Consider the following 56,882-nt stretch of genomic DNA (forward strand, 5'->3'; position numbering starts at 1 on the left):
CGCCCGAAACGGCGCTGGCCATATCGTCGACAAACACGCCGGCAAAATAGACCACCCAGCCGCCAATCACCGAATAGTAGGTGAGGATAAAATAAGCCCCCAACATACCGACAAAGGCCGCCGCGGCCCATAAGGGCGATCTGCCCGATGCCCGTGCCAGCTTGCTGACGCTATCCACCGCTGACGATTTACCATAACGGCCGATCACGGTTTCCGCCAACAACACCGGCAGGCCGATCATCACGACGCAGAAGATATAGAAGATAACAAAAGCACCGCCGCCATTGGAGCCAGCTTCAGCGGGAAACCGCACCAGATTGCCAAGTCCTACAGCCGATCCGACCGCTGCCATGACAAAGGCGAAGCGCGATGACCAATTTTCAGTATGTCCAACGCCGGCTGGGCCCGCCATGCGTATCTCCCCGTATTTTTCCGCTTGGGCCTTGCTTTAAGCGGAAAAGCTGGGACAGGCCAGCGGCTTTATGACAATTTGGTGTAAATGCTGATCTTGGAAATCAGCCTGTGACTTCGACGCCACGCCAGAAGGCGACCCGGTCCTTGATTTCCGCCGCTGCGTCTTTCGGCTCGGGATAATACCAGGCGGCATCGGGGTTCTCTTCGCCATCGACCACCAGGGTGAAATAGGAGGCGGTGCCTTTCCACCGGCAGACGCTGGTGGTGCTGCTATGCTTGAGATAAGCGTCGGCAACGGCAGAACGCGGAAAATAGGCGTTATTCTCAACTGTGACGATATCGTCACTCTCGGCGATCACCGCGCCATTCCATATTGCCTTGGCCATATCTCTCTCCTCTATTGCTAATTACCAGGCATTCTCGCATCGATATTCATAGCCAGCGAGATGCGTTCACGCTCGCCATGATAAGGCCGCACCGAGTGACGCAACCATGCCGGAAACAGCACCAGATCGCCGCTATTGGGTCGCAGGCGCATTTCGCCATTTTGCGGATTACCATCCAGTCCCAGCACCCTGAGGCTGTTCATCCGCATATGGGTCATGGGAAAGCGCGGGTCTTCGAGCACCAGTTCGCCACCCAGATCCTCACCGACATCGCCCTGATCGACATAGAATACTGCCGCCCAAAGCTGCGCCGGATGAACATGCGCGGTGTTGAGGCCACCGGATGGCAGGACATTGGCCCACATATAAATCGACCAATCCAACTGTGCCGGATCGCCCTTGTCGAGCCCGGTAATCCGTTTAGCCAGAGCCAGTGCTTTTTCGGCGACAAAGCCTGCCGCCTCGCCGCCCCAATCGAGCATCTTGGTATCAGAATGCCAGCCACCGACATTGGAGCGCGGCATATTCTCCGCCGTCGCCCGGCGCTCGGCTATGCTGGCTTTCAGCGCGTCGCACAACGCGTTACAGTCCTGAAACCTGGAATAGATAATCGGCGTCTCAAACGCTCCGGTATGCTCGGCCCGGATGCGGATGGAGCCGAAATCACTCACAGCAGCGCAGCCTCATAATCGGTGCTCTTGAAACCGACCATAACGCCGCCATCCCAGGCCAGAACCGGGCGCTTGATCATCGAGGGATTCTCAACCATCAGCGCCAGAGCAATGTTTTCGTTGATATTCTCTTTCGCAACATCGGGCAGATTCTTGAAAGTGGTGCCGCGACGGTTAAGCAATGGCTCCCAATCGCCCAGCTCCAGCGCCCAGTCGGTCAGCATATCGGTGGTGACACCTGATTTCTTATAATCGTGAAACACATAGTTCACATCATTGCGCTCCAGCCATTTGCGCGCTTTCTTGATCGTGTCGCAATTGGCAATGCCATAGAGAGTCGGGGTCATAGACGAATCCTTCTGGGGGAATTTTTCAGAATTGGCGGCTCCCTTAGCAAAGGAAATCCATGCTGACAGGACATTTTTTCGGGATGCCGCCAAAACCAGAGACTATGCGGCTACGGCTGGGTGTGTTCACACTGGACTTTTTGCGTGGCCTGTGCACCAAAGGCAGCATGATCCGAACCTGTATATCGCTGATGCTGTTGGCCACCGCCGCGTTCAATCATCACGCCGCCGTCGCCCAAGACCAGCCCGCGCCTGAACCTCCGCGCGCCATACAGGACAGCGACCGCCAGGGTTGGACTGCCATCAGCGTCGCTGGCCCTGTCGAGAAGGACTCCAAATTGCTGTTGTGGTTCGATGGTCATGCCCGTTTTCGCGATGATGCCAGCGATCTCGGCGTCACTATCTTCCGGCCCGGCCTGGGCTGGCGCGTCGCCGATGGGCTTGATCTATGGATGGGCTATGCCGATGTCATTGCCCGGCCCGAGTTAGGCGATGACATTGAGGAACAACGGTTTTGGCAGCAAGCTACTTATCGCATCACAGAGATTGCCGGTGGACAGGTTGGCGGCAGAACGCGGCTGGAACAGCGTTTTCGCGGCGGCGATAGCGAGACCGGTTGGCGCTTTCGGCAACAAATACGCTGGGCCAAGCCGATTGGTAATGGCGATGTTTCCCTGATTGTCTGGGATGAATTGTTCTTCAATCTCAACGATGCAACCGGGGTACATCAAGGCGGATTTGATCAGAACCGCCTATTTGTCGGTGGGGCGTTCAGGCTGTCCGATAGTGCCCGGATCGAGGCGGGGTATCTCAACAACATCCTCAATCCGCCCGGACCCGATAATCAGGTGAATCACAATGTCTCGATAGGCCTGTTTTTCGCGCTTTAGCCGCGGCATCCAGGACAATGATCCATATCAATGATGGGCTTAATCAAGACGTCATATGACGCGCTTATGAATTCGATCTTCTGATTCACCGGAGACCATGCATGAGCGAACGCAAGAATTGGGATGCCATAACCATCGGATCGGGTTTGGGCTCGCTGTCGGCCGCGGCCGCTCTCGCCAATCAAGGCAAACAGGTGCTGGTGCTCGAGCGGCTCGCCAATTTTGGCGGCGCGGCAACGGTTTATCGCCATGGCAATCTCACCATGGAAGCCTCGCTGCATGAAACCGATGGCGATACTGTGTTCAATCCCGATGGAGTGTTTCAGCGACTCGGCCTCAGCGACACGGTCGACCCGATCGAGACCGATATCTTTTACGAAGTGCGCGGCGGTCCTTTGGCAGAACCAATCCGCGTGCCGCACGGGCTGACCAAGGCGGCGCTGGCCTTGCAAACCGCCCTGCCCGACGATGCTCCTGCCCTTGAAAGCTATTTCGACGAACTGCGTCAGCTCTATCTCGGCACCAGCGAACTCGAAGCCATGGGATCGCGCGGGCCTTCGGTGCTGCTCAGCCTGCTCTTTTCGGGTCAGCTCTTTGCCATGATCGGCAATGTCCGCCGCACTATCTCCGACCGGTTCGACGCGATGTTTCACTCCAGCGAAGCACCCAAATTCGCGCTAGGGGCGGTGCTGCCCTATTTTGACAATGATCCGGAGGTGATGAGCTATTTCGCCTATGCCGCCATCTATGCCCGCTATGTTGAAACCGGCTCCTACAGCTTTCGCGGCGGATCGCAGGCACTGACCCGTGCATTGATGAAGAGAATCCGCGCTGCCGAGGGAGAGGCACGGCACAATGTGACGGTCAAAAACATCTTGCTTGATTCGGACGGCGCGGCTTGCGGCGTTGCCTATGAAAACAGCAATGGCGATATGTTTGAAGTGCATGCGCCAATCATTTTCGGCGGTACGGCCCCTCAGACGCTTGCCGCTATGCTGCCAGAAGAGCAGAGCGCGGATTTTGCCGAACGTTATGCGAAGAACGAGCCTTCCATATCGCTGTTCAGCCTGTCGCTGGGCCTTAACCGACCGGCTGAGGATTTTGGCGTGTCAGCATACTCCACCTTTATCTATCCCGAGCGCATGACCCGCTATTGCGACTATGCAGAGGCCGCAAAGGCCTTTGCCGGAGACCCGGAAGCAGTCCCGCCCTATATTGTCGCCGATTATGGCCGGTTGAATACCGGTCTGGCCAAGCCGGGTGACCTGCATCATGTCACGCTTGCCGGAGTCGACAAGCTGGAATGGTGGGCCGATCTGGATGAAGCGAGCGAAATGGCGCGGCGCAAAAACTGGATCGATTTTCTGATTACCGACCTGAATCGCCATTATCCGGGCATTGCCGATGCCATTGCGCATTCGGAAATCGCCACCGCGCGCACCATGCACAACCGCCTGGGCACCCCGGGAGGCGAAGTCTATGGCTTCCGCCCCACCGTATCGCGCCTGTTTGGCAGTCGCCCGAACGCACAAACCGCGATTAAGGGTTTATGGCTCAGTTCGGCCTATACCGTTTCCGGAGGCTATTCGGGCGCGATGCATGGCGGACTGATGGCCGCCGATGCGGCGCTAAGGGCGGAACGCAAGGACTAAAGACACTTTTCCCGTTCGCCTCGAGCGAAGTCGAGAGGCCTTTGCTTGGGGCTTGTGTCTCGACTACGCTCGACACGAACGGATACATTAACTCTCTAATAGCGTCAGGAATAAACGATAGAAATACTGTCAGCAGCTTTGACCGCGATACGTCGCGCCTCTGCCACATCCGCCTCATCAACCCGCACCAGAGCCACGCCCATGCGGCGATAATGCCGCGTAACCGGCTTGCCGAACAGGCGGATATCCACATGCGCAGCAGTATCTTCGGCAACGCGCAGTGCCTGATCCAACCCGGTAAAGTGAAAGGCCTCGGAATCGCGATCCGCCAATATCACCGCACTGGCGGCAGCGCCTTTCACCTCTATCGGCGGGATCGGCAGGCCGAGAATAGCGCGTGCATGGAGATCAAACTCGCTCAAATCCTGTGAGACCAGAGTCACCATACCGGTATCATGCGGGCGCGGCGACAGTTCGGAGAAGATCACTGTGTCGCCTTTGACGAAAAACTCGACGCCGAACAGGCCATTGCCACCTAATTCGGTAACGATTTTCGCGGCCATAGCCTGTGCCTGCTCCAGCGCCACTGCCGACATCGCAGCCGGTTGCCAGCTTTCGCGATAATCACCACGCTCCTGTCGATGGCCAATGGGCGGGCAGAAATGCACGCCGTCCTTCGCCGCGATGGTGAGCAGCGTAATCTCATAATCAAAATCGATAAACTGCTCGGCAATTACCCGCACCCTGTCACCGCGCATACCGCTGGCGGCATAGTCCCAGGCGGCGTCAATCTCGGCGAGATCGCGCACCGTACTCTGCCCCTTGCCTGATGACGACATAACCGGCTTCACCACCAAAGGCGCGCCGATCTGCTCAGCCACCGCGCGCAGTTCCTCTTTGCTCTCGGCATAATCATAGCGCGATGTCACCAGCCCCAATTCGCGCGCCGCCAGATCGCGAATGGCATCACGGTTCATGGTCAGCTGCGCCGCACGCGCCGAGGGTACGACGGTAAAGCCGTCCGCTTCCACCTCGGCGAGTATCTCAGTTCGGATCGCCTCAATCTCCGGCACGATATAATCCGGCTGATGCTTTTCGATGGTCGCGCGCAACGCATCGCCATCGAGCATGGAAAAGACTTCCGCCTCATCCGCCACCTGCATCGCAGGGGCGGCTGCATAGCTGTCGCAGGCAATCACATAACAACCCAGCCGCTTGGCCGAGATCACGAATTCACGACCCAACTCGCCCGAACCGAGCAGCAGGATTTTCGCAATAAATGTCATATACCCGTCCTAGCCGATTAAATATCCACGATAATCTTGCCGAAATGCGCGCGCGATTCCTGATGCCGGAAGGCATCGGCCAGTTCCGCCAGCGGGAAATGCTTGTCGAGCACCGGCTTGATGCCATTGGCCTCAATCGCCTCGATCATATCGAGCTGATGCTGGCGCGAGCCTACGGTAAGCCCCTGCAAGCGGATATTCTTGGCCATTAACAGCCCGGTCTGCACCGGCCCGGCAAAGCCGGTGAGCACACCGATGAGGGCGATATGCCCGCCAATCCGGGCTGCCATCATTGACTGACCGAGTGTCCCGGGACCACCAATCTCGACGACGCAATCCACACCCCTGCCTTGGGTAAGCTCCATCGCCTTGGCGCCCCAGGCTTCGGTCTCGCGATAGTTGATCAGATGATCAGCGCCGAGCGAACCCAGCCGCTCCAGCTTGGCATCGGAGGAAGACGTCGCAATCACCTCAGCGCCCGCCATTTTGGCGAATTGAAGCGCAAACACCGAGACACCGCCACTGCCTTGCACCAGCACCGTGTCGCCCGGCTTGATGGCATTATCGACAAACAAAGCCCGCCACGCCGTCAATCCGGCACAGGTCAGCGTCGCCGCTTCGGCGGGGGTGTAACCTTTCGGAACATGGGTAAAGGATGTCGCCGGGGCGGTGACCATCTCGCAGGCATAGCCATCAATGCCATCACCCGGCACGCGCTGAAAGCCATTGGCAGGCGGGATGCCATCGAGCCAATCGGGGAAGAAGGTGGAAACCACCTGATCGCCAACGGCAAAGCCTGTAACGCCCTCACCCACCGCCGTCACTTCGCCCGCACCATCAGACATAGGGATACGCTTGTCCTGTGTCGGCAACATGCCTTTGACCACGGCATAATCATGGTAATTCAGGCTGCTGGCGCGGACTCTTACGCTAATTTCTCCGGGCCCCGGTGCGGCTGGTTTAGGCAGTTCGGCGAGCTTCAAATTGTCTAGTGATGCAGGCGCGTGGAGTTGTATGGCTTTCATTTATGGCGTCCTCTGTTTGTGTTTTTACAAACGATAGGAGATCGCCAAAGGACTGTCATCTGTAATAGGCAGGCTTTGGCATATTCGCTAAACTGCTCCATCTATCTTGGAGAATGAGGAAAGGAAGCATCTGCAAATGGCTATCATTTTCCTCAACGGATGCACCTCGGCTGGAAAGTCCAGCTTGGCCAAAGCATTGCAGGAACAGATAGACGAACCTTATCTTCTCTTGGGAATCGATGATGCATTCGCATCACTCCCTCAAAGATCACATAACAATCCGGAAGGTTTCTTCTTTGACCGTGATGACAGGGGCCTTGTTCGATTGAATTTCGGAGCTTTCGGGCTGGCAACCCTCAAAGCGCACCATCGCGCAGCAGCGGCAATTGCCCAAAGCGGCGTAAACCTGATTCTCGATGAGGTTATTCTAACGCCCGAGCTGCGCAAGGATTGGGGGCAAGTGCTCAAAGGCTTGGATGTTACGCTGGTCGGTGTGCATTGCGATCTGGCCGAGTTGGAACGCCGGGAAAAGGAGCGCGGTGACCGGGTCATTGGTCAGGCGCGTGGGCAATTTGATATTGTTCACAAAGATATGGTCTATGATATTGAGGTCAATACGAGCCAAATCTCACCTGAAGAAACGGCATCTTCTATCATCGATTTTTTGGCTCAAAATCCATCGAGATTAGCGCTGTCTCAAATGGCGAAGACCGAGGATTGAAAAGCGAAGGACTTGGATGTCCTATTTTGCCAGACGTTTTTCCAATACCCGTTTCAGATCCGCATGCATCGCGAAATATTGCCGGCCATCGGCTTCCTGCTGCGGATGGTGTGGCGGCAATTCTCCAGTCTCGGTGATGGTCTTCACCGTCTGGCCAAGAAAATCGAGCTGGGCCCGGTCCATCTTTGCCCGCAACGCGGTGATGGAATCGCAATCCGCAACATCCACATTGCGCGTGGCGATAATATCGCCGGTATCAATGCCCGGATCGAGCAGATGCACGGTGCAGCCCACCTGCTGCCCTTCCAGCACACTCCACTCGGCGACATTCATGCCGCGATAGCGTGGTAGCAGACCCATATGGGCATTCATTGTGCCCAGCTTTGGAATAGCGAGCAGCGGCGCGCGCAATATTCCGGCTCCGGCATGGATAAACAGGTCCGGCTCCAAAGCACGTAAGGCTTCAAGGCTTTCAGGCGATGTCAGATCAGCCACTTGCGTAGCGCTTATGCCTTCTTGTCCAGCATATTCGGCTGCCGGTAATATATCGGCATAAGGATCGGGCGCAGCGTTGTCCTGGCCGTCTGCCTTAGCCTGCGTTTTGGGAGCCAGCACCGGTATCCCCTGCTCCGCCAAGCGCCGCGCGATCCGGCGGCGCAGCTTTGGCGGGCGATAGGCCTCAAACACAAAGCCGGTGGGCGTTACGCCATGGCGTTGCAGGGCCATAGCTACGGTGCTGCCGCGTTTGGCGCGATCATGGCTGAGCAGGAATATCCGCATTGCCTCAGCCATTCTCCAGCGCGGTCAGCACCCGCTCTTTATGCATCAATGCATCGATAAAGAATTTCGCCGCCCAATTGGGCACGGCATGGAAAATATAGCCGCCCCAGACCGGGAAAGACCCGGCCACGCCGCCCCGCAGACCCGGATTGGGATTGTCCATCGGCTGCGCCTGTTTCACTAGATCAATTGCGCGGCAGGCGGCGTTGACGAAGCGTAGATCACCACGCTCGTCATAGAGTCGCAGCCAGATCAGCGCCATTTGTGCGTTGCCTGTGAGGCATTGCGCGCGCTCATCAATGCGCCAGCGGCTGTTTAACCGACCGGGCAGGAATTTGAGGATTTCCATCCGCTCCATAATCTTTGCCGCCGCCAGCTCTGCCGCATCAACCGCATCCTCACGCCCCAGCAGCAGGCCATTCAGCAACACGCCCCAGATGGTATAGGCAATGGTGTGGGTGACCGCAGTGCCATTGTCATGATCGGCGCCATAAAAGCCCGAGCGCGCGAAAAAGCCGGTATCCTTGTCTTGCAGCGCCAGCACCCAATCAAGATGCTTTTCCGCTGCTTTGCGTGCCGCTTTGTCATCAAACAGCACGCCATATTCGGCAAGCCAGCAGGAGAGATGCGCGGCATAGGCCGAGGGCTGGTTGAGATAGAAATGCTGGCGAAACGCACCGTCATCATCCTGCACCGAGACCAGCCAAGCCGCCGCACGTTCCGCAGCGCTTCGTGCATCTGCGTCTTTCTTTTCAGCAGCCCAGATATTCAGGCCGTTCAAAATCTGCGCGGTGTTGAAGGGCGATGGTTCGACAGTGTTCTCTGCCACCTCGCCGCCGGGAAAAGCCCCATTTTCCAATTGCAGCCCGAGCAGAAACTCCATTGCCCGCGCGGCACGCTCTCCCCATTCCGGTTCGCTCAACCGCTCAGCCAGCGCCAAACAGGTCGGAATCAGATAACCAGTGGTTTCAGGATAAGAGGATGTCCAGCCCTTATCCAGCTTATAGCGCCCGGAAAAACCGCCATCGCTCTGGCTGTCCTGCGCTGCCCTTAGCCAGTCCGCCGCCGCGCGCAGATGGTCCTCGTCACTATAACCCATCGCCGCATTGCGACCATGATCCGCCACCTGCGCCAGATAGAATTGCCGATGCCCCGGCTGCATCAATCGCGCATGCAGCATATTGCCAATGGCGCGCTTAGTATCACGCGCAAGACTACCCATAGTGCTCATCGGCTTTGCCCGGTCCCCTGCGCGATTAAAATCATGCTGCATTTTCATACGCTATCCCATGCACGAAGAGCGTAAAAAATGGCTAAACCATAAGAGAATATCGTAAAATTCGGTCAGCCCGCATTCTGCGCTGTCTTGCACAAAGGCCGCGCCGGGCAAGATGGGCAGGCCATATGGCTGGGGCGGCAGAATTGTTGGCCGACGCGCTTGACCAGCAGATGGTGCTCATCGACATCCGCCGGAGCCCAGTCCTGCGGCAATAGCGGCATCAACTGGTCATAGGCGCGGCGGGTATCGGCCTTGGGCGGCACCAGCCCCATGCGCTGGATCACACGGCGGTGATTGGTATCGATCACCAGCGCGCTGCGGTTAAAGGTGCTGGCGTTCATCACCCCGGCACTGATTTTGCGCGCGACACCGGGCAGCGTCTCGAGCCAGGCCATCGCTTCGTCGGTGGGCAGATTGTGGAGATGATCAAGCGTCACCCGCCCGCGTTCGGCGATAATCGCCTGCAGGCAAGCCTTGAGCCGCTCGGCCATTAGCGACGGATAGGTCGCGGTGGAAAGCATCTCGGTCAGTTCTTCATGGCGGACCTCCGCCACCGCCTCCCAAGAACCATATTTGGCGAGCATATTGTCGGCCGAAGCATTGGAATATTGCGTCTTGGTCCGCGCGCCGATGACGCCCTGTACCAGCGTCCATACCGGATCGCGGCGTTTGTCGGGCGGGCGGATTACCCTACCAAAATGCCCGATCAGCATGTCGTGCAATTGCTGTAGCTCAGCAGTGCGCGGATCAGGGCCGAGATCGAGTTGCACTCAGATAACCTGCACCGGATATTGCTTAATATGATGATCGGCAGTGATCACAGTCATGTCCTCAGTCAGCGCATGCCCAATCAGCATCCTATCAATAGGGTCACGATGGATCATCGGCATAGTATCGATAGCCTGCCAGCTATTTGCCGGCAGGTTTATGATCTCAAAGCCGAGAATTCTCTGCAAATCGGTAAGCGTTTCCTCAATCGGCAGGCGATCGCTGTTGTGCAAATGGGTATATTCATAAGCAATGACCGCGCTTACAAACAGCAGATTATCCGGATCTGTAACGGCGTCGATCTGTTGTTGGGTCAACCTTTTGTCACGTGCGACCAGCCACACCAGAATATGCGTATCAAGCAGCAGCAAAATGGTTAGCCAAATTTGCGCTTTATGCGCTCTTCATATTCCTCATCGGTCATAGAAGGCGGAATGTCGAATGCCTCATCAGGCAGATGCGCATATTTCTCGGCGAGAGACCCTATGGCTGAAGCGCGCTTTGCGGCAATCGCTTCACGCTCTATCGCACTGGCATCCGCATCAGCCACGATACGCGCCACCGGACGTCCTGCCTTGTTCAGCACAACCTCTTCCCCGCGCAGCGCAGCGGCGATGAGTTCTGAAAGCCGCGTTTTGGCTTCTCCGATGTTTACGTGGATCGTCATAATAGGGTCAATATAGCATGGCCAAGCTGCTTGACCAAGTCGCTACAGCTTGGCAGCGACATAGAACCCATAGCTGACATAGGATGCAAAACGCTCATACAGCGCAATCTCTTTTTCCTCTGCGGCGACAATCGACTGCGCTGCATCCGATTGATCATGCCGCGCCAGAAAATCGGCAAAGCGCGCCTGCATCGGGCGATAGTAATTGTCGAGCCAGCAATGCGGCGGCAACGGGAAATAGCCGATGGGTGTATAGCCATTGGCTTCAAGGATCGCCATTTTTGCTGATGCGGTGGCGACTTCAGGGTATTCTTCTGCCCAGTGCTGGTCCAGCTCGGCGGGACGCTCATCGGTGAGCCAGGTTAGCTCGGACACCGCCAATATGCCGCCGGGCTTGAGATACTGTCGCCAAGCGCGGACGCCATTTTCAAAACCGATATTGTAGATCGCGCCCTCGGACCAGATGGCATCAAGCGAGGTGTCCGCAAAAGGCAAAGCATCCATGGAAATGGCATGGGTCGTAATGCGCTCGGAAAGGTCCTGCTTTTGCGCCTCAGCTTCCAGCTTTTCGAGAAATGGCGGCAAGAAATCGACCGCCTCTATATGTGCATCAAGTTCCTGTGCCAGCACCAGCGTTGATGCGCCCGTGCCGCAACCGATGTCGGCGATATGCAGCCCCTGCTTCTCCTTCAAGCCAGATAAGCCAATGGCGCGCCGTGTCACATCATCACCGCCCGGCCCTTGGCGATAGCCTCCAATATGCAGGTCGATAAGCAAGTCCAGTTGCATAATTCTAGGGTTCTAGCCTCCGCCCAAAGGTCAACACCGGCTGCTGCTCATAGCCCAGCGATTTATAGAACGCACAGGCACTGCTATTTTCGCTGCGAACCATCAATTGGATTTTGGCCGCACCTTGTTCGCGCAGATATTCCTCTGCGGCAGACATGATCTGGCGTCCTAACCCGCCTTTCTGACGTGACGGCTCTACGGCCAGATAATAGACCCATCCCCGGTGCCCATCAAAACCAACCATCGCCGAAGCCACCATCTGCTCATTTCCTTCCAGGATAAGAACATCCGATGTCTTGCCCACAACAGCTTGTTTAAAGTCGCTTTCTGCATCGTTCCAAGGGCGGGTTAAAGCGCAAGACTCCCACAAGGCAACTACGGCCTCACAGTCTTCAAGCGACGCTTGCCTCACTCCCATTCAATAGTACCCGGCGGCTTGCTGGTATAATCATAGACCACCCGGTTAATCCCCTTCACCTCATTGACAATCCGTGTCGCCACGCGGGTCAGGAAGGCAGCGTCGAAGGGGTAGACATCGGCGGTCATGCCGTCGGTGCTGGTGACGGCGCGCAAGCCGCAGACGCTGTCATAGGTGCGGCCATCGCCCATGACGCCGACGGTTTTGACCGGGAGCAGCACGGCGAAAGCCTGCCAGATCGCGTCGTACAATCCGGCATTGCGGATTTCCTCGAGATAGATGGCATCAGCCTTGCGCAAAATCTCGCAGCGTTCGCGGGTGACTTCGCCAGGGATGCGGATGGCGAGGCCCGGTCCCGGGAAAGGATGGCGGCCGACAAACACATCGGGTAAGCCCAGCTCACGCCCGAGATCGCGTACCTCGTCCTTGAACAGTTCGCGCAGTGGCTCTACCAGTTCCATATTCATCCGCTCGGGCAGGCCACCGACATTGTGGTGGCTCTTGATGGTGACGCTCGGTCCGCCGGTGAAGGACACGCTCTCGATAACATCAGGGTAAAGCGTCCCCTGCGCCAGAAACGCCGCGCCGCCGATCTTCTTTGCTTCTTCTTCAAACACATCAATAAAGGTTTTGCCGATAAATTTGCGCTTCTTTTCCGGGTCGGTCTCGCCTTTCAGCCCGCCGAGGAACAGCGTCTCCGCCTCGACATGCACCAGCGGAATATTATAGCTGCCGCGAAAGAGGCTGACGACCTGATCCGCCTCGCCCATGCGCATCAGGCCATGATCGACAAAGACACAGGTCAGCTGGTCGCCAATCGCCTCATGGATCAGCACCGCAGCCACCGCGCTGTCGACGCCGCCGGACAGACCGCAGATAACCTTGCCATCGCCGACCTGCTCGCGAATTTCGGCGATCTTGGTCTTTTTGAACTCGGCCATGGTCCAGTCGCCCGAACAGCCACAGACATGACGGACGAAATTGGCGATCAGCTTGCCGCCATCGGGCGTGTGCACCACCTCGGGGTGGAACTGCATGCCATAATAGCGCTTCTGCTCATTGGCGATCACCGCATAGGGCGCTCCTTCTGAGGTGGCGACCACCGAAAAACCGGGGGCGAGCGCGGTCACCTTGTCGCCATGGCTCATCCACACCTGATGCTTTTCATTCGGCTTCCACAGACCAGAGAACAACGTGCAATCCTCGGCGACATCAAGGAAAGCGCGGCCAAATTCGCCGGTCTCGCCACCCTCGACGCTACCGCCCAGTTTCTTGGTCAGCGCCTGCTGGCCATAGCAGATGCCGAACAAAGGCACGCCGCTGTCCAGCACCGCATCAGGGATATCGGGCGCGCCTTCTTCGGTCACCGATGCCGGACCGCCGGAGAGGATAACGCCTTTGGGTTTCATCCGCTCAAACGCCGCTTCTGCGCTATTGAAAGGGGCAATTTCGCTGTAAACGCCGGCCTCTCGCACGCGCCGCGCGATGAGCTGCGTTACCTGACTGCCAAAATCGATGATAAGGATGGATTCGCCGGGAGATATGGTCATGGCGACAGCGATAGTTTCGCGCGCGGGCCGAGTCCAGTGGCCGCAACACCACACCGTGCAGAACCTACTTTACCCGTTCGCCTCGAGCGAAGTCGAGCGGCCCTAGCAAGTGGAGGGCTATGTCTCGACTACGCTCGACACGAACGGAATACTTCCTAAGCGATCCACGCATCGATAAGATGCTCAAATCAGAGCGAGGCGGCGACTTGCTCCAGCCGGTTGCGCTGTTCGGGGCGAACGAAAGGCAGAATGACCTCAATCTCGCGCTTGGCCGCGGCGTTCTGCTTATTGGCGATCAACGCCTGCGCCAGATGCCAGCGAATTTCCATATCAGCGGGCTTGGCCATGGAAGCGGAGCGCAGCAGCTCCAGTGCCTCCACCTTGTCACCACCGCTGTTGAGCATGACCCAGGCGAGCGTATCCTGAACCGCCGGATCATCGGGGGCGAGGTCCATCGCAGCCCGCGCATGGTTCAATGCGCGTTTGTTGTTGTTCGCCTGCAATGCTGCCTGCGCTGCATTGTTACGCACCAACGCATTATCGGCCATGCCCTTGCCAATCAGCGCTTCATAGATGGTCAACGCGTCATTGGGCCGGCCCTCTGCCAAAGCAGCTTGCGCCGCAATCAGTTGCTCGCCCAGATTGTCGAGCTTGGGCACCTCGGCCCGACGTTCCAGACGTGCGGACAGGTCATCATCGCCCGCCTTGCCTGCCAGTTTAGCGGCATAGCCGAGCAGTTGCGGGTCAACATCGGCGCGATCAATCACCTGCCGCACCGCCTGCAGCGCGCCTTTGGCATCGCCCTGCTTCTCGCGCGCTTCGGCAAGCAGAAACGCGCCCTTGGTATGATTGGGGAAGAGTTTGACAAAGCGCGACAGCCTTTGCTCCGCCTGATTGAAATTGCCCTGGCGGATGGCAATCTCGCCGCTGAGCAACACCGATGGCGGATGGTCATCCAACACATCGCCCGTTTCCTGCATCAGATTATAGGCGGTCTGCACATCATCCTGGGCGAACGCGATGCGCGCGCGCAGATAGACCGAAACCGGCTGCACATTGGCCATGGCATCGGCCCGGTCAAGATAGTCGAGAGCCGCATCATAATCCTGATTATCCGCCTGGATCGCGGCCATGCTGATCAGCGGAAAAACAGAGTCGGGATAGGCTTGCAATGCCGCGCTAAAAGACTCTTCTGCCGCCTCCAGATCATTCTCAAACAGTGCCAACTGGCCGCGGATCAACAGGGCCTCAAGATTGTCCGGCTCGGCCTTGAGAGCCTTGGCGATCTGGCTGCGCGCCTCGCTGACCCGGCCCTGCTCAATCGCCAGCGCCGCCGACAGCGCCAGCAACCCGGCATCATCGCCATGCAGGGTCAAGCCGTTAGAAAGCCGGGTAGATGCCGCAGTAAAATCGCCGCTTTCAAACAGCGCCCGCGCCATCAGCCGATGCCATTCTGCCTGACCCTCAGACGGTGCCGCCTCCAGCATATCCAGCGCCTCACGATATTTTCCCTGCAGGATATTCGCACGCGCGCGCAAGCGAACCAGCGCATCATCGGACAGGTCCCCACTGGCCTTGACCTTGGACAGGGCGTTTTCCGCACCCAATCCGTCGCCAAGTTCCAGCAAGGTGCGCGCGAACAACAGATTGGCCTCGGCTGATGTTGGTTCCGCCTTGATCGCATTCAACAAATGGATACGCGCATCGGCGAAATTGTTTTCGGCAAAGGCCTGCTTGCCAGCCTCGAGTGGATCCTGTTCCACAATCCCGCAACCGGCAAGGGCCAGCGGCAGAGCGAGCGTTGCGATCATTACGCGGTAGAGTGACAAATGCCGTGGCATTAGGCGTTTCTACATCATCAAAGACTAAAAAATACCGAAAAAAGCCGTTTCGCGCTGAATATTCACAGGTACCAATGCATCAGATGTGCAAAAGGCGCTGAAGCATGCCTCAGCGCCCTCGTTCTTTAGGAGATAAAGAACTGCAATCGCATATCAGTTCTGCCGATATTCCCGGCGGCGACGGCGCAGAGCTACGCCCAGACCGGCCAAACCCAGAGCCATCAGGCCAAGACCAGCGGGTGCAGGAACCGGTGTGCCAGGGCGCTCATGCAGGTTGAGATTGAAATCCCAATGCTTGCTCAGAGGATGACCATAAGGGTCGAGAATGTTGAGCCAAGCTGACGCGCCGAAATTCTTGTTCTTGTCATTGGCACCCGGGCCGATTTGCACGGCAGTGTTGCCGGCAAAGGGATCGTTGGGATTAAGCGTGAACACCCGGCCATCTATGGTGATGGTGCCCGACCCGGTGGTAAAGAAATCAATATCCGGCGTGTCGGTACCCGGATTATAGGGCCCGCCGCCTGCTTTATAGATGAAGTTGGTTCCGTCGATAGTCTCGAGAAAACCGCCAAAGCTCAGATCAATCTGCGCAACGGCGCCCTTATTATTGATCGCACTGCCGGTGAAGGTCGCGGTCTGGTTATGCTCATCGACGGTGAACAGCGAACCATCCTGCATCGAATAGTGACGGCTACAACCGGAATTGTAGTTGCCGGTCCAAAGACCATGCGAACAACTGCCCTTATTGTTGGCGTCTTTCGCATCGAACTCAATGACATTGGCCGAAGCCATTTGCGGCACAGCCAGCAGCGCCGCCACCGCCATCGCTCCTTTGATGATCGTCTTGATCATGGTTTTCTTCCTTTTGATCCTAAAATCGCGAACAGATATTTCATCCGTTCAGTCCCACCTTCTTGATATGACAAAGGTTAAGCAGGACTCGTGCCAGAAGGAGTCAAATGGCGAGATTCGGGGATTCAAAAGGTTAACGCTCGTTGTAATGACTGCAGGAGTGTAAAATTCCCCGACACGAGGAGGACTTGGAAGTGAGATTGCTATTGAGGCCATTCACGCTGTTTCTGGCCAAGCATCAGTCAACAGTTAGTTTGGCGATAACGGGTTCTTCACCATTACTTTCACGCTTTATCTCGAAATCGATTGACTCCTCACTCTGGTTAGCGCGGCCAAAATTGCGAAAGATCGAGGCAGTGAGAATGCTAGCGCCATTGGGGTTTAAACGATCAGGGCGAAAAGTATTGGCACGAATAACATAATCACCCTTACGTGCCTGCCTGAGCATATATTCCTCAGGACCATAGCCTCTAATCATATCTTTCGACATATGCCCGCCAATTGCTGTCAGCTTCTCAGCGTAGTACGCGCGTTGGCCGGTTGGCTCTTCGACCCAAAGGTCAATATCTGTATTGTCCGTAGTCCATTCGATGACAACACGCACATCGCTATCAATCAGATTGGTGAACTTATCTGGCAAAGGGTTCTTGGCACCAGCCAGTAACGCGACAGGCAGTGCTGCATTGGCCTCTACCAGCGCTATAAGGTCAATACCCTCATAAGCATCGGGCACCGGGGACATAGCGATGTCATTCAAGAGCGACAGTGCATTGTCATAGTCTTTGGCAGCTTCCTGCATCTGTTGTGATTTGCCGCGCGACAATAATGCCAGAGCAAGTTTTCGCCTCGGCTGCGGAATTTCCGGCTGGATCGCGGCGAGGTAGCTGAACAGTTCTATCGAACGATCAATTTGGCCGTAGCGTTGCAAGCGGTGAGCTACGATGGTGACTGTCTCGATATTGGCGGTCGGCAAATCCAATGCCGAGAGCAACACCTCTATTGCCTCATCTGGACGGTCCCTTTCATAAAGCCAATGGGCGACATCCAGATAGAATAAAGGAACGCTACCATATTCTTCATTCTGCCGGGCAAACACAGCATCGAAATCATCTGTTTCCGCAGCAAGCGCCTGAATATAAGGTTTATCGTCAGCTACCGAAGCCAAATCAATGTCCACAGACACCGAGGCAGGCTCTGCGCTTCTCGCTGCTTGGCCAGTAGCTATGTTCCCTCCGGCAATAACGATATTACTACTATCAGCTTCTGCGGCTTCCACGTTCGTGCTCGAAACCGATACAGCGACTGGGGCTTCTTGGACTTGTTCGCGGGAAATGGCAGCCCCAGTGACTGTAACTTCGTTGTCAATAGCATTCGCAGCTTCAGATGATGGTGGAGGTGGGGGCGGAGGTGCAGGTGGAGGCGGCGGAGCGGGGGGCAATTCACGTGCAAACTCCACTGATCGTTCAGCAGAACCTTCACCGTCATCCAAAGACTGGTCTACACTAACCTTACTAAAATCCTTATCTCTCCATTCCAGCAGATCGGCCCATCGCGACGTTAGACTATCAATGTGATACTTTTGGTCACTGCGTGCATTGCTGTCAGCTATTTTTCTTGCTTCAACAAAGTCACGCATCAGGTCTGCGGGGTAGGATTTAGGCGGCTCTATATCGCTACCAACGTAATCTGCGGGGTCTTCCAGAACCAGAAAGGATAGACTTGGGGCCTCAACAGAATAGGCCCTCGCCATGGCCAGATAGCTCTCGCGATCTGGATCATTCTCCCGCCGTTGTAGCTGACTAAAGGCCCATAAGGCACCTGCCCCGTCAAAAGCGCGCGATTGCGAAAGCAAAGACACATCCTCGACATAGGCGCGGCGCGCATTGCCCGCTCTTATCCGCGCGATATCCGCTTTTCGCTTTACAATTGCTGACCAATGCCCGGTTTTGGACTCTAGCGAAACAAACTGCTCCCGCTCACCGGATGCACTCGAGATTCTGGTCAAATTGGGGGCGTCAGACAAAATCCGCTCAGCTATGCTCTCAATCTGTGATGGATTCTGCAGTGTGAAGAAACCGCCACCATGTTGACTGGCCAAATTGGCCAGCACCGCTTTACTGGCCGATTGCGAACTGCTGATTACGTGCAGCCTACAATCAGGGTCGAAGGTTACGTCCCTGTCAATTGTAACCTGCCCATCACTAAACATCAGACACAGGCTTGCTTTTTCTTCGCTGTCCAGCGCTGCATAGCTGCTTGCCCCAATATATGCGATGTCCGACAACAAAGATGCTAGATGCTCACTATCACGGACAGCATATTCCCGCCGATGCTCGCTATTGAACAAAACCAAGTCGATTGACTGCGCTGCCAAGCTTTGAACGAGGCGCTGCAGCAACCGACTTTCTTCCTCAAGCCTGTCCTCGCCGCGGGAACGGCTGTTATCCCAATATATCTTGACGCTCTCAAGCGGCTGCTCGTCGCTGATTACATCGCGATACTCCCCGGTTATCTGGACAAACTCCTCACCATTTCTGTGCCGGGATACAAGGACGGGAGCAATCGAAAGTGGGGCCACCCATATCTCACCACTGATATGGGTCTTGGTCCCACTCGTTGTCAGCAGAAAAGTATCTTTGGCGCTTTCATCCCGGCTCACGAGACTCTCGCCAAAAATAGAAGCCTCGGGCACCTCTTCAATCCCGGAAATTCGTATCTTTGCCGCCCACTCGCTGACGCTATATTCAGTCTCAACCGGCATACGAAAACCGGATACTCCGCTGACTGGAAATGCAAAGCGCAGTCTTAGGGTTCTCGTGTCATCCGGATTTACGGGGTAGATAACGGTCTCAAAAAAACCTTCGCGTGATACGTTCGCCAATCCCGGATCAATGCGTCCTCGAACTTGACGCTCGTAAGCAGACTTGGCTTTGCTCTTTTCCAACAACACTCCATCAACAAGTGTCCCACGCTTGGCAAACTCGTCCGAAGCCAAATCGATGGCGTAACCAGTGACCACCGCACCATCGGGCAACTGCAATCCAAATTTTGCTTCCAGCCCGTCATCGCTATCGTTGCGGATAATCGCGGTAATCTCACCCTCGCCAATGCTGCCATAGATGGTGAAATCAAAGTCCAGCCGCTCAAATCGCAGTGCATCGCTGCTTGTTGCCGCGCTTTGAATACCGTCAATCTCTGCTGTAAGAGACGGATTCGCCATGCGGGTGTCACCTGTCGATTCCGCGCGGGCATGCGACATGGTGCAGAGGTTAAGCAACACGAAAATGGTCAAGAAACCTGTAAGTGCTTTGTGCATCATCACTCCCCCTTAAGCGTAAGCTCTTATCTAAAAGGACATGAAGATGCGATGACTAGCCAGCCTTTAGCCGCGCTCGCAATTCCGTCTTAAGAATTTTGCCAATATGACTACGCGGCAGCTCATCAATCACATGCAACGCCGAAAGCCGCTGGGTCTTGCCCAGCTCGGCGTTAGTCGCAGCCAGTAACGCATCCGGATCAAGCGCCTCACCCGCCGCGGCAACAACAAAGCCCACTGGCGTCTCGCCCCAGCGCTCTGACGAGACGCCGACAACGGCAGCATCGGCGACCCCCGGCTGCGCCACCAGCGCTTCTTCAAGATCGCGCGGATAGATGTTGAAACCACCGGAGATGATCATGTCCTTGGACCGGCCCATCAACGTTATAAATCCATCCTCATCGACCCGGCCAATATCGCCCATGCGCTGCCATCGGTTGCCGTCTGCATCATACCAGCTGGCTTCCTCGGTCTTTTTCGGCTGGTTCTGATAGCCGCTCATCATTGTCGAGGAACGCCCGACCAGCTCACCCATTTCGCCAGGCGGTAACTGGTTGCCCTCCTCATCAATGGTTATGACTTCGCTGCCGCCCCAAGCGACACCCACTGAATGCAGCTTGTCGGGATGCTCATGCGCCATCAGCAGGCAGACAACCCCGCCCTCGGTCATTGAATAAATCTCAACCAGCCCGCCGGGCCAGCGGCGCAACACCTCGGCCTTGAGCTCGGCAGAAAATGGCGCGCTGGTGCAATATTTGAGCTGGAATGAGGATAGATCGAAATCGTCAAATTGGGGGTAATCCATCAACCGCTGATATTGCACCGGTACCAGCATGGTGTGCGTAACACGATGCTGCGCGGCCAGCTCCAAATAGCGGGCGACATCAAATTTGCGCATCAGCAGCACCGTGCCGCCATAGCAGATAGTCGGGTTGAACAGGCCCAGCGTGGTGTTGGAATAGAGCGGCGTAGAGAGTAACGTCACTTGGCCCTCTGCGCCATAGCCCGAGCGCTCGCCCACCGCCGATTGCCGCCAGCGCATCAGCCGCGAATGGACGATACCCTTGGGCGTTCCGGTGGTGCCGCTGGAATAGATGATATTGTAGGGATCATCCGGCCCGACATCTGGGGTGGCTGGCTGCGCGCCTTCTGCCGCCATCCAGTCCATCAGCGCCGGGCAATCATCCATAGCAGCGTCGAGCATAATATGTTTAAGGTCAGGGAGTTCGACACCGCTTTCGAGTAATTCGGTGCGCTTGGCAGAATCGATAAACAACATGTCCGCGCCGCTGTCCGCCATCATCGCAGCAAGCTGTTTCGGGGTCGCCGAAGTCGTCAGCGGTGCCGCACAGCCGCCCCCGATAATCGTCGCAATATAGACCAGCGCATAGCGCACCGTTGTCGTGCCAAGGATCGAAACCGCCTGCCCTTTGCGCAAACCCTGCGCCTGCAACTGCGCCGCAAGGCGATGGATTAGAGGAACGGCCTCACCCCAGGTCAGCCGTTCTTCATCATCATCAAAGGCCAGCCTATCCGGTCGCTGTTCGCCATGCATCGCGATCAGGTCATGCAGATGCCCGAAAGGCTGATCGAGATAGGGCACAAGGGTATCAGGCATCGCTGCTCTCCTTTATAATATTTCACGCAAAGAGCGCTAAGATTTTTAAGAGGTCATTTCCTGGCTTCACGGTAATTATTGGCTACTCGCTTCAGTCCTTCTTTTAAGGTCATACCCCCGAAATTGATGAGCAAGCCGAGCGGCAATTTCATTAATCGTAAATAGGTTAGGGTCTGTTTTGTGTGAATTGGAGCAAGCTTGGAAACGGATTTCACTTCAATAATAAGCTGGTCTTCGACCAGTAAATCAACGCGAAATGCGTCGGCATAATCCAGACCATCAATGCTTGCTCCGACCGGCAACTGCCGGTCAATCTTCAAACCCTGTTGCCGCAAGCGATTGGCCAACACACCTTCATAGACTGATTCAAGTAAACCGGGACCCAAATCAACATGAACCCCCATTGCTGCATCAATTACAAGGCCAGCAAGTTCTTCCAACCGGTCAGACACAGCCCGCCCTCTTAAAAATCTTAGCGCTCTTTGCGTGAAATAATCTGAATATGCGCAAGCTTAAAGATAAATCTGGCTCTGCGTCACTACCGCAACCAGTTCGCCATCTTCGCGGGTGATTTTGGTCTGCCATACCGATAGACGCTTGCCCACTTTCAGCGGCACCGCCTCGCCTGTCAGCACCGAGCCAATGGGCGCATGGCTGAGGAAATTGGTCTTGCTTTCCGAGGTCGTAGATGCCTCGCATCCCTCAGGCAGGTTCTGAAAAGCCCCAAAAGCCCCCAGCGCATCGGCAAAGGTCATCAACGCGCCGCCATGGATACTCGCAGCAGGCCCACTGGCGATATTGCATATCTCCGAACGCACGGTCAGCGTGCCGACAACGCGGTCTTTTTCCAATGTCTGGATTTCTATGCCCGTCAGCTTGGCAAACGGGACGATATCGGCGGGATTGGCCATGGCATCTGCTCCTTGTGTTTTCTGTTCAAGGAGCAAATTACCATGGCCATCTATCACCGCCAAAGGCGCTACGGCCAGCCCTAGCGCCGGAGCCGCGTCACGCGAGACTCACATGGTGCGGCCTGGAACATGGCCGCAGATTTGGCCTATTCCTGATAAGCAGGCTGGGCCGCCTCACGATTGGCCTGACCGTCAAGAAAACGCTTGCGGATAAAGCCATACACAACGCTGGCAATCGCAAGGATCAGGCTCAACATCAGGATAAACCCGGGATTACCGTCCTTTTGCAGCGCAACTTCACGACCGTCCTTAAAGACGTTGATCGTAACAAAGTTTTCGGCAAACTGGGTGTTGGGAAGCGCTTCTTCAGCACCGCTGTTTCCTCCACCTTCAAGCTGGCCGTTAAGCTCAAGCACCGGACCGGCAGGGCCTTCGGCGACCATCAGGCTTTCCAGTTGCTGGTCAAGAATCTTGCCGCGCACTTCCATTACCGCCGGAGCAGGTGCAGAAAAATCTTTCGCATCAGCCGGATAAAGCGGCATGTACAGCTTGGTAATGGTGCGGCTGCCACCGCGACGCCGACGGATGGTTTCTGTGGTTTCAATGATCTTGCTGGCATCGCCCTGCGCGCGGACAACAACCTCGTCATAGTCATTATCGGTCTCACCGCTGGCAACCGCATCCAGACCAACAGCCGCCGGTGCTTCATGCGAACGTGCTGCGGCACGTTCTGCATTGTCGGCATAGCTGCTATAACCGAGCCAGGCGGCAATAGCCAAAATCACCGGCGCGGCGATGAAATAGGCAATTGGCGGCAAACGAAACAATCTGTTCAACATCTTTACTTCCCCTTCACGGATATCCCGAATATCGCGCGCGCTATATTTGCGGAAAGTTGTCGGGGACAGGCTAAATCCCAAGAAAAACGTAAAGAATTATATCTCCGAAATGCTGTTGTTTTCGGAGATAATTGCTCTGCTCGCCAACGTGGAAAGGCAGCCGGAAAAACGTCTGCAAAAATGTGGAAAAAAACCGCTTTTGATTGGGTTATCGGCGCGGGAATGCCTATATATTGTCTATGACAGATACAGCAGAAAATACCCCTTCCGGGTCGCCGGAAAATGGCGGGCCGGATTCCGCCGAAAACCCCAATCAGAATGAATATGGCGCGGACTCGATCAAGGTTCTGAAAGGCCTTGATGCGGTGCGCAAGCGCCCGGGCATGTATATCGGCGATACCGATGATGGATCGGGCCTGCACCATATGGTGTTTGAGGTGTCGGACAATGCGATTGACGAGGCGCTGGCCGGGCATTGCGACTATGTGCTGATCACGCTCAATCCCGATGGTTCGGTCTCGGTGTCGGACAATGGCCGCGGCATCCCGGTGGATATGCACAAGGAAGAAGGCGTTTCCGCCGCCGAGGTTATCATGACGCAGCTCCATGCCGGCGGCAAGTTCGAGAACACATCAGACGACAATGCCTATAAGGTCTCCGGCGGCCTGCATGGCGTCGGCGTTTCGGTGGTCAATGCGCTCTCCGAATGGCTCGACCTCAACATCTATCGCGATGGCAAAGAGCATTATATGCGTTTCCGCCATGGCGAGGCCGAGGCACCGCTGAAAGTCATCGGCGGTGCGCCGACCAAGCAGGATGGCAGCCCGGAAACCGGCACCAAGGTCACCTTCCTGCCCTCTCCCGATACCTTCAAGATCACCGAGTTCGATTTTGAGAAGCTGGAACATCGCTATCGCGAGCTGGCGTTCCTTAATTCGGGCGTGCGTATCATATTGCGCGATGAGCGGCATGAGGAACATCTCGAACATGACCTGTTTTACGAAGGCGGGATCGCCGCCTTTGTCAGTTGGCTTGACCGCAACAAGACGGCGCTGGTTCCCGACCCGATCGCCATTTCCGGCACCCGAGACGACATCACCATCGATGTCGCGCTGGAGTGGAATGATTCCTACTACGAAAACGTCCTGTGCTTCACCAACAACATCCCGCAGCGCGATGGCGGTACGCATCTCGCGGCTTTCCGCGCGGCGCTGACCCGCACGATCAACAATTATGCCGAGCGTTCGGGGCTGATGAAGAAGGAAAAGGTCAAGCTCACCGGCGATGATATGCGCGAGGGCCTGACCGCTATCGTCTCGGTCAAGCTGCCCGATCCCAAATTCTCTTCACAGACAAAGGACAAGCTGGTCAGCTCCGAGGTGCGTCAGCCGCTGGAAAGCCTGATGGCGGACAAGATGGATGAGTGGCTGGAGGAAAATCCGCAAAGCGCCAGCATGATCATCCGCAAGATTGTCGAGGCCGCCGCCGCGCGCGAAGCCGCGAAAAAGGCGCGCGAACTCACCCGGCGCAAGGGTGCGATGGATATCGCCTCACTGCCGGGCAAGCTCTCTGATTGCCGCGAACGTGATCCGGCAAAGTCCGAACTGTTCCTGGTAGAGGGTGACTCCGCCGGCGGCTCGGCCAAACAGGGCCGCAACAGCCAGTATCAGGCGATCCTGCCATTGAAGGGCAAGATCCTCAATGTCGAGCGCGCGCGTTTTGACCGGATCATCTCGTCCAAGGAAGTCGGCACGCTGATCCAGGCGATGGGCACCGGCATCCGCGATGATTTCGATATTGAGAAGCTGCGCTATCACAAGATCGTAATCATGACCGACGCCGATGTTGACGGCGCGCATATCCGCACGCTGTTGCTCACCTTCTTCCACCGGCAAATGGGCGAGATCATCCGCCGCGGTCATCTCTATATCGCCCAGCCGCCGCTCTATAAGGTCGCCAAGGGCAAGAGCGAGGTCTATCTCAAGGACGATGCCGCGCTTGATGCCTATCTGATCGAGGCCGGGTTACAGGACCGGGTGCTTAACACCGCAGGCGGCGGCCAGATTGGCGCCAATGACCTCAAAGATCTGGTCGAACATGCCCGGCGGATGAAGGCGTTGATGGCCTATGCCCCGCGCCGTTATGACCCGGCGATTGTCGAGGCAATGGCGCTCACCGGCGCGCTCGCCCCCGATAGCGACACCGCCGCGCGCGAAGCCGCAGCCAGCGACACCGCCGCATGGCTCGACGCTGCCGATGAAGAAGCCCGCTGGTCAGGCCGCGTGTCCGAGGAAGGCGGTTATCATTTCGAACGGCTATGGCGCGGCGTCACCGATCATCACATTATCGACGCCAAATTCTTGGGCAGCGCCGAAGCCCGCCGCCTGCACAAACTCGCCATGGAACGCGCCGAGCAATATAAGGACGGCAGCACCCTGGTGAAAACCGGCGCGGCGGAAACGGACGTCTCTGCTTCTGGCCAGAACGCCGCCGCCAAAGGCACCGCGATCCGTCGTCCCAGCGCCCTGCTCGACGCGGTGCTAGAAGCAGGCCGCAAGGGCCTTTCAGTCCAGCGCTATAAAGGCCTTGGTGAAATGAACGCCGAACAGCTCTGGGAAACCACGCTCGACCCGGACAACCGCTCGCTGCTGCAAGTGCAGGTCGAAGATGCCGACGTCACCGACGAAATCTTCACCCGCCTGATGGGCGATATCGTCGAACCACGGCGTGAGTTTATCCAGGACAATGCGCTAAATGTGGCGAATTTGGATGTGTGACGCGCCACGGAATGCGCCGCGTTCCGAAGCGTCAACCCCGGCGAAGGCCGGGGTTTGTTTTCACAAGAGTTGGTTTAGCGGCTAATCATGTTTTTCAGAGATCTTCAGAATGTCATTCTAGAAGACATTATATCTCTTGCGGCAGAAGGCGTTGTTGAATCTAGGACTCTTGATTTCAAGCGTGATCAGATTGGTTCAAACGATAAAGCAAAGAGAGACTTTCTTAAGGATGTGGCCGCATTTGCCAATACTGTAGGAGGCACTCTACTTCTAGGAATCTGTGAAAAGAACGGAGCAGCGTCTACAACACCGGGGATAGACTTAGATGACCCGGACAAAGAAATCTTGAGACTTACCGACATAATTAGGTCAGGCATTGAGCCTAAAGTACCTAGGGTTGATATTAGGTGGATAAGAAGGGAAGGTAAAAATGGCTTTCTAGCCATAAACGTACCGCGAAGTGTTATCGCGCCACATTGCATCACCTTTCAGCATCATGGAAAATTTTATAGCAGAGCAAACAACGCTAATTATCCGATGGATGTAGTCGAGATCAGAAACGCTTTCTTGGCTGGCAACAGCCTTCCAAAGCTGATGCGTGAATATCGTGACGAGCGACTAGCTCTTATTGCAAGCACCGAAAGCCCGGTAGAGCTAGAAAAAGGGGTAAAAGTGACAGTCCACATTTTCCCTGAAGTAAGTTTTTTGGACAAAATTCAAGTCTCCCCTAGTGACCAAAACTCCCTGATACCACCAATTGGGCATAGGCGCTCTGTAGATAGCAGGTACACGATTGACGGTTATCTCACTGTAGCGGGAGGATACGATTTAGAGTCCAGACCTCATCCAGCGTATACACTTGTGTCATCTAACGGGATAATAGAGAGCGTTGTAATTGAAAGGAACGAGAAGAACTTGAGCTATACCCAGATTACGTTGAGCACAATATTGTAGAAGAAATTAGAATACGCCAAAATCAACTAATGAAGTTAGGCGTACCTGCACCTCTCCATATTTTTGTTTCCATGATTGATACGCACGGATGGCGGTTTTTCCGTGAAAAGCATTACACAAAGCATCCTGCATGCCGTGCTAACCTGCTCCGTTTGCCAAGTATACAAATAGGACTAGATGAGGACGCTGGTCGCACACTTCGTCCAATTTTTGACCGATTTTGGAATGCTTTCGGTTTTGAGGAATCTTGGAACTATGATGACGATGGAAATTGGCAAGATAATCGGTATCGATGAGGTTACTCTAACTCAATAAACCCCAATCCGATGCGCCACGCGCACGACCAAGATTACCACCCGATCATCCTCAATCCGGGCTATCACGCGATAATCACCCATGCGCCAGCGCCAATAGCCTGACCATTCGCCTGCCAAGGGTTTGCCCAGGTCGCGCGGGTCATCCAGCGTTGCTATCCGCTCTTCCAGCACCCGGATAATCCGCGCGGCGGCGGGTTTGCCCAGCTTTTTCAGCTCCTTCGCCGCTTGGGGCGTGAATTCTATCGCCCATTTGGGCGTGTCAGAGGCCAAGATCGGCCTTCATATCTTTCAGCGACACCGCATCATCGCGGCGAAAATCGGCCATGCGTTCCTCGGCGAGGAAATAGTCCTCCATCTCCTCCAGATGCGCCTCAATCGCCGCGCGCGCATAAAAGGTCTTGGTGCGCCCGGTCTTCTCCGCCAGCGCCGCCAACCGCTTTTCCAATGATTCATCCAGCCGTATTGCCAACATGGATTTCTCCTTTGCTATATATGTATAGCATTTATGGTCGTGCAAACAAAGCTCTGTTATCTCGGCGCTGATCCGCCTAGCTTTGCGCCATGCACCCCATCCACCTCCTCTATCGGCTCGCCCAGACTGTGCGCGGGGTATATTGGCGCGTGGTTCGGCCCAAGGTTTACGGGGCGAAGCTATTGGTGCGCAACCGCCAGAGTGAGGTGCTGTTGATCCGGCACAGCTACGGCCGCAGTGATCTCTATATGCTCCCCGGTGGCGGGATAAAGCGTGGCGAGACGGCGCTGGACGCGGCGCGACGGGAGTTGCGCGAGGAGGTTGGCTGCCGCGCCGAGGAACTCGCACTGCTTGGCAAGTATCTCGACACCAGCAAGGGCGCGCGCAACCATGTCAGCGTGTTTACCGCGACCACCCACGATCAGCCGCAGATTGATGGCCGTGAGATTGTCGAGGCGACATTCTTCCCGGTCACTGACCTGCCCGCCAATGCTTCCACGGCCTCGCGCCGCCGGGTTGCCGAAATGTTGGGTGAGGCGGAGATTGATGGGCGCTGGTAGCGCCTGCCTCTAAGGTCCATTCAGCTATAGGCGAACAACCCTAACCGTTCGCCTCGAGCGAAGTCGAGAGGCCGGTGGCGTTGGATAGCCGTGTCTCGACTAGGCTCGACACGAACGGAGTGCTTTCAAGCAAATATAGTACCTTAAACGCTCTAACTATCACCCGGATAGCAATGGCACCCTTTCACATGGTCATTCACCACGCCCACCGCTTGCAGATAGGCATAGATAATCGTCGTGCCGACAAAGCTCATGCCGCGCTTTTTCAGGGCTTTGGAGATGCTATCGGACAAGGGCGTTGAAACCGGCACATCGGCCCAGTTTTGCGGGCGATTGATAATCGGCTGACCATCAACATGACCCCAGAGCCAGTCTGAAAAACTGCCAAATTCCTGCTGCATCGCGATAAAGGCTCGGGCATTTTTGCGTGCAGAATAGATTTTCAGCCTGTTGCGGATAATGCTTTCATCCTCGCGCAGCGCCTCAAGCTCTTGATCACTCATCGCCGCGACCTTTTCGACATCAAAGCCATGGAACGCGGCGCGATAGCCCTCACGTTTGCGCAGCACCGTTTCCCAGCTCAGCCCCGCCTGCGCGCCTTCCAGGATCAGCATCTCGAACAGATGCCGGTCATCATGCACCGGCACGCCCCATTCCTCATCATGATAACGGTTATAAAATTCCTTGCCCGGCTGGCCGCCAAAGCACCGCATCTTGCCATCCGCACCGGTCACCAATTCCATTAGCCTCTCCTCAATAGAGCGAACGGCTGGCATTTTGCCGCAACCGCTGATGATGCGCCATACCGGTGAGGCGGCGCTGGTCTTCCAGACTGCGGTCGGAGAACTCCGCTTTATCAGGCACCCGGCTGAACGCGATCTTCACGCCGAGATAATTGAGGTCCATGCCTTTTTGCGAGGCCAGTATCAGCGTTTCCATGCCATATTTGCGGTTGGCCTCATCAATCCGCCGCCACAGCCCGGCCTGCAGCGCATCGCGATGATCGCTGTCGGCGCTGACAAACAGATCGCGCTCGGGCGGGCCGTTTTTCAGCGCGAACAGATGCACCGCAGCGAGCTTGATCGAACGCCGACGGCCATCGCGATAGTTGCGCGGATCGGCGAGCCAATCCATCATCGGCCACCACATTTCGTCGAGCTTGTCCAGAAAACGCCAGCTATTCTGGCTGCCGCGAAAGCGCACTTCCTGACTCAACCGCCCCTCGGGATAAAAGCGCAGCGACAGGTGCAGGCCCGAGGCGTACATCCCGTAATGCCGCAACCGGCTCGCCGCCTTGAGCAGCAGCGCGCGGGCGACAATCCGCGCGCCTTCCGGCCGCCGATGCGCACCGGAAAGAACCCGGCTATGGCCGATCATCGCCTTTTTCGGCGCCGCGCCATCGGGGACATCATGGCCTTTCAGCCCATAGATAAACCGCTCGCCGGTGACCGAACCCCAGATTGCCCGCGCCTGTTTCGGCGCCAGATTCCACAGGCTGGTAAAATCGGTAATACCAGCCCGAATCAGCCGCTGCGAGACGCCCCTGCCGACACCGGGAATCGCCTCGAGCGGCAAATCGCGGAGCCGAGCAGGCAGGCTTTTGGGCATTATCACCGTCAGGCCATCGGGCTTTTCCAGATCGCTCGCCAGTTTGGCCAATAAGGTGCTCGACGCCAGCCCGATGGAACAACGCATCGCCGGACCAAAGCGCGCCGCCAGCCCCGCCTTGATCCGCCGCGCCAGAGCCCTTGCCGCTTCCGGTTCGGCTTCTTCAGGGTTGAGGCGACAGACGCACTCGTCAATCGAGCAAACGCGCTGGATCGGCACATGCCGCTCAATCTCTTCCAACAGCTCGTGATGCATCACAACATAACGGTCATGCCGCGCCGGTAGCACCGCGACATCACCGCAGATCGCCCGCGCCTCGCGCATCGTGGTGCCGCGCTTGATACCCAGCGCCTTGGCCTCATAACTCGCCGCAATCGCGCCGCTATGCTCGGAATCCAGCGGGATGACGATCACCGGGCGACCGATCAGCTCAGGCGCATCATGCTGCTCCACACTGGCGAAATAGGCGTTAAAATCGATGAAGATATAGCGCAGCCCAGCAGCGCTATCAGCAAAGGCCAGCCCCTCACCCGTGTCACCTTCAGGGAGCGGGGCCAATAGGCGCGCATCATCGCGGGACCCGTCGGTAGTGGGTTGGGGTATGGGTTGAGGCTGCATGGTTGGAACAAAATAAGAACATTTGTTCTGATTCGTCAAGGTTGAACGGGTTAGGGTTTCACGCGAAGGCCGCGAAGGTTTTCAAGAGGGCGTTGCTTGGCGAAACCTCTTCGCGCCTCCGCGGCTCCGCGTGAGATTATTCCCCGCCCGCTTGCGGGAGAGGAGTGACTGGGTGGGTCTTCTCTGTAAGAACTACACAAGCAGACAGCCCCAATACAACCATCCCGGTCACCATAGGATCATAATGCGATCCCATAACCGGAATCAGCATCCAGCTCAGATTACTCATGGTGTGGAACAGCACGGCAGACATAAGCGCCTGACCGCTGCGCATATACAGCCAGATAATGATGATCCGCCGTGCTATGGTGCCAAGCGCCCACCAGAGGATCCATTCCACATTGCGGTCCGCCTGTAACAGCGGCGGCAGGTGCCAGATTGCGGCGATGAGCCCGACACATACACCCGCGCCGACTATCCCGTATCTCCGGGCAAGCGGAGCGGTGGCAAATTGGGTCCAGCCATATTCCTCTGCCAGAGCAGACACGAAAAAGAGGCCGAACAGCAATACTATCTGAACCAGGTCCCATTGCGGCGCAGGCAGTGTGTCACCGGTTGCTGCCTGGATCGCTGCAGAAACCAGCATCACAAAGGGCATTGTGCCGATCGCCAATATCCAGACCCATAGCTTCATCCCGCGAATGTCTGCCACGCTGGCGAGAAATGATCCCAATGTTGCTCGTCCTTCGGCTCGCAAGACCAGCAGCGATGCCGTCAGGAACGGAACCACCACCATGGTAGCGCTGACGGGTAATCCGGGTAGGATTTGGGCATCGGCCTGCCAGCCTATCCACCAGAATGGTATTGAGAGCAGAAAGACCAGCGCGAAGAATGTGAAGGCACTTCTCTCGGGCAAGGGTTGGTCTAAATCTGCGCTGGTCATTCAGTTTTGGCCTGTTTTGCCACCACATGCGTTATCAGGGGCGAGATTTCACGTTTGAGCGCTCAACCTGCGTAGTGCAAGCGGATATCCCCCACCCCGCTGCGACTAACCGCCTTCGCTAAAGCTACGGCGCTAAGTCTCGCTACCCCTCCCCTGAAGGTGGAGGGGAAACACTGGCGCAATCCCCTTCGCGCTCTTGATAATCTTCGCGGCCTTCGCGAGAAATACTTGGCTTGGTGAGGGCTTGCCACCGATAGAATTGGTCGCGACCATCGTAAAGCTCGCCTCCGGCTTCGCCCCCTCCACCGTCTTCGACGGTCCCCCTCCCCGAGCAAGCTCGGGGAGGATTTACGGTTCACAAAAAGCCGAAGCTCTGCTGCTCCGGCTTCACCGGTACATCATCATCCGCTTCCTCATCCCCACCCAAATCCAACGCACTCAGCGTCAGCCCCAACAACCGCACCCCCTGCTCCACCGGTAGCAATGCTTCCAAAAGCACATGGCCAATCTCCGCAAATTCCGCCTTGCCTTCGACCCAGCGGTCGAGCGAGTGGGCGCGGGTTATCTGGTGGAAATCGGCATATTTGACCTTGAGCGTCACCGTGCGGCCGCGCGCCTCGTTCTTTTCGATCCGCTCCCAGACAATATCGACAATATGGTTGAGCGCTTCACGCATTGCGTCATCGGCGATGATATCCTCGCCATAGGTACGCTCGCCGCCGATGGATTTGCGGATGCGATTGGGTTGGACCGGGCGATGGTCGATGCCGCGGGCGGCACCGTAGAGATAGTTTGCGAATTTGCCGAAATGCTCCTGCATCCATTCGCGGGGGCGGGCGCGCAGATCGGCGCCGGTTTCTATCCCCAGCCTCGCCATCTTCTCCGCTGTACGCGGGCCGACGCCGTGAAAGCGTCGCACCGGCAGGCTGGCGACAAAGTCCGGGCCCTGTTCGGGGCGGATGACGCACAGGCCATCGGGCTTGTTCTGATCGCTGGCGATTTTAGCGATAAATTTGTTGTATGACACACCGGCACTGGCGGTGAGTTGCGTTTCCTCTCTTATGCTGGCGCGAATAGACTCGGCAATTAGCGTTGCTGACCCGATCCCCTGCTTGTCCTCGGTAACATCGAGATAGGCCTCATCCAGCGATAGCGGTTCGACCAGATCGGTATGCTGGTGAAAGATCGCACGGATCTGCTGCGACACTTCTCGATAGACATCAAAGCGATGTTTGACGAAGATCAGATCAGGGCACCGCCGCGCCGCCGTGACCGAGGGCATGGCCGATTTCACCCCGAATTTGCGCGCCTCATAGCTTGCCGCGGCCACCACGCCGCGCCGCGCTGATCCGCCCACAGCCACGGGCTTGCCGCGCAGTTCCGGATGATCGCGCTGCTCTACACTGGCGAAAAAGGCGTCCATATCGACATGGATGATCTTGCGCAGCGGCGCGGCTGCCGGATCGTCACTGGTGGCCTTCATCTCATCCATGAACCGCAAAATAGTCAGAGGAGAAACCATTGGCAATTATTCCCAAGCCACCCCATAGGGCAGAAATGGACCAACCCAGCTCCACTTTTGACCAGGCATCGCCTCGGGTGAAGCGCCGCTTCCCCGGCCAGCGCGAATTTGTCGCGATGATGGCGGCGATGATGGCGTTGAATGCGCTGGCGATCGACGCAATGCTGCCCGCCTTTCCGGCGATTGGCGCAGCGCTCGACGTGGCGACGGCGAATGACCGGCAATATGTCATCTCGGTCTATATCGGCGCGATGGGCATTGGCTCACTGCTCTATGGCCCGCTGGCCGACCGTTATGGCCGCCGCCCGGTGCTGTTCACCGGTATCGGCGTCTATATCCTGTTCTCGCTGCTCTGCGCACTGGCCGAGAGCTTTACCGCGCTGCTGACGTTCCGCTTTTTGCAGGGCTTTGGTGCGGCCGCGATTGGCGTATTGGTAACATCGGTGATCCGCGACCGCTATTCGGGCGACACCATGGCCAAGCTTATGTCGATGATCTTTATCGTCTTCATGGCGGTGCCGGTGGTCGCGCCGACTATTGGTCAGGCGATCCTAACCATCGCTGGCTGGCGCTGGATTTTCGGCGTTTTTGCCATTGCCGGTTTTGCGGTGATCGCCTGGGTTTGGGCGCGGCTGCCCGAGACGCTGGAGCCGTGCAATGTCAAACCAATCAAGCCGACTGTACTCGCCAACACCTGGCGCATGGTGTTCTTCAACCGCATGGCCATGGGCTATGTATTGGGCGCAGGTCTGATCTTTGGCGGCTTGTTCGGCTTCCTCAACAGCTCGCAACAGATTTTTGCCGATGTCTTCGATGCAGCGGATATCTTTCCCTATGCCTTTGCCGCGGTTGCGGGTGGGCTGGCACTGGCCAATTTCGTCAACAGCCGGGTGGTCGAACGCATTGGCGCACGGAGGGTATCGCACAGCGCGTTATTCGCCTTTATTGCGCTGTCTTTGAGCCAGATCGCCGCCGCGTATTATGCGCCGGAAAGCATGGTGCTGTTTCTGGGTCTGGCGACGGTCAATATGGCGATGCTCGGCTTTACCGGCTCCAATTTCAGCGCCCTTGCGATGGAGCCTTTTGGCGAGGTGGCCGGGGCAGCCTCCTCGTTCCAGACTTTTGTGCGCACCGTGTTGGGCGCTATTATCGGCGGGTCTATCGGCCAGTTTTTCGATGGCACCGCCATGCCGATGGCTATAGGCTTTCTGCTCGCAGGGATAGCGGCGCTGGCGCTGGTGCTATGGTGCGAAAAGGGCAAGCTGTTCCAGCGTCCGCAGACCTGTCCGAATGTGCCTTATTGAAGCGTATTCATCCCCACCCATCCGTTCGTCTCCAGCGTAGTCGAGAGACCTCAGCGCAAAGTGTCTCGACTTCGCTCGACACGAACGGGGATAGTGCTTTTTCTAATTCGGCGGATTGGCGATAGCATTTCTGATATGCTGCCTCTCATTTTCGGGCAGCGTTACCGGCACCAGCGCGCCAAATGAGCCGCGCGCACCGCAGCCGACAAAATTGACGGCTTCAGGCCAACGCTTATAGCTTGGCTTGCCATCACCGATGATATGAATTGCGCCATTGTCATAGCGAAATATCGGCTGCTTACTACCATCCTCCAAAGTGACACTATACCAGCCAGTCGCCGCATCGAGTATGGTCCCGGAGGCACCGACACTGCACATATGGCCATTGGCGCGCACCGCATCGCCTCTGATTGAATAGCGCCCTTCCGCATCGCGCGACAGCAACAGGTGCGCACCCGATTCATAGGCTAAGGCGCGTTGCAGCCTGGGGTAATAGGGCGCCTCCTGCACCGTATCCGGTAGTGGTAGATCTTCATCCACAAATAGTCGCTTTTCGCCGCGTTCCAGCCAGTCCTGCTCACCCAGCGCGCCGAGCAACTGGCCGATACGTTTGTCATAAGACTCGTTCAGGCAATCTGATAAAAACTCGATAAAGTTGCAGTCATTGCGCGCACGCAGCCATTTTCGCTGGCTCGATCTAGAGACCTTCCGGGCGTCCCGCGCACGTTTGTAAAGACGCGCCATATCACGATCCTTGCGGCGCAATTCAGATTGATACTCACCGCAAATCTGGTTTTCCACATTGGTGCTCGCTTTGCTGCAGTCAAAGGAAGGCGCATCGGCTTCGGTCACAGTGTGAGATGCGGCGGCAATGGCGCGCATCTCTTCTGGCGAGAATAGTATGTCATCCGAAAAGGATCTAGTCCGCACCACACCGATCAGAGAAGCCTCGGCAAATTCGGGAAATTGTGAGACCGACAGGCGCGTATTGTTGATCAGAGCATCCTTAACTGTCTGATAATGGCCGTAGGTCGACAGATCAGCATCGGTGAGATTAGCCCTTGCCAGCGAGATGCCGGGTTCACCAGTATAGACCGGGCAACCATCTTCGAGCGTGATACTACACGCAAAACGAAAACCGATCAGCTTGGCATTGTCCAGCCTCCAACCATCAATCTTGGCCTTGAACCAGCCGCCGTCAAACTGGCCATGGCGGAAATCTGCGCCGGTGGAATTGGTATCGACAAGGCCGGTATTGCGAAACAACACCCCCGGCATCTCAGCACCCACCATATTGGCGCCACCCAGATCAGCCTCGATAAAGCCGATCTGCCTCGCCTCTACCTCCTGCCAATTGCTGCCTGTCAGTTTGGTTTTGTAAAAGCACACTCGGCGCAGTTTTGCTTCGCGGAAATCCCAACTGGAAAAATCGCCGCCTGTGATGATGGTGGCAGGCGCAGCAATCGCTTCCAGCATCGTGACCAATTCGTCGACGGAAGCAATTTCGCTGCCATCGATGACATTGCCGTCAAATTCGCGGTCTTCGGGAGAAGTTGCACTCCAAATATCACCCATGATTTTAGTGCAGAAAGGAGCAAGGCGATCTGTCTCTTGCTGTTGCGCAAATGCCGTCGCTGAAAAAGCAATACTAAGTAAAATCAGACATATACCGCGCAACAATAACCGCATGATGCTCTCCAGATGGCGACTACACCGACATCAGCATCGGCCCCAATGGCCGACCGCCGAAGAGATGCACGTGCAGATGCGGCACTTCCTGATGGCCATGGCCGCCAATATTGGCGAGCAGGCGATAGCCCGGCTCAACCAGTCCCATGGTACGCGCAACATGGCCGACGGCGCGTACAAATCCGGCAATCTCTTCGGCTTCCGCCTTGGCCGAGAAATCATCCCAGCTCACATAACGACCCTTGGGGATTACCAGCACATGTGTCGGCGCCTGTGGGTTGATGTCATGAAAGGCGAGCGCGAAATCATCTTCATAGACCGTCTTGTTGGGGATTTCCCCGCGCAGAATTTTGGCGAAGATATTGTCATCATCATAAGGCTGGGTCGCGTCGATAGGCATGGCAATCAGTCCTTTCTGGATGCTTTTTCGGTGAGGCCGGAAACGCCTTCGCGGCGGGCGAGTTCCTGTTCAATATCAGCCAGGCTCACTCCGGTTTCCACCAACAAGATCAGCAGATGAAACAGAAGATCGGCACTTTCGGCAATGATCGCCTGCTGGTCATCCTGCATCGCGGCGATCACGGTTTCCACCGCCTCCTCACCTACTTTTTGCGCAACCTTTTCGCGTCCGTTGTGCAGCAAGCGCGCAACATAGGACGCGTCAGGATCACCTGCCTCTTGCCGTTCCCGAATAAGATTTTCCAATTGCTCCAGCATAGGGGGCATGTCGAACTCCAAGTGTCTTGTGACCGAACTATCACATATATCCTTCAGCATCAGCAATGTTGCGTAGCTGGTCCGGCGTTATGTAGTTTTGCTTTTCATCCAAATTAAAGTCTGACCATTTCTCATCGTACAAAATCTCGAAAAGAAAGGGTTCTTTCGAATTGTCTTCAAAGATCTCAAGTATTGCGTTGATCTGGCGAGAGCGCTCCACATGGTCATTCATATACAGCATACACGTATAGAATAGGGTTTTACCGGGCTGTTTTGCTGCGCGTTTCAGATCGATCAGACCGATGCCGGTTTCCTTGTGCAGGGCCATGAGCATCTTCGGCGATACGTCCGCTTCCCCAAATCCTATCCCGATTTGTGACATGCCATTTCCCCTTGCAGGCGTTTATCGACGTGCCGCCAAACCGGCTGCTCTCAGCGCTTCATGGGCCTCGGCGATACTATATTCGCCAAAGTGGAAGATCGATGCCGCAAGCACGGCGCTGGCACCGCCCTTGGTCACGCCCTCAACCAGATGCTGTAGGTTGCCGACACCGCCACTGGCGACAACCGGAACCGTCACCTGATCGACAATGGTGCGCGTCAGGTGCAGATCAAAGCCATCTCGTGTACCATCGCGGTTCATCGAGGTAACGAGCAATTCGCCCGCACCCAGTTCGACCACACGCCGTGCATGCTCCATCGCATCCACACCCGTTGCGCGGCGTCCGCCATGGGTGTAGATTTCCCACCCCTCGTCGTTGCCCCGCGCGCGCGCATCAATCGAGGCGACAACGCACTGGCTGCCGAAACGCTCGGCGATCTCGGCGATGACCTCGGGCCGTGCCACGGCCGCGCTGTTGATCGCCACCTTGTCCGCGCCCGCCAGCAACAGCGCCCGCGCATCCTCCACCCCGCGCACCCCACCGCCCACGGTCAGCGGCATAAAGCACACTTCCGCAGTGCGGCGCACGACATCGAGAATGGTATCGCGGTTCTCATGGCTGGCGGTGATATCGAGAAAGCACAGCTCATCCGCGCCCGCCGCATCATAGGCCTGTGCCTGCTCTACCGGATCACCGGCATCCTGCAAGTCGACAAAGTTCACACCTTTGACGACGCGGCCATTGGCGACATCGAGACAGGGAATAACGCGAGTTCGGACGGTCATGCGTACCCTCCCACTCCCGTTCGCCTTGAGCGCAGTCGAGAGGCCGTGGCCACTTGCAAAAGTGTCTCGACTTCGCTCGACACGAACGGATTGATAGCTTCCATCACCGGTTTGCCATCTTCACAGCGGTGGCGAGGTCCAGCCGCCCGTCATAGAGCGCGCGGCCGGTAATAACGCCTTCAATGCCATCCTCAGCGTGCAGGCTGAGCAAATGGATATCGTCGAGCCCCTTCACCCCGCCGCTAGCGATAACAGGAATTGAGGACTGACGTGCTAGCTCGACCGTCGCCTGAACATTGCAGCCTTTCAGCAGACCATCGCGCCCGACATCGGTGAACAACAGCGAAGCGACACCGGCATCCTCGAACCGCCGCGCCATATCGGCGACCGGGACATCGGAGACATCGGCCCAGCCCTCGGTCGCGACAAAGCCGTCGCGCGCATCGACCGCGACGACAATACCATTTTCATATTCGCGCGCCATGTCGCGGACAAAATCCGGATCTTTCAATGATGCGGTACCAATCACCACCCGAGCGACGCCGAGATCAAACCAGCCATCAACGGCTTTGCGATCACGGATGCCTCCGCCGAGTTGCACATAGCCGGGAAACTCGGCGAGAATGGCTTTCACCGCCTCGGCATTGACCGCTTCGCCGGCAAAGGCGCCGTCCAGATCGACGACATGCAGATGCTGCGCCCCAGCCTCAGCAAATTGCATCGCCTGTGCTGCGGGGTTGTCGCCATAGACGGTGGCGCGGTCCATATCGCCTTCTGCAAGACGGACAACTTCGCCGTTTTTGAGGTCTATTGCAGGGAAGACGATCATAAGCCCCTCCTCTTCAGAGGAGGGGTTGGGGTGGTGGCGAGGCAAAGCCGAGCTCGCGTCAGCGAACTCATCGCGTGCGGCAACACCACCCCGCTGCGACTAAGCTCGCTTCGCTCACTAAGTCGCACTGCCCCTCCTCTGAAGAGGAGCGGAGATGTGTTGATCACGGCTTCCATTGCAAAAACCCTTTGAGAAAATTGAGCCCATATTTCTGGCTCTTTTCCGGGTGAAACTGCACCCCGATAATATTGTCTCGATGTACCGCCGCCTCCAGTGGACCGCCATGATCGCTATGCGCCGCGACATGCGCCGGATCATCCGCAACAAAATGGTAGCCGTGCAGAAAATAGGCCTCGCCCTGTGTGAGCAACCCGGCATTGCCCTCAGTCGGGATCACATCATTCCAGCCCATATGTGGCACTTTGACCGCATCGCTGGGTTCTATCGCGCGGACTTCACCGCCGATCCAGTCCAGCCCATCATGGCTGCCAAATTCAATCCCCCGCGTCGCCAAAAGCTGCATTCCGACACAGATGCCGAGAAACGGAACCGCGTCATTCAGCACCCGCTGTTCCAATGCATCGACCATACCATCAATCGCGCGCAGGGCATTGGCGCAGGCGGCAAAGGCTCCTACTCCGGGCAATATGATCCGGTCAGCTCTAGCGACAAGGTCCGGGTCGGCGGTCACGGCGACATCTGCACCAACCGCGCGCACCGCATTGTGCACCGAATGAAGATTGCCCGCGCCATAATCAATCAGCGCAATGGTTTCAGCCACTTAACGTGCCCTTTGTCGAGGGGATGGCATCACCCTTGCGCGGATCGCGTTCGACCGCCAACCGCATCGCGCGGGCGAAACCCTTGAAGATGCTCTCGATAATATGATGGTTATTCTGGCCACGCAGCAAATCGATATGCAGCGTCAATCCGGCGGTTTGCGACACTGAATGGAACCAATGTTCAAACAATTCCGTGTCCATTTCGCCCAGGCGCGGCTGTGAAAAGGCTGCGTTCCAGATAAAATATGGCCTGCCACTAATGTCCACCGCCACCCGGCTCAGCGTCTCGTCCATTGGCGAGTAGGCACTGCCATAGCGGACAATGCCCGCCTTGTCGCCCAAAGCCTCGCTGATCGCCTGGCCGATCGAGAGCGCACAATCCTCGGTGGTGTGATGCTGGTCGACATGCAGATCGCCGTTGATTTTGACCTCAAGGTCAATCAGCGAGTGGCGTGAAAACTGCTCCACCATATGGTCGAGAAAACCGATCCCGGTGGAGATATCATACACCCCGGTGCCATCCAGATTGAGGTGGACGGCAATATCGGTTTCCTTGGTGGTACGGACGATCGACGCTTTTCTCATGGCCCCTGCTATAGTCCTGAAAGCGGCAGGAACAAGAGGATATGCGCCATTAATTGCAGGTCGACCAATGGTTTCCCTCCGCTTTAGCACTATTTGCTTCCGTAACCATCTTGACCACACCCGACCAAAAGGCCACCAAAGGGGCATGAGTGACGACGCGCCCGACAGCCTGATTCCCTATGATGAAATCGTGCAGGATGCCCTGCGCGCGGTGATTGGCCGGGTGTTGCGGACGATTGAGGATGAGGGCCTTCCGGGCGAACATCATTTCTACATCACGTTCCGCACCAAGGCACCGGGCGTGGATATTCCCAAGCATTTGACCGAGCGTTTCCCCGAGGAAATGACCATCGTGCTGCAGAATAAATTCTGGGATCTGCATATTGATGACGAGCTGTTTTCCGTCGGTCTCAGCTTTAACCAGATACCCGCCAGCCTCACCATTCCCTATGCGGCGGTGACCGCTTTTGTCGATCCGGCGGTGGATTTTGGCCTGCAATTTCAGGTCGATGATGACGCATCGGGCGAGCCGGAACCGCATGAAGAGGCGGAGAATGATCATCCCGAAGAGGATGATGCACAGGATCGCGAGGATGGCTCCAATGTCGTCACCGTCGATTTCGGCAAGAAGAAATAGCCTTTAGAACAGGCAGATTTGCCAATCCCGAGGGGATGGACAAGGCATGACAGAAACACAAGACGAGCCGACAGCCGAAAAAGCGGCAGCAGACGCGCCGTCCAACGATGCGTCCACGGTGAAGCCGGAAAAGAAAAGCGCCATCACCAGCGGCAAGGAATTTATCGGCAATGTGCTGAAAGACCCGGCGGTGCAGACGGTCGTTACCGGCTTTGTCACCAGCGAGGCGGCCAAGCATCTGAAAAAACCCGGCATTGGCTATACCATATTGGGCTTTGCCGCGACCCGGATTGCCAAACGTTCACTGCCAGGCGCGATGGTCATCGGTGCTGGGATCGCCGCCAAATCGCTCTATGACTATCGCAAGAAAAAGAAAGCAGAAGACGCCGCGGATGGCACGGTAAAGGCGCTGCCCGATGCAACAGATGCGGATAGCGCCACCGGCGACGCTTGACGGCATGCCCCTTTTGCGGCCACAGAGCCGCGATGACCGAACCAGCCGATAATGCCATGACCGTCGATCAGGATACGCTGCACCGTCGCGGCTTGCTTTTCATCCTGTCCTCACCTTCCGGAGCGGGGAAATCGACTATCGCGCGGATGCTGCTCGAGGCCGATGCCTCGCTGCAACTCTCGGTCTCGGTCACCACCCGCCCGCCACGCCCCGGCGAGGTGGATGGCAAAGACTATTTCTTTATCGGTGAAGAACGCTTTGAAGAGATGGTCAAGCAGGACGAGCTGCTCGAATGGGCGCATGTCTTCGGTTATCGCTATGGTACGCCCAAAGCAACTGTAAAACAGGGCCTTAGAGAAGGTACTGACTTCCTTTTCGATATTGACTGGCAAGGGACGCAACAGCTCTACCAACGCGCCGAAGGTGATGTTGTCCGGGTATTTATCCTGCCCCCTTCCATTGGCCAGTTGCATGACCGGCTGCGCAAACGCGGCACCGATAGCGAAGAGGTGATCGCCAAGCGCATGGCCGAAGCGCAAAGCGAAATCAGCCATTGGGACGGCTATGATTATGTCGTCATCAATGATGATGTGGACGGCTGCTTCGCCAAGGTGCGCGAGATATTACACGCCGAACGCATGCGCCGCGCGCGCCAGACCGGCCTGATTGATTTTGTTCGCGACCTGATGGTGGCGGACGACAGCGCCAGCTAGGCATCTTTTTAGCGTCAGTTGACCCAGCTTTCCGTTCGCCTCGAGCGAAGTCGAGAGGCCGGTGCAAGTGGAGAGCAGTGTCTCGACTGGGCTCGACACGAACGGCGCAGCTCCGAGCCGATTCACTCTATGCAGTAGCCGATCTATTTGCCGAAAATCCCGTCCAGCAGACCCTTGCCCTTCTCCAGCGGATTGTCGCGGAACTTTGCTTCTTCGCGGCCAATATAGTTGAAAATGCCATCCATCGCCTGATCGGTGACGCTGTCAGTCAGGCCATCATTACTGATATCGGCACCGGCGAGAGACGCGATTTGCTGCACCTCCTGCAGCTTGTTCAGCTGATCAAACGCGCCGACATCGCCCAACGCAGATGCCACCAGCGGGCGGACCTTTTCGCGCAAGACTTCGCCAGAGGTGCGGCGCAGATAGTCGGTGCCTGCCCTGTCACCGCCGGTGACAATGCCAATGCCATCGGTCAGGGTAAGCTCGTCAATGGCGGCGCGAAACACCGGCTTGGCCTCTTCTGCTGCCCTGCCAGCCGCATCATTCAGACTGCGGGTCAGATCATTGGCTATCCCGGCATTGCCGAGAAAGCGCAACATGCCGCTCGCTTTTTTGAGCGGTCCGGGCAGTCCGATGCGCACATCCTTGTCATTGTAAAAGGCGTCAGGCTGGGCCAGCTTGTCGAGCGCGCTGTCGCTGGCATCACCCAAAATATCGGTAATCGAAAAGCCCTGATAGGCGGTGGCCGCCATCACCGGCTGCGCCGTGACCGAAACCGGGGCAATCGCGGTCGAAAGCGCCGCGATTGCCAAGAGCGTTGATCCAAAAAGATGTGCACGACGCATAACGCTGCTCCTCCTGCTTTAATGACCGGAAGATTATGCCATCAAACCGCGCGGATCGCCACGCCAAAACCGCCCATATTCGGGAAAACGGGTGCGACCATCGGGCCGCGTTCGTCAATTCCCTTCAGGGTCCGTGCCGCCACCTGGCGCCGAGGCGTTAACAATACCGCCATCAATCGGAATGGTGGTGCCGACCACATAATCCCCTGCCCGGCTGGCCAGATAGATCGCACCTGCCGCCATATCCTCGGCGGTGCCGACGCGTTTCAGCGGGATGAATTTGGCAACCACTGCTTCGGCATCACGAGCGGCCTTGTTCATTTCCGATGGGAAAGCCCCCGGCGCAATGCCGCTGACGATGATATTGTCTTTGAGCAGACGCACCGCCATGCGCTTGGTCAACTGGATCAGCGCCGCTTTCGACGCCTGATAGCTGTATGTCTCCCAGGGGTTAATGCGAATGCCGTCAATCGAGGAGATATTGATCACCTTGGCCGGTTCTTCCACCGAAGCGGCGGCCTTGAGCTGCTCATGCAAAGCCTGAGTCAGGAAGAATGGCGATTTGACATTGAGGTCCATCACCTTGTCCCAGCCAATCTCGGGGAATTCCTCAAACTCCGCGCCCCATGCGGCACCGGCATTGTTGACGAGAATGTCGACCTTGCTTTCATGCTCGGCAAATTGCGCGGCGAAGGTTTTTGCGCCTTCAATCGTGCTCAGATCACCCGGCAGCGAGATGCAGTTTTCGCCTAGTTCCTCAGCGGTGGCGTTGCAGACTTCTGCCTTGCGCGCAGTGATATAGACTTTGGCTCCGGCGGCGAGATAGCCCTCAGCGATCATCTTGCCGATACCGCGCGAACCGCCGGTGACGATGGCGACTTTGCCTTCAAGCGAGAATAGTTTTTGCAGGTCCATAATTATCCCTCATCCTATTTCGTCATGCTGAACGTGTTTCAGCATCTCCAACAGTGGCGCATTATGGCCTGAGATCCTGAAACAAGTTCAGGATGACGAGTTATTTTATTGCTAAGTTAATCAATAGCCATGCATCTGCGCGACGCGGTTGGCGTGATAATTGGCATCACCCATAAATTCGTTCAACGCCCGATCGCGCTTCATATAGAAGCCGATATCATATTCATCGGTCATGCCGATGCCGCCATGCATCTGCACGCCTTCGCGCACGGCCAGACCGGTGGTGCGTCCGGCTTTGGCCTTGGCGACCGAGACCATGACGTCCGCGCCCTCATTGCCCTGATCGAGCAATTGCTGCGCCTTCATCACTGCGGCACGGGCAATTTCCATCTCCGAATAGAGATGCGAAGCGCGATGTTGCAGTGCCTGAAACTCACCGATCAGCTTGCCGAACTGCTTGCGCTGCTTGAGATAGTCGACGGTCATATCCATCGCGCCCGAACCGACGCCGACCAGCTCTGCGGCTGAACCGGCGCGGCTGGCATGGAGCAGCGCATCGAGCACATCCTGCCCCTGATCAACCTCGCCAATCACCGCATCGGCATCAACCTCGACATTGTCGAAGGTGACCGCAGCAGCCATCGAGCTATCGACCAGCCGCGCCGCTTCAGCGCTCAGGCCAGCCGCATCCTTGTCGACCATGAACAGGGTCAGGCCTTCGCTGTCACCTGCGGAACCGCTGGTACGTGCCGCGACGATCAACGCATCGGCAGACGCGCCATGGATGACAAAGCTTTTTTTGCCATTGAGCTTGAAACCATTGCCCGAGCGTTCGGCTGCCATGGCGATCTGGTCGGGGCGATGCTTGGCACGCTCTTCAATCGCGATGCCCAACACCGTGTCACCGCTCAAAATGCCGGGGAAGTATTTCTCACGCAGCGCCTTGCCGCCCGCATTCAACGCCGAGACTCCCGCGACCGAAGTCGTCAGAAACGGCGAAGGCGTCAGATTGCGGCCAATCTCTTCGAGCACGATACCGGCTTCGACATGGCCAAGACCAAGCCCATCATCCTCTTCCGGGATGAGGATCCCGGTGAACCCCATTTCGGCAAACTGCTTCCACAGCGCATGGCGGAAGCCATCCTTGCACTTCTCATCACGCAGCGCACGCATATGCGAGACGGGGGCTTCGGTAGCGATAAATTCACGCGCACTGTCCTGCAGCATCGCCTGATCTTCGTTCAAATACATGGGCATTTTGGTGTTTCCTTGTCGCTATAAGCTCTCTCCCCTTGCGGGAGAGAAGCGAGACTTAGTGAGTTCCGAGCTTGTCGAGGGACGAACTTAGTCGCAGCAGAGAGGGGGGCAAGGCTGGGTGGAGTCTTTCAGCCCCTCTCCCTTCGCCGCTTCGCGGCTCTTCCCTCTCCCGTAAAGGGAGAGGGCTACAGGCTACGCCCCCGGCAGATCGAGAATCCGCTTGGAGATAACATTGAGCATCACCTCGCTGGTGCCGCCCTCAATGCTGTTGGCCTTGGTGCGCAACCATGTGCGTGGCTTGGCGCCATGACCGGAGGTTTCGCTTTCCCATTCCAGCGCATCCGAACCGCCCGCAGCCATGACCAGTTCATGGCGTTGTTTGTTAAGCTCGGTGCCCGCATATTTCATCATATTGGGTTTGGCGGGATGGCCTTTCCTAGCCTTCATTTCATCGACAAATTTCTCGGCCATTGCTTTGAATGCCAGTGCATCGACATCAAATTGCGCCAATTGAGCGCGCAGCATCGGATCATCCAGATTGCCAGCATCGTCGGTGCCAATGACCTTGGTCATTCTCGCACCCAGCGACGGCGCGCCATCGCCGAGGCCACCGCCCGAGATCATTTCACGCTCATGGCCCAGCAGATATTTGGCCACATCCCAACCGCGATTAAGCTCGCCGACAATTTGGTCCTTGGGAACGACAACATTGTCGAAAAACGTCTCACAGAACGGTGAATTGCCTGAGATCAGCTTGATCGGCTTGGTCGAAACACCCGGCGTTTCCATGTCGAACAGCAGGAAGGAAATACCGCGATATTTGTCTTCCTTGTCGGTGCGCACCAGACAGAAGATCCAGTCGCACTTATCGGCATAGCTGGTCCAGATTTTCTGGCCGTTGACGATCCAGTGATCGCCCTTGTCCTCGCCAAAGGTCTGCAGGCTGACAAGGTCGGAACCCGAACCCGGCTCCGAATAGCCCTGACACCAGCGGATTTCACCGCGGGCAATCTGGTTGAGATAATGCACTTTCTGCTCTTCAGTGCCAAAGTGCAGCAGCGCCGGGCCGAGCATCCAGATGCCGAAGCTCTGCAGCGGCGCACGCGCCTTTATGCGGGCCATTTCCTGCTTGAAAATCTTGTGCTGCGCTGGGCTCAGGCCGGCGCCGCCATAATCCTTGGGCCAATCGGGAACGGTATAGCCCTTGGCAACGCATGCTTCGAACCACGCCTTTTGCGCGTCGCTGGCGAAGGTCGCATTGCGGCCACCCCAATAGATATCGTCCTCGCTCTTGACGGGCTGACGCATTTCTTCGGGGCAATTGGCTTCGAGCCAGCCGCGCAATTCGCTGCGGAATTGATCGAGATCGGAAGAGCTCTCGGACATGGGGGCATATCTCCTATACGAAACAAATGGGACCAGATGGGGGCGGCAAGACGATTCTGCGTCGCTTTTCCGCGCAAATGATGCGGCGGACCGTAATCCAGCAAATGCAGCGCGGCAAGTGTTTCAATCCGCATCCAGCTTGCCGTAACGGCGCAAAGCCGCCGGTTGACGCGCCGCATAGGTCGCATATGGTGGCGATGCGGAAGCAACACACAGACTCGGCGACAAGACCGGGCGCAGGAGAGAGAAATATGGGTCCAGAGAAGGCGAGAAAGCCTGATCGCTGGCGCGCTGCTATCCGCGCGATTGGTTGGTGTGCTGAATGACCGCCGCCCCCTTCTCCGAGAAAGTGCCGCTCAAAACCAAACTTGCCTTTGGTACGGGCGCAATTGCTTTCGGAATCAAGGACAATGGCTTTTCTGTTTTCCTGCTGATTTTCTATAATCAGGTTGTCGGCTTGCCCGCCAATCTTGTTGGCCTGGTTATCGGGCTCGCTTTGTTGATCGACGCCTTTATCGATCCGCTTGTCGGCAATCTGTCCGACCGGACCCGCACCAAATGGGGGCGTCGCCATCCCTGGATTTACGGCTCTGCCGTGCCGATCGCTCTGGCCTGGTTGCTGATCTGGAATCCGCCAGAAATGGGTACGGGTGCTACGCTTGGCTATTTGCTGGCAGCCGGCGTCATGGTCCGCGCCTCACTATCGGCCTATGAAGTGCCCTCGATATCCTTGATGCCGGAAATGACCAGCGATTATGACGAGCGCACTATGGTGGTGCGCTATCGTGCGCTGCTGGGATGGGCTGGCGGCTTGTTCATGCTGGCAATGGCCTATGGCGTCATCCTTGTGCCCTCGGCGGAGTATCCCGACGGAACGCTTAATCCAGCCGGCTATCCGCGTTATGCCTTTATCGGCGCGATCATCATGTTCGTTGCGGTGATGATTTCAGGCATCGGCACCCATCGCGATTATGCCAGACCGCCAAAGAATGAAGCGGCGACAGCGGAGAGCCTTAAAGAGATACTCTCGACGCTTGGCTATACGCCCTTCCTGATCCTGATGATCGCCGCGCTGTTTGGTTATGCGGGTCAGGGTCTGACCTTCGCCCTCACCAACTATCTGTTTGAATATATCTGGGAGTTTGGTCAAACAGAGCTGGTCATCTACTCCGGCGTTCTGTTCACCAGCGCCATTATCGCCTTTATCGTCATCGCGCCTGTGGCCAAGCGTGCCAGCAAGCCACGCGCTGCTGCGGTTATGGCGCTGATATCCGGCATTTTCGGAACCGCGCCCTATTGGCTACGCTATCTTGATCTCGCGCCCGAAAATGGCTCCCCCATGGTGCTGCCATTTCTGTTTACCTTTATCGGCATTGGCATTGTCGGCTTTATCTCGACCATGACGCTCACCGTTTCCATGGTGGCCGATGTCACCGATCATGCCCGCCGCCACAATGGCAAGCAAACCGAAGGCCTGTTCTATGCAGGCTATTTCTTTGTTCAGAAAGCGGTGACCGGGCTTGGTATTTTCTTCGCCGGGCAACTGCTCGGGCTGGTTGGCTTTCCCGAGGATGCGCAACCCGGCTCAGTCGCTCCGGACCTTCTCGACAATCTGGCGATTACCTATGCCAGCCTCTCCGCCCTGCTCTCACTCGGCGCGATGATCAGCTTCTGGAAGTTCCCGCTGGGGCGGGATGATCATGCAGAGATCATCGAACCCCGGCCACCGCTGGCCGCGTTGGACAATGATAGCAATTCCGCTCTCGACTCTTCACCGGCCAAAGCGCCATAACCCTTTACACCCTCAATTTCGGAGACAGTCATGGATTTTGATCTTACAGAACGGCAGCAATATTGGCGCGATCGTGTGCGCGATTTTATCGAGAAACATGTTCGCCCGCGCGAGGGTGATTACAAGAATGAGCAGGCGACTGGCGACCGCTGGAAGGTGCTGAAAACGATTGAGGAAGAAAAAGAGCGCGCCAAGGCACAGGGCATCTGGAACCTGTTTATGCCGCCTTCCAACCCCAATCTAACCCATGTCGATGACAGCTTTGAATTTGACGGGCCGGGCCTCACCAACCTGGAATATGCGCTGTGCGCCGAAGAAATGGGCCGCATCGCTTGGTCATCCGAAGTGTTCAACTGCTCCGCGCCTGACACCGGCAATATGGAAGTGTTCCACCGCTATGGCACCCGCGAGCAAAAGGACCAATGGCTCAAGCCGCTGATGGAAGGCGAAATCCGCTCGGCCTTTCTGATGACCGAGCCGCAGGTCGCTTCATCCGATGCGACCAATATCGAAACCTCGATCAAGCGCGAGGGCGATGAATATGTCATCAATGGCCGCAAATGGTGGTCATCGGGCGCGGGCGATCCACGCTGCAAAGTCGCCATCGTCATGGGCAAAACCAATTTTGAGGAAAGCCGCCACAAGCAGCAATCAATGGTGCTGATGCCGCTTGACGCGCCGGGTGTCAAAATCCTGCGCCACCTGCCGGTCTTCGGTTATGATGATGCACCGCATGGCCATATGGAAATTGAGCTTGAGAATGTCCGCATCCCGGCATCGAATATGCTGCTCGGCGAAGGCCGCGGTTTCGAGATCGCGCAAGGTCGCCTTGGCCCCGGCCGTATCCATCACTGCATGCGCACCATCGGTACCGCCGAGGAAGCGCTTGAGAAGATGATCAAACGCCTGACCACACGCGTCGCCTTTGGCAAGCGGATCTCGGAACACAGCATCTGGGAGCAGCGTATCGCCAAGGCACGGATTGATATCGAGATGACTCGCCTGCTTTGCCTGAAAGCGGCGGACATGATGGACAAGGTCGGCAACAAGTCCGCCAAGGCCGAGATCGCGATGATCAAGGTACAGGCACCAACCATGGCGCTGCAGATTATCGACGATGCGATCCAGGCGCATGGCGGCGGCGGCGTGTCGGAGGACTTTGGTCTGGCGTCGGCCTATTCCGGTCAGCGCACGCTGCGCCTCGCCGACGGCCCGGACGAAGTCCATGCCCGCACCATCGCCCGTCTGGAAATGGGCAAATATCGTGACCGCGACACCGAAGCGACGCAGGTCTCTTCAGGCGATATGGGCGTGGCGCGGTGAGCTACACTCCCCTCCTCTTCAGAGGAGGGGCAGTGAGACTTAGCGAGCATAGCGAGCTCTAGTCGCAGCGGGGTGGTGCAGCGGCACGGACTGCACTTTGCGACTCCACCACCCCAACCCCTCCTCTGAAGAGGAGGGGCTATGAGAAGGGAGAAGCCCAATGAAAGCAGCCTTGTGCACCGCTCCGGCCCAGCCGCTGGAAATTGCCGATATCACCATCGACAAACCGCGCGGGCATGAGGTTCTGATCCGCACCCATGCGGTCGGCATGTGCCATTCGGACCTGAAATTCATTGATGGCGCTTTTCCCTTTCCCATGCCCTTTGTCCCGGGACATGAGGCATCGGGCGTGGTCGAGGCGGTGGGTGATCAGGTAACGCGGCTCAAGCCGGGTGATCATGTCATCACCGTCCTCACCGCCTATTGCGGCCATTGCGAATCCTGCCTCACCGGCCATATCACCCTGTGTCAGGAACCAACGCTGAAGCGCGATGAGGATGAAGAGCCTTGCCTGCACAAGGCGGACAACACCCCGCTGCCGCATTTTCTCAATCTCTCCGCCTATGCCGAACAGTTATTGGCGCATGAGAATAGCTGTGTTGCGATAAACCCGGACATGCCGCTGGATATTGCGGCGTTAATGGGGTGCGCCGTGGTCACCGGATCGGGCGCGGTCTTCACCGATTGCAATATTGAGCCCGGTCAGAGCATCGCGGTTATCGGTTGTGGCGGTATTGGTCTTGCCGCGATCAATGCTGCGAGTATTGCTGGCGCTGGCCAGATCATTGCCATCGACCCGGTACCGGAAAAACGCGCGCTTGCTGAAAGTCTCGGCGCGACCCACAGCTTTGATTCCGCCGATGAAAGTCTTGTCGAAGCCGTCATCACAGCAAGCCATGGCGGTTGCCATGCGGTGGTGGAAGCCGTTGGTCGGTCACAGACCGTGGCGCTCGCATGGGAGATCACCCGACGCGGGGGCATCACCACTGTTCTCGGCATGGTCAGCCCCAATGACCCGGTCACCCTGCCCGGCCCCAGCTTCCTGCAGGGGCGCACGCTCAAAGGCTCGCTTATGGGGTCTGCACCCTTCCCGGTCACGGTGCCGCGCCTTGTTAATTTCTATCTGCAGGACCGGCTGAAACTGGACCAGCTTGTCGGTGAACGCCTGCCGCTGGACCAGATCAATACAGGACTGGACAAGCTGCGCGCCGGAGATGGCTTGCGCACGCTTATCACCTTCTCCTAAACCACCCGATAACCACCCCCATGAAGAAAGAACTGTTATGAGTCAGGATGCCCAACAGACCATGACCGGGACGATGGATGTGCCCGAAGCCGACCGGCTTGATGAAGCGCGGTTGACCGAGTGGATGGACGCCAATGTCGAGGGCTTTGCCGGGCCACTCACATTGCGCAAGTTCAAGGGTGGCCAGTCCAACCCGACCTATCGCGTTGATACCGAGCACCAATCCTATGTGCTGCGCCGCAAACCCTTTGGCAAATTGCTGCCTTCCGCCCATGCGGTTGACCGCGAATATCGCGCCATGGCTGCGCTGCATCCGCAAGGCTTTCCGGTGCCGAAACCCTATGGACTGTGCGAGGATGATGACGTTATCGGATCAATGTTCTTCATCATGGGCATGGCCGATGGCCGCAGCCTGTGGAACGGAACCCTGCCCGACTATCAGCCCAAGGATCGTGGCGAAATCTATGCAGCGATGACCGATACGCTGGCGCATCTGCATCGCTTTGATCCCGAAGCCATCGGTCTCGGCGATCATGGCAAGCCGGGCAATTATTGCGAACGCCAGATTTCGCGCTGGACCAAGCAGTATAAGCTCTCGGAAACCGAGACTATCGAGAAGATGGATCGGATGATGGCCTGGCTCGCCGAGACCGTCCCCGAACAGCGCGGCTACTCCATCGTCCACGGCGATTATCGCATCGACAATATGATCTTTCACAAAAGCGAAAACCACGTCATCGCGCTGCTCGATTGGGAGCTGTCGACTCTCGGCGATCCGATTGCCGATCTCTCCTATTATCTGATGAGCTGGATCACGCCGCCTGAGGGTCGCAACGGCATTGCCGGGCTGGACCTGAAGGAACTCGGCATCCCCGACATCGAGCAGACCATTGCACGCTACAGTCAGCAATCAGGGATCACCGACATTCCCGATATGGACTGGTATTTCGCCTATAACCTCTTCCGCATGGCGGCGATTCTGCAGGGCATCAAAAAGCGTGTCATCGACGGCACCGCATCGAGCAAACATGCCAAGGGCATGGCCGAGCGTGTGCCCGGACTGGTCGAGGCAGGATGGCAATTCGCGCTCAAAGCTGGGATTGAATAGAATCTAAACCCCTCCCCTAAAGGAAGAGGGGGTAATAAGAAAAGGAACTCAAGAAGATGTCTCAATTTGATCTGACCGGCAAGGTCGCGATTATCACCGGCTCGTCGCGCGGCATTGGCAAGGCGATTGCCGAGCAGATGGCGGTACAGGGCGCGAAAGTTGTTATCTCCAGCCGCAAACAGGAGGCCTGTGATGAGGTCGCCAATGCGATCAACGCAGAGCATGGCGATGGCACTGCGCTTTCTGTTCCGGCGAATATTTCCTCCAAGGATGATCTGCAGAATCTGGTTGATCAGACCCGCAAGGCATTCGGCAAGGTCGATATCCTTGTCTGCAACGCCGCCTCCAACCCCTATTATGGCCCGATGTCGGGGATTGAGGACGAGCAGTTCCACAAGATTTTGCAGAACAATATCGTCTCCAATAACTGGCTGATTCAGATGGTGGCGCCGGAAATGCTTGAGCGTAAAAATGGCTCGATTGTGATTATCTCATCCATTGGCGGCTTTACCGGCACCGCAACCATCGGTGCCTATAACATCTCGAAAGCAGCGGACTTCCAGCTTGCACGCAACCTTGCCACCGAATTTGGCAAACAGGGCGTGCGGGTGAACTGCATTGCGCCCGGCATCATCAAAACCGATTTCGCCCGCGCACTCTGGGAGAACCCCAAGCTGATGGCCTATGTCGAGAACGCCACACCGCTGGGCCGTATCGGCGAGCCATATGAAATTGCCGGGGCCGCCGTATTCCTTGCCTCGGATGCGTCGACCTTTATGACCGGCCAATCGATCACCGTCGATGGCGGCACCACCATTGCGGCAGGACTGTAATCCATGGAACTCACCAACAAGACCGCGATCATCACCGGTGCGGGCAGCGGCATTGGCCGCCGTACCGCCCTGCTCTTCGCGCAGGAAGGCGCGCATGTCATCGCCAGCGATATCACCGATGCGGTGGACGAAACCGCAGCGCTGGCGCCCGACAAAATTACCGCCGTCAAAGGTGATGCCGGAGACGAGGCATCGGTCAAGGCGCTGGTTGATCGTGCGGTTGCCGATCATGGCGGGCTGGATATCTTTTTCGCCAATGCGGGCATCTCGGGCGGTTTTGATGGCATTTTCGACCAGGGTGTCGAGGAGTGGGAAAGTATCCTGCGCGTCAATTTGATCGGCGTATTTCTGGCGATCAAATATGGCGGTCAGGCTATCGTCGAAACCTCCAAAGCCAATGGTAATCGCGGTGGTTCTCTCATCGCCACCGCCTCGGTTGCCGGACTGCGCTCGGGTGCGGGTGGCCCGGCCTATACCGCGTCCAAAGCGGGCGTGGTCAATCTTGTGAAGATCGCGGCGCAACAGCTCACTGGGAGCAATGTCCGCTGCAACGCCATCTGCCCCGGCCTGATCGAAACCGGCATGACCAGCTTCATTTATGAAACCGCGCGCGCCAAGGGCCGCGAGGTCACGGTCGGCCAGTTGAACCCGATGCAACGCGGCGGCGAGGCCGACGAGATCGCCGAAGCGGCGCTGTTCCTAGCCTCTGACCGCTCCAGCTATGTCAATGGCCATGCTCTGGTCGTCGATGGTGGCCTCTCCACCTCGCATCCCTATAACCGCCAGACTTTCGGCAAAACGGCAGTATAATCCCTATGACACTCACCGTATCAGACCCTGATTCGCTTGGCTTTCATGGGCCCCTGCTCGATCGCATACCCGCCTTTATCAAGGCGAAGTATCTCGACACCGGCCTGATGCCGCATGCCGCGCTGCTCATCGGGCGCGGCGACGAGATTGCCCATCTCTCGCTGCAGGGCGAAGCGCGCCCGGGCCAGCCGCTGACCGAAGACGCAATCTTCCGCATCGCCAGCATGACCAAACCGGTGACATCGGTTGCGTTTATGCAGCTGGTCGAACAGGGCAAGGTGGCGCTGGCCGATCCGGTGCATCGCTATCTGCCCGAATGGAAAGACATGGGCGTTTTCGTCAGCGGCGGTGGCGATCAACCTTTTATCACCCGTCCGCCGGCGAGCCCGATGCGGATTATCGACCTGCTCCGCCATACCAGCGGCCTGACCTACAGCTTTCAGGAGCGCACACCCGTCGATGCCGCCTATCGCAAGCTTGGCTTTGAGCGTTTTGATGGCGGCGATATCGACCATTTCATCGCATCGCTGGCCAAGATTCCGTTGCAATTTGACCCCGGAACCAGCTGGAATTACTCGGTTTCTACGGATGTCCTCGGCGCGATTATCGAGCGGATTTCCGGCCAATCGCTGGCGGAGTATTTTCAGCAGCATATCTTCGATCCGCTGGGCATGGAAGACACGCATTTCGCGCTTCCCGCCGAGAAGATCGACCGCGCCACCGACAGCTACAGCTTTGACCCGAAAGCCAAGATGAAGCCCTATGATTCCGGTGCCGATACCGCATGGGCCAAAACAATCGGCTATTTCTCCGGTGGCGGCGGGCTGATGTCGACGCTGAGCGACTATCACCTGTTCTGCCGCATGCTGCTCAATGACGGCCAGTTGGACGGCGCGCGGATTATCGGACGCAAGACACTGGAACTGATGACCAGCAACCACCTGCCCGGCGGCGGCGATCTGACCCAGCACAGCAAGGCATTGTTCTCTGAGGCGGAGAATGCCGGGGCTGGCTTCGGTCTTGGCTTTGCCACCACCATCGACAATGCGGCCACCGCTATTCCCGGCTCAACCGGCGATTTCTATTGGGGCGGCATGTTCTCGACCGCTTTCTTTGTCGATCCGGTCGAAGATGTGATCATGATTTTTATGACGCAGTTGATGCCGTCTTCAACCTATCCGATACGCCGCGAAATCAAGACGATGCTCTACGCGGCTTTGGATTGAATATTAGCCCCTCCTCTTCAGAGGAGGGGAGTGATCGGGTCGAAATGTCTCCCAGGCATTTCTGAACCTTGCCGGGGGCAAGGTTCACCCGAACACTGGTGGTGGAGTCACTAAGCGCAACACCACCCCGCTGCGACTAACCACCTCGGCTTACGCTCCGGCGCTAAGTCTCACTGCCCCTCCTCTGAAGAGGAGGGGAGATACTACCGGACCATTGCGCCCCACATCATCACTGCCGCATCATAGCGCTCCCGTCGCGCCTGTAACTGCGCTGTTGCCTCGGCATCCTCGCCCCATTGCTCAGCCTGCCAGAGCTGCTCCAGAAAAGCCGCATCCCAGACAGCATCCGCCGTCTGCCGCCCCTCGCGCAAAGCCAGTGCCAGCGCAAAGGAGCCCGTCAGTTCGACGATCTGGCTGAAAGCGGTCAGCCGAAACGCATCATCATCGGCGACAACCGCCTGCGCCAATGCCAGTACGTCAGGCGATTGCGGCTGTGGCATCACGCCCGATATCCGCGCCCATTCGACACCATGCGCCGCTTCCAGATCGCGGATAATCGGCTCCCAAACCGCCTGTTGCCTCGCAAACAGTGGCGCGTCCGGATCATCGCGATAAGATAGCGTATCGGTCTCGGCAAAACCTACAATCGCGCCAATGATCTCGGCACGATTGTCGGCAATATGATCAATCGCGGCATTGCAAAAACCGGTGAGCACCATGGTCTGCGGCTCGATAAACTCCTGCTGCGCCCGCCATTCTTCCGCCACCAGTTCTGCCAGTCGCTGCGCGGGAATAGCAAGCGCCCGCTTCAGCGGCGTTTTCACCGCGCGACCATCCAGCAATATCGCATGACCATCTTCGCCGGAACCAAGAGATACCTCTTTATAGAAGCGTTTAGCACGCGGATTTTGCGACTCTTGGGTCGGCGTTTTCACCGTCATGGCTCGGGGACATCCTCGGGCGGCGTGCGCCACATTCGTGCCAACACAATCGGTACAAAGAAAAACTCAACCAACCCAATGGCTAACAGGCCATAGCTGAAAATATCTGGTAATCCGACGATCACGCCATTGATGGCCAGCAATGCCACCATGACAATGATGACGCCACTGAAACGCACCAGCGAGATAATCATGAACCGTCGTCTTGCATGTGCCTCATCCATGGCTTGTTCCCTCATTCAAAGCATCAAACAGCGCATCCATGCTGGTCACCACCTGCTCCGCTCCGGCGGCATGCAGCTCGTGCGCATCATGATAGCCCCAATCGACCCCAATGGCGCGCACGCCTGCATTGATCGCCATTTCCATATCAAAGCTGGTATCACCAATCATCACCGCACCAGCAGGCGCGGCACCGGCATCGTCAAGCGCCTGCATAATCATCGAAGGATGCGGTTTGGACGGATGTCGGTCGGCAGTCTGCAGACTGATAAAATGGTCGGCAATGCCATAATGCTCGACAACAAATTTAAGTCCCCGGTCCGATTTCCCCGTAGCCACCGCGCAGAGCCACTCCGCCGCGCGCAGCTTTTCGAGCAACTCAATCAGTCCGCCATAAAGCGGCTCGGTTCGATCGCCCTTTGCGCGCAAAGCCTGAAACGCCTGACGATAATTCTCGGCAAGCCGTTCATGCAAAGCATCATCCGGTTCAGGCGCGAGCCGTCGCATAGCCTCAATCAGCGACAGACCGACAATCCGCCGCGTCAGATGATGGTCGGGCGGTGTCAGATTTTCCGCCACAAACGCCTGCTCCATCGCGGTGCAGATATTGGCCTGACCATCGACCATAGTGCCATCGCAATCGAATATCGCCAGACGCGTCACGCATCACTCTCCACATTGCGCATTAGCATCGCCATCGCCTTGCGCCCGCTGGCCTCTACCTTGTCGGCCGCTGCCAATCGCGTCGCCTCGGGTTTGTTCTGGCTCAGCTTGGCGGTACCCCGCCACGCTTTTATCTCCATGCGAAAACCGACAATGCCCTGCAACATGCCTTCAAATTTGCCCGGGGCCATTTTATCACGGGTCCAGGGTGGGTCTTCGCCAGCTTTGGCCTCATGATGCGCGGTGACCTGATCGATCAGATCCGGCATGGCATCGCGCTCAATCCGGCTGACCGCACCCTCCAATTCGATGCTGAGATAGTTCCAAGTCGGCACCTGATCGGGAATGTCATACCAGTTGGCGCTGATATAGCTGTCCGGCCCGTTGACCACGAACAGCGCATCGCCCTCGCATATGTACCGCGTCAGCGCATTGCCGCGCGAGAGATGAAATTCGAGCGTGTCCGGCCCTTCAAACAGCACCGGAATATGCGCCACACGCGGGCCATTGGGCGTCTGCGCGAAGACCATGCCAAAGCCGATTTCCTCGACCCAGTGCCGCATCAGATCGCGGTCGGTGATATGGAAGCTGCGATCGGGATGCATCAGCTACGCCTGCCCCTTGGCGCATTGCGCGCGGGCCG

61 protein-coding genes (2 of these 61 only partly in view) are annotated in these 56,882 nt (G+C 57.0%); 17 read left to right on the forward strand and 44 right to left on the reverse strand.

Annotated features, from left to right (window positions below; genetic code table 11):
- The 4 genes from RB602_RS11160 to RB602_RS11175 form a co-directional block, all read right to left on the reverse strand.
- Positions 1-412, reverse strand: partial view of a sodium-dependent transporter gene (locus RB602_RS11160; RefSeq protein WP_317080649.1) — the 5' end (the start) only. Its footprint begins 1,058 nt before the window's first position; 412 of the gene's 1,470 nt are visible here — the first part of the coding sequence; the start codon lies at positions 410-412; its stop codon lies off the left edge, out of view.
- Between the two features lie 103 nt (positions 413-515).
- Positions 516-800: a DUF427 domain-containing protein gene (locus RB602_RS11165; RefSeq protein WP_317080650.1), complete on the reverse strand. Its 285-nt coding sequence runs from the start codon at positions 798-800 to the stop codon at positions 516-518.
- Positions 801-817: 17 nt separating this feature from the next.
- Positions 818-1,471 (reverse strand): TIGR02466 family protein, encoded by a 654-nt coding sequence (locus tag RB602_RS11170; protein WP_317080651.1) that lies wholly within the window; start codon positions 1,469-1,471, stop codon positions 818-820.
- Positions 1,468-1,818, reverse strand: a complete 351-nt coding sequence (locus tag RB602_RS11175) for an ArsC family reductase (RefSeq protein WP_317080652.1) — start codon at positions 1,816-1,818, stop codon at positions 1,468-1,470. The genes RB602_RS11170 and RB602_RS11175 overlap by 4 nt, the downstream gene beginning before the upstream one ends.
- Before the next feature lie 59 nt (positions 1,819-1,877).
- Here RB602_RS11175 and RB602_RS11180 point away from each other — a divergent pair, with 59 nt between their 5' ends.
- Both RB602_RS11180 and RB602_RS11185 read left to right on the forward strand, forming a co-directional pair.
- Positions 1,878-2,708: a DUF2490 domain-containing protein gene (locus RB602_RS11180; protein ID WP_317080653.1), complete on the forward strand. Its 831-nt coding sequence runs from the start codon at positions 1,878-1,880 to the stop codon at positions 2,706-2,708.
- Positions 2,709-2,809: 101 nt separating this feature from the next.
- Positions 2,810-4,360 carry a phytoene desaturase family protein gene (locus tag RB602_RS11185; RefSeq protein WP_317080654.1) on the forward strand — a complete coding sequence of 517 codons (1,551 nt, stop codon included), beginning with the start codon at positions 2,810-2,812 and terminating at the stop codon, positions 4,358-4,360.
- Between the two features lie 104 nt (positions 4,361-4,464).
- Here RB602_RS11185 and purT read toward each other — a convergent pair whose 3' ends face one another.
- Entirely contained in the window at positions 4,465-5,646 is a 1,182-nt protein-coding gene (gene purT, locus RB602_RS11190) for a formate-dependent phosphoribosylglycinamide formyltransferase (protein WP_317080655.1), read from the reverse strand.
- Between the two features lie 17 nt (positions 5,647-5,663).
- A complete protein-coding gene (locus RB602_RS11195; protein WP_317080656.1) occupies positions 5,664-6,671 on the reverse strand; it encodes a zinc-dependent alcohol dehydrogenase family protein in 1,008 nt (335 codons plus the stop codon).
- 136 nt (positions 6,672-6,807) lie between these two features.
- Between RB602_RS11195 and RB602_RS11200 the strand changes: the two genes are divergently transcribed.
- Positions 6,808-7,392: a chloramphenicol phosphotransferase CPT family protein gene (locus RB602_RS11200; protein WP_317080657.1), complete on the forward strand. Its 585-nt coding sequence runs from the start codon at positions 6,808-6,810 to the stop codon at positions 7,390-7,392.
- 21 nt (positions 7,393-7,413) lie between these two features.
- On the opposite strand, the gene RB602_RS11205 is transcribed toward RB602_RS11200, so the two are convergent.
- The 15 genes from RB602_RS11205 to RB602_RS11275 form a co-directional block, all read right to left on the reverse strand.
- Positions 7,414-8,184, reverse strand: a complete 771-nt coding sequence (locus RB602_RS11205) for a formyl transferase (RefSeq protein ID WP_317080659.1) — start codon at positions 8,182-8,184, stop codon at positions 7,414-7,416.
- Positions 8,177-9,451 carry a prenyltransferase/squalene oxidase repeat-containing protein gene (locus tag RB602_RS11210; protein ID WP_317080660.1) on the reverse strand — a complete coding sequence of 425 codons (1,275 nt, stop codon included), beginning with the start codon at positions 9,449-9,451 and terminating at the stop codon, positions 8,177-8,179. Before RB602_RS11210 ends, RB602_RS11205 begins: the two co-directional genes overlap by 8 nt.
- A gap of 65 nt (positions 9,452-9,516) precedes the next feature.
- Entirely contained in the window at positions 9,517-10,221 is a 705-nt protein-coding gene (locus tag RB602_RS11215; protein ID WP_317080662.1) for an endonuclease III domain-containing protein, read from the reverse strand.
- Complete coding sequence (locus RB602_RS11220) at positions 10,222-10,590, reverse strand: type II toxin-antitoxin system VapC family toxin (RefSeq protein ID WP_317080664.1); 369 nt, start codon at positions 10,588-10,590, stop codon at positions 10,222-10,224. It lies immediately after the preceding gene.
- A 5-nt stretch (positions 10,591-10,595) separates the two neighbouring features.
- Positions 10,596-10,886 (reverse strand): type II toxin-antitoxin system Phd/YefM family antitoxin, encoded by a 291-nt coding sequence (locus tag RB602_RS11225; RefSeq protein WP_317080665.1) that lies wholly within the window; start codon positions 10,884-10,886, stop codon positions 10,596-10,598.
- A gap of 42 nt (positions 10,887-10,928) precedes the next feature.
- Positions 10,929-11,675, reverse strand: coding sequence for a class I SAM-dependent methyltransferase (locus RB602_RS11230; RefSeq protein ID WP_317080667.1), 747 nt, complete (start codon positions 11,673-11,675; stop codon positions 10,929-10,931).
- A 4-nt stretch (positions 11,676-11,679) separates the two neighbouring features.
- Positions 11,680-12,093, reverse strand: coding sequence for a GNAT family acetyltransferase (locus RB602_RS11235; protein WP_317080668.1), 414 nt, complete (start codon positions 12,091-12,093; stop codon positions 11,680-11,682).
- Entirely contained in the window at positions 12,084-13,643 is a 1,560-nt protein-coding gene (gene guaA / locus RB602_RS11240) for a glutamine-hydrolyzing GMP synthase (protein WP_317080669.1), read from the reverse strand. The genes RB602_RS11235 and guaA overlap by 10 nt, the downstream gene beginning before the upstream one ends.
- A gap of 188 nt (positions 13,644-13,831) precedes the next feature.
- Positions 13,832-15,484, reverse strand: a complete 1,653-nt coding sequence (locus RB602_RS11245; protein WP_317080670.1) for a tetratricopeptide repeat protein — start codon at positions 15,482-15,484, stop codon at positions 13,832-13,834.
- A gap of 153 nt (positions 15,485-15,637) precedes the next feature.
- Entirely contained in the window at positions 15,638-16,336 is a 699-nt protein-coding gene (locus RB602_RS11250; RefSeq protein ID WP_317080671.1) for an SP85-like N-terminal domain-containing protein, read from the reverse strand.
- 238 nt (positions 16,337-16,574) lie between these two features.
- Positions 16,575-19,655: a DUF2135 domain-containing protein gene (locus tag RB602_RS11255; RefSeq protein WP_317080672.1), complete on the reverse strand. Its 3,081-nt coding sequence runs from the start codon at positions 19,653-19,655 to the stop codon at positions 16,575-16,577.
- A gap of 52 nt (positions 19,656-19,707) precedes the next feature.
- Positions 19,708-21,270, reverse strand: a complete 1,563-nt coding sequence (locus RB602_RS11260) for a class I adenylate-forming enzyme family protein (protein WP_317080673.1) — start codon at positions 21,268-21,270, stop codon at positions 19,708-19,710.
- Between the two features lie 53 nt (positions 21,271-21,323).
- Positions 21,324-21,722 (reverse strand): GxxExxY protein, encoded by a 399-nt coding sequence (locus tag RB602_RS11265; RefSeq protein ID WP_317080674.1) that lies wholly within the window; start codon positions 21,720-21,722, stop codon positions 21,324-21,326.
- Positions 21,723-21,782: 60 nt separating this feature from the next.
- A complete protein-coding gene (locus RB602_RS11270) occupies positions 21,783-22,181 on the reverse strand; it encodes a PaaI family thioesterase (RefSeq protein ID WP_317080675.1) in 399 nt (132 codons plus the stop codon).
- Positions 22,182-22,327: 146 nt separating this feature from the next.
- On the reverse strand, positions 22,328-23,020 hold the full coding sequence (locus RB602_RS11275; RefSeq protein ID WP_317080676.1) for a hypothetical protein: 693 nt from the start codon (positions 23,018-23,020) through the stop codon (positions 22,328-22,330).
- A 239-nt stretch (positions 23,021-23,259) separates the two neighbouring features.
- Here RB602_RS11275 and gyrB point away from each other — a divergent pair, with 239 nt between their 5' ends.
- Both gyrB and RB602_RS11285 read left to right on the forward strand, forming a co-directional pair.
- Positions 23,260-25,797, forward strand: coding sequence for a DNA topoisomerase (ATP-hydrolyzing) subunit B (gene gyrB, locus RB602_RS11280; RefSeq protein ID WP_317080677.1), 2,538 nt, complete (start codon positions 23,260-23,262; stop codon positions 25,795-25,797).
- A gap of 87 nt (positions 25,798-25,884) precedes the next feature.
- Positions 25,885-26,751 carry an AlbA family DNA-binding domain-containing protein gene (locus tag RB602_RS11285; protein ID WP_317080678.1) on the forward strand — a complete coding sequence of 289 codons (867 nt, stop codon included), beginning with the start codon at positions 25,885-25,887 and terminating at the stop codon, positions 26,749-26,751.
- Between the two features lie 308 nt (positions 26,752-27,059).
- Here RB602_RS11285 and RB602_RS11290 read toward each other — a convergent pair whose 3' ends face one another.
- Together RB602_RS11290 and relB are read right to left on the reverse strand one after the other, a co-directional pair.
- Positions 27,060-27,338 carry a type II toxin-antitoxin system RelE family toxin gene (locus tag RB602_RS11290; protein ID WP_317080679.1) on the reverse strand — a complete coding sequence of 93 codons (279 nt, stop codon included), beginning with the start codon at positions 27,336-27,338 and terminating at the stop codon, positions 27,060-27,062.
- A complete protein-coding gene (gene relB, locus RB602_RS11295; protein ID WP_317080680.1) occupies positions 27,328-27,540 on the reverse strand; it encodes a type II toxin-antitoxin system RelB family antitoxin in 213 nt (70 codons plus the stop codon). Before relB ends, RB602_RS11290 begins: the two co-directional genes overlap by 11 nt.
- An 89-nt stretch (positions 27,541-27,629) precedes the next feature.
- On the opposite strand from relB, the gene RB602_RS11300 reads away from it, so the two are divergent.
- On the forward strand, positions 27,630-28,100 hold the full coding sequence (locus RB602_RS11300) for an NUDIX domain-containing protein (protein ID WP_317080681.1): 471 nt from the start codon (positions 27,630-27,632) through the stop codon (positions 28,098-28,100).
- Positions 28,101-28,252: 152 nt separating this feature from the next.
- On the opposite strand, the gene RB602_RS11305 is transcribed toward RB602_RS11300, so the two are convergent.
- The 4 genes from RB602_RS11305 to dinB all read right to left on the reverse strand — a co-directional run bounded on the left by RB602_RS11305 (position 28,253) and on the right by dinB (position 32,761).
- Entirely contained in the window at positions 28,253-28,843 is a 591-nt protein-coding gene (locus tag RB602_RS11305) for a DNA-3-methyladenine glycosylase I (protein WP_317080682.1), read from the reverse strand.
- 10 nt (positions 28,844-28,853) lie between these two features.
- The gene (locus RB602_RS11310) at positions 28,854-30,266 is read right to left on the reverse strand and encodes a Y-family DNA polymerase (RefSeq protein WP_317080683.1); all 1,413 of its coding nucleotides are present in this window, start codon (positions 30,264-30,266) and stop codon (positions 28,854-28,856) included.
- Between the two features lie 196 nt (positions 30,267-30,462).
- Positions 30,463-31,269 carry a CPBP family glutamic-type intramembrane protease gene (locus RB602_RS11315; protein WP_317080685.1) on the reverse strand — a complete coding sequence of 269 codons (807 nt, stop codon included), beginning with the start codon at positions 31,267-31,269 and terminating at the stop codon, positions 30,463-30,465.
- Between the two features lie 355 nt (positions 31,270-31,624).
- Positions 31,625-32,761 carry a DNA polymerase IV gene (dinB, locus tag RB602_RS11320; RefSeq protein WP_317080686.1) on the reverse strand — a complete coding sequence of 379 codons (1,137 nt, stop codon included), beginning with the start codon at positions 32,759-32,761 and terminating at the stop codon, positions 31,625-31,627.
- Positions 32,762-32,826: 65 nt separating this feature from the next.
- Here dinB and RB602_RS11325 point away from each other — a divergent pair, with 65 nt between their 5' ends.
- A complete protein-coding gene (locus RB602_RS11325; protein WP_317080687.1) occupies positions 32,827-34,095 on the forward strand; it encodes a multidrug effflux MFS transporter in 1,269 nt (422 codons plus the stop codon).
- Between the two features lie 102 nt (positions 34,096-34,197).
- On the opposite strand, the gene RB602_RS11330 is transcribed toward RB602_RS11325, so the two are convergent.
- From RB602_RS11330 to hisB, 8 genes are all read right to left on the reverse strand, one after another.
- On the reverse strand, positions 34,198-35,670 hold the full coding sequence (locus tag RB602_RS11330; protein ID WP_317080688.1) for a pentapeptide repeat-containing protein: 1,473 nt from the start codon (positions 35,668-35,670) through the stop codon (positions 34,198-34,200).
- 133 nt (positions 35,671-35,803) lie between these two features.
- Positions 35,804-36,184: a histidine triad nucleotide-binding protein gene (locus RB602_RS11335; RefSeq protein WP_317080689.1), complete on the reverse strand. Its 381-nt coding sequence runs from the start codon at positions 36,182-36,184 to the stop codon at positions 35,804-35,806.
- A 5-nt stretch (positions 36,185-36,189) separates the two neighbouring features.
- Positions 36,190-36,510 (reverse strand): phosphoribosyl-ATP diphosphatase, encoded by a 321-nt coding sequence (locus RB602_RS11340; protein ID WP_317080690.1) that lies wholly within the window; start codon positions 36,508-36,510, stop codon positions 36,190-36,192.
- Positions 36,511-36,541: 31 nt separating this feature from the next.
- Entirely contained in the window at positions 36,542-36,883 is a 342-nt protein-coding gene (locus RB602_RS11345; RefSeq protein WP_317080691.1) for a hypothetical protein, read from the reverse strand.
- Positions 36,884-36,904: 21 nt separating this feature from the next.
- Complete coding sequence (gene hisF, locus RB602_RS11350; protein WP_317080692.1) at positions 36,905-37,669, reverse strand: imidazole glycerol phosphate synthase subunit HisF; 765 nt, start codon at positions 37,667-37,669, stop codon at positions 36,905-36,907.
- 103 nt (positions 37,670-37,772) lie between these two features.
- Entirely contained in the window at positions 37,773-38,498 is a 726-nt protein-coding gene (gene hisA / locus RB602_RS11355) for a 1-(5-phosphoribosyl)-5-[(5-phosphoribosylamino)methylideneamino]imidazole-4-carboxamide isomerase (protein ID WP_317080693.1), read from the reverse strand.
- Positions 38,499-38,661: 163 nt separating this feature from the next.
- Positions 38,662-39,279: an imidazole glycerol phosphate synthase subunit HisH gene (gene hisH, locus RB602_RS11360; protein WP_317080694.1), complete on the reverse strand. Its 618-nt coding sequence runs from the start codon at positions 39,277-39,279 to the stop codon at positions 38,662-38,664.
- Positions 39,272-39,865: an imidazoleglycerol-phosphate dehydratase HisB gene (gene hisB, locus RB602_RS11365; protein ID WP_317080695.1), complete on the reverse strand. Its 594-nt coding sequence runs from the start codon at positions 39,863-39,865 to the stop codon at positions 39,272-39,274. The genes hisH and hisB overlap by 8 nt, the downstream gene beginning before the upstream one ends.
- A 145-nt stretch (positions 39,866-40,010) precedes the next feature.
- Between hisB and RB602_RS11370 the strand changes: the two genes are divergently transcribed.
- From RB602_RS11370 to gmk, 3 genes are read left to right on the forward strand one after another with little or no spacing between them, the layout of a single operon-like run.
- Complete coding sequence (locus RB602_RS11370; protein ID WP_317080696.1) at positions 40,011-40,502, forward strand: SspB family protein; 492 nt, start codon at positions 40,011-40,013, stop codon at positions 40,500-40,502.
- 46 nt (positions 40,503-40,548) lie between these two features.
- Positions 40,549-40,956: a hypothetical protein gene (locus tag RB602_RS11375; RefSeq protein WP_317080697.1), complete on the forward strand. Its 408-nt coding sequence runs from the start codon at positions 40,549-40,551 to the stop codon at positions 40,954-40,956.
- 32 nt (positions 40,957-40,988) lie between these two features.
- The gene (gmk, locus tag RB602_RS11380; RefSeq protein ID WP_317080698.1) at positions 40,989-41,669 is read left to right on the forward strand and encodes a guanylate kinase; all 681 of its coding nucleotides are present in this window, start codon (positions 40,989-40,991) and stop codon (positions 41,667-41,669) included.
- A 143-nt stretch (positions 41,670-41,812) separates the two neighbouring features.
- Here gmk and RB602_RS11385 read toward each other — a convergent pair whose 3' ends face one another.
- The 4 genes from RB602_RS11385 to RB602_RS11400 form a co-directional block, all read right to left on the reverse strand.
- Positions 41,813-42,517, reverse strand: coding sequence for a DUF4197 domain-containing protein (locus tag RB602_RS11385; protein ID WP_317080699.1), 705 nt, complete (start codon positions 42,515-42,517; stop codon positions 41,813-41,815).
- A 114-nt stretch (positions 42,518-42,631) separates the two neighbouring features.
- Positions 42,632-43,432: an SDR family NAD(P)-dependent oxidoreductase gene (locus RB602_RS11390; RefSeq protein WP_317080700.1), complete on the reverse strand. Its 801-nt coding sequence runs from the start codon at positions 43,430-43,432 to the stop codon at positions 42,632-42,634.
- Positions 43,433-43,552: 120 nt separating this feature from the next.
- Positions 43,553-44,689, reverse strand: coding sequence for an acyl-CoA dehydrogenase family protein (locus tag RB602_RS11395; protein WP_317080701.1), 1,137 nt, complete (start codon positions 44,687-44,689; stop codon positions 43,553-43,555).
- A 192-nt stretch (positions 44,690-44,881) separates the two neighbouring features.
- Entirely contained in the window at positions 44,882-46,075 is a 1,194-nt protein-coding gene (locus RB602_RS11400; protein ID WP_317080702.1) for an acyl-CoA dehydrogenase family protein, read from the reverse strand.
- A 322-nt stretch (positions 46,076-46,397) separates the two neighbouring features.
- On the opposite strand from RB602_RS11400, the gene RB602_RS11405 reads away from it, so the two are divergent.
- From RB602_RS11405 to RB602_RS11435, 7 genes are all read left to right on the forward strand, one after another.
- Positions 46,398-47,867: an MFS transporter gene (locus tag RB602_RS11405; protein WP_317080703.1), complete on the forward strand. Its 1,470-nt coding sequence runs from the start codon at positions 46,398-46,400 to the stop codon at positions 47,865-47,867.
- A 30-nt stretch (positions 47,868-47,897) separates the two neighbouring features.
- A complete protein-coding gene (locus tag RB602_RS11410; protein ID WP_317080704.1) occupies positions 47,898-49,190 on the forward strand; it encodes an acyl-CoA dehydrogenase family protein in 1,293 nt (430 codons plus the stop codon).
- A gap of 160 nt (positions 49,191-49,350) precedes the next feature.
- A complete protein-coding gene (locus RB602_RS11415) occupies positions 49,351-50,436 on the forward strand; it encodes a Zn-dependent alcohol dehydrogenase (RefSeq protein WP_317080705.1) in 1,086 nt (361 codons plus the stop codon).
- A gap of 37 nt (positions 50,437-50,473) precedes the next feature.
- Positions 50,474-51,544, forward strand: a complete 1,071-nt coding sequence (locus RB602_RS11420; protein WP_317080706.1) for a phosphotransferase family protein — start codon at positions 50,474-50,476, stop codon at positions 51,542-51,544.
- 56 nt (positions 51,545-51,600) lie between these two features.
- A complete protein-coding gene (locus tag RB602_RS11425) occupies positions 51,601-52,377 on the forward strand; it encodes an SDR family NAD(P)-dependent oxidoreductase (RefSeq protein ID WP_317080707.1) in 777 nt (258 codons plus the stop codon).
- A 3-nt stretch (positions 52,378-52,380) separates the two neighbouring features.
- Positions 52,381-53,187: an SDR family NAD(P)-dependent oxidoreductase gene (locus tag RB602_RS11430; RefSeq protein WP_317080708.1), complete on the forward strand. Its 807-nt coding sequence runs from the start codon at positions 52,381-52,383 to the stop codon at positions 53,185-53,187.
- Positions 53,188-53,192: 5 nt separating this feature from the next.
- Positions 53,193-54,413 carry a serine hydrolase domain-containing protein gene (locus RB602_RS11435; protein ID WP_317080709.1) on the forward strand — a complete coding sequence of 407 codons (1,221 nt, stop codon included), beginning with the start codon at positions 53,193-53,195 and terminating at the stop codon, positions 54,411-54,413.
- 203 nt (positions 54,414-54,616) lie between these two features.
- Here RB602_RS11435 and RB602_RS11440 read toward each other — a convergent pair whose 3' ends face one another.
- The 5 genes in view from RB602_RS11440 to RB602_RS11460 are tightly spaced (each overlapping or abutting the next) and all read right to left on the reverse strand, a layout consistent with a single transcriptional unit that may run on beyond the window.
- Entirely contained in the window at positions 54,617-55,354 is a 738-nt protein-coding gene (locus tag RB602_RS11440) for an ATP12 family chaperone protein (RefSeq protein ID WP_317080710.1), read from the reverse strand.
- Positions 55,351-55,578 carry a hypothetical protein gene (locus RB602_RS11445; RefSeq protein WP_317080711.1) on the reverse strand — a complete coding sequence of 76 codons (228 nt, stop codon included), beginning with the start codon at positions 55,576-55,578 and terminating at the stop codon, positions 55,351-55,353. The genes RB602_RS11440 and RB602_RS11445 overlap by 4 nt, the downstream gene beginning before the upstream one ends.
- Positions 55,571-56,239 carry an HAD-IA family hydrolase gene (locus RB602_RS11450; RefSeq protein WP_317080712.1) on the reverse strand — a complete coding sequence of 223 codons (669 nt, stop codon included), beginning with the start codon at positions 56,237-56,239 and terminating at the stop codon, positions 55,571-55,573. Before RB602_RS11450 ends, RB602_RS11445 begins: the two co-directional genes overlap by 8 nt.
- Positions 56,236-56,844 carry an FMN-binding negative transcriptional regulator gene (locus RB602_RS11455; protein WP_317080713.1) on the reverse strand — a complete coding sequence of 203 codons (609 nt, stop codon included), beginning with the start codon at positions 56,842-56,844 and terminating at the stop codon, positions 56,236-56,238. Before RB602_RS11455 ends, RB602_RS11450 begins: the two co-directional genes overlap by 4 nt.
- Positions 56,844-56,882 carry the 3' end of an RluA family pseudouridine synthase gene (locus RB602_RS11460; RefSeq protein ID WP_317080714.1) on the reverse strand. The gene runs 1,179 nt beyond the window's last position, so the window shows 39 of its 1,218 coding nt (coding positions 1,180-1,218); the start codon falls outside the window, past its right edge; the stop codon is at positions 56,844-56,846. Before RB602_RS11460 ends, RB602_RS11455 begins: the two co-directional genes overlap by 1 nt.

This window comes from Parasphingorhabdus sp. SCSIO 66989, from assembly GCF_032852305.1.
Classification (GTDB): domain Bacteria; phylum Pseudomonadota; class Alphaproteobacteria; order Sphingomonadales; family Sphingomonadaceae; genus Alterisphingorhabdus; species Alterisphingorhabdus coralli.

Coding starts and splice junctions, on each gene's coding strand:
- RB602_RS11165 (WP_317080650.1), bottom strand. CDS start 800: ATGGCCAAGGCAATATGGAATGGCGCGGTGATCGCCGAGAGTGACGAT.
- RB602_RS11175 (WP_317080652.1), bottom strand. CDS start 1,818: ATGACCCCGACTCTCTATGGCATTGCCAATTGCGACACGATCAAGAAA.
- RB602_RS11180 (WP_317080653.1), top strand. CDS start 1,878: ATGCTGACAGGACATTTTTTCGGGATGCCGCCAAAACCAGAGACTATG.
- RB602_RS11185 (WP_317080654.1), top strand. CDS start 2,810: ATGAGCGAACGCAAGAATTGGGATGCCATAACCATCGGATCGGGTTTG.
- purT (WP_317080655.1), bottom strand. CDS start 5,646: ATGACATTTATTGCGAAAATCCTGCTGCTCGGTTCGGGCGAGTTGGGT.
- RB602_RS11195 (WP_317080656.1), bottom strand. CDS start 6,671: ATGAAAGCCATACAACTCCACGCGCCTGCATCACTAGACAATTTGAAG.
- RB602_RS11200 (WP_317080657.1), top strand. CDS start 6,808: ATGGCTATCATTTTCCTCAACGGATGCACCTCGGCTGGAAAGTCCAGC.
- RB602_RS11205 (WP_317080659.1), bottom strand. CDS start 8,184: ATGGCTGAGGCAATGCGGATATTCCTGCTCAGCCATGATCGCGCCAAA.
- RB602_RS11210 (WP_317080660.1), bottom strand. CDS start 9,451: ATGAAAATGCAGCATGATTTTAATCGCGCAGGGGACCGGGCAAAGCCG.
- RB602_RS11225 (WP_317080665.1), bottom strand. CDS start 10,886: ATGACGATCCACGTAAACATCGGAGAAGCCAAAACGCGGCTTTCAGAA.
- RB602_RS11230 (WP_317080667.1), bottom strand. CDS start 11,675: ATGCAACTGGACTTGCTTATCGACCTGCATATTGGAGGCTATCGCCAA.
- RB602_RS11235 (WP_317080668.1), bottom strand. CDS start 12,093: ATGGGAGTGAGGCAAGCGTCGCTTGAAGACTGTGAGGCCGTAGTTGCC.
- guaA (WP_317080669.1), bottom strand. CDS start 13,643: ATGACCATATCTCCCGGCGAATCCATCCTTATCATCGATTTTGGCAGT.
- RB602_RS11245 (WP_317080670.1), bottom strand. CDS start 15,484: ATGCCACGGCATTTGTCACTCTACCGCGTAATGATCGCAACGCTCGCT.
- RB602_RS11250 (WP_317080671.1), bottom strand. CDS start 16,336: ATGATCAAGACGATCATCAAAGGAGCGATGGCGGTGGCGGCGCTGCTG.
- RB602_RS11255 (WP_317080672.1), bottom strand. CDS start 19,655: ATGATGCACAAAGCACTTACAGGTTTCTTGACCATTTTCGTGTTGCTT.
- RB602_RS11260 (WP_317080673.1), bottom strand. CDS start 21,270: ATGCCTGATACCCTTGTGCCCTATCTCGATCAGCCTTTCGGGCATCTG.
- RB602_RS11270 (WP_317080675.1), bottom strand. CDS start 22,181: ATGGCCAATCCCGCCGATATCGTCCCGTTTGCCAAGCTGACGGGCATA.
- RB602_RS11275 (WP_317080676.1), bottom strand. CDS start 23,020: ATGTTGAACAGATTGTTTCGTTTGCCGCCAATTGCCTATTTCATCGCC.
- gyrB (WP_317080677.1), top strand. CDS start 23,260: ATGACAGATACAGCAGAAAATACCCCTTCCGGGTCGCCGGAAAATGGC.
- RB602_RS11285 (WP_317080678.1), top strand. CDS start 25,885: ATGTTTTTCAGAGATCTTCAGAATGTCATTCTAGAAGACATTATATCT.
- relB (WP_317080680.1), bottom strand. CDS start 27,540: ATGTTGGCAATACGGCTGGATGAATCATTGGAAAAGCGGTTGGCGGCG.
- RB602_RS11300 (WP_317080681.1), top strand. CDS start 27,630: ATGCACCCCATCCACCTCCTCTATCGGCTCGCCCAGACTGTGCGCGGG.
- RB602_RS11305 (WP_317080682.1), bottom strand. CDS start 28,843: ATGGAATTGGTGACCGGTGCGGATGGCAAGATGCGGTGCTTTGGCGGC.
- RB602_RS11315 (WP_317080685.1), bottom strand. CDS start 31,269: ATGACCAGCGCAGATTTAGACCAACCCTTGCCCGAGAGAAGTGCCTTC.
- dinB (WP_317080686.1), bottom strand. CDS start 32,761: ATGGATGAGATGAAGGCCACCAGTGACGATCCGGCAGCCGCGCCGCTG.
- RB602_RS11325 (WP_317080687.1), top strand. CDS start 32,827: ATGGACCAACCCAGCTCCACTTTTGACCAGGCATCGCCTCGGGTGAAG.
- RB602_RS11330 (WP_317080688.1), bottom strand. CDS start 35,670: ATGGGTGATATTTGGAGTGCAACTTCTCCCGAAGACCGCGAATTTGAC.
- RB602_RS11335 (WP_317080689.1), bottom strand. CDS start 36,184: ATGCCTATCGACGCGACCCAGCCTTATGATGATGACAATATCTTCGCC.
- RB602_RS11340 (WP_317080690.1), bottom strand. CDS start 36,510: ATGCCCCCTATGCTGGAGCAATTGGAAAATCTTATTCGGGAACGGCAA.
- RB602_RS11345 (WP_317080691.1), bottom strand. CDS start 36,883: ATGTCACAAATCGGGATAGGATTTGGGGAAGCGGACGTATCGCCGAAG.
- hisF (WP_317080692.1), bottom strand. CDS start 37,669: ATGACCGTCCGAACTCGCGTTATTCCCTGTCTCGATGTCGCCAATGGC.
- hisA (WP_317080693.1), bottom strand. CDS start 38,498: ATGATCGTCTTCCCTGCAATAGACCTCAAAAACGGCGAAGTTGTCCGT.
- hisB (WP_317080695.1), bottom strand. CDS start 39,865: ATGAGAAAAGCGTCGATCGTCCGTACCACCAAGGAAACCGATATTGCC.
- RB602_RS11370 (WP_317080696.1), top strand. CDS start 40,011: ATGAGTGACGACGCGCCCGACAGCCTGATTCCCTATGATGAAATCGTG.
- RB602_RS11375 (WP_317080697.1), top strand. CDS start 40,549: ATGACAGAAACACAAGACGAGCCGACAGCCGAAAAAGCGGCAGCAGAC.
- gmk (WP_317080698.1), top strand. CDS start 40,989: ATGACCGAACCAGCCGATAATGCCATGACCGTCGATCAGGATACGCTG.
- RB602_RS11385 (WP_317080699.1), bottom strand. CDS start 42,517: ATGCGTCGTGCACATCTTTTTGGATCAACGCTCTTGGCAATCGCGGCG.
- RB602_RS11390 (WP_317080700.1), bottom strand. CDS start 43,432: ATGGACCTGCAAAAACTATTCTCGCTTGAAGGCAAAGTCGCCATCGTC.
- RB602_RS11395 (WP_317080701.1), bottom strand. CDS start 44,689: ATGCCCATGTATTTGAACGAAGATCAGGCGATGCTGCAGGACAGTGCG.
- RB602_RS11400 (WP_317080702.1), bottom strand. CDS start 46,075: ATGTCCGAGAGCTCTTCCGATCTCGATCAATTCCGCAGCGAATTGCGC.
- RB602_RS11405 (WP_317080703.1), top strand. CDS start 46,398: ATGACCGCCGCCCCCTTCTCCGAGAAAGTGCCGCTCAAAACCAAACTT.
- RB602_RS11410 (WP_317080704.1), top strand. CDS start 47,898: ATGGATTTTGATCTTACAGAACGGCAGCAATATTGGCGCGATCGTGTG.
- RB602_RS11415 (WP_317080705.1), top strand. CDS start 49,351: ATGAAAGCAGCCTTGTGCACCGCTCCGGCCCAGCCGCTGGAAATTGCC.
- RB602_RS11420 (WP_317080706.1), top strand. CDS start 50,474: ATGAGTCAGGATGCCCAACAGACCATGACCGGGACGATGGATGTGCCC.
- RB602_RS11425 (WP_317080707.1), top strand. CDS start 51,601: ATGTCTCAATTTGATCTGACCGGCAAGGTCGCGATTATCACCGGCTCG.
- RB602_RS11430 (WP_317080708.1), top strand. CDS start 52,381: ATGGAACTCACCAACAAGACCGCGATCATCACCGGTGCGGGCAGCGGC.
- RB602_RS11435 (WP_317080709.1), top strand. CDS start 53,193: ATGACACTCACCGTATCAGACCCTGATTCGCTTGGCTTTCATGGGCCC.
- RB602_RS11440 (WP_317080710.1), bottom strand. CDS start 55,354: ATGACGGTGAAAACGCCGACCCAAGAGTCGCAAAATCCGCGTGCTAAA.
- RB602_RS11445 (WP_317080711.1), bottom strand. CDS start 55,578: ATGGATGAGGCACATGCAAGACGACGGTTCATGATTATCTCGCTGGTG.
- RB602_RS11455 (WP_317080713.1), bottom strand. CDS start 56,844: ATGCATCCCGATCGCAGCTTCCATATCACCGACCGCGATCTGATGCGG.